The sequence below is a fragment of the Embleya sp. NPDC005971 genome, from assembly GCF_040629175.1.
GTDB lineage: Bacteria > Actinomycetota > Actinomycetes > Streptomycetales > Streptomycetaceae > Embleya.
On record NZ_JBEXUX010000005.1, the window covers coordinates 127,122 to 184,792 of the forward strand.

Sequence of the window (57,671 nt, forward strand, 5' to 3'; positions counted from 1 at the left end):
CCCACAACTTCGTTCCCGTTCCCGCTTCGCGCCCATTCATGTGTGGCCCGCCCGAGCCGGGCCGCGCGAGCCGCGCGACCGCCCGCCCGTCCGAGCGCCCACCCGGGCCGCCCGCCCGAGCCCCTTCCGGGCTCACCCCTCGTACGCGACCACCGATGCCTCCGGCTTCGGGGTGTCCGGGTGCTGCCATTGCCCTAGGTAGACGTTGCCCTTCGCCGACACCACCCGGGACGACACCGGCGCCGGCAGGACGACCTGCCAGGCCGGTTCGCCGGTCTTCTCCGTCAGCGCGAACAGGTGCGCGGCGTCGTCGCCACTCGCATTGCTCGACGTCGCGTCCATCGCGACGTATACCTTGCCGTCCGCCACGACCGGTGTCTCCAGCGCGCCGCAGGACGGCATTTCGCGCTTCCAGACGAGATTGCCGGTCTTCGCCTCCAGGGCGTGAACCGCGCCCTTGGCCACCGACGTGGCCGGCCCGTTCGTGGGCGGCGCGGTGCCCGAGGCGGTGGGCGGTACGCCGGCCTGCGCCTTGGAGGGGTGGCTCGCGACGTAGACGGTGTCGCCCACCCGGGTGATCCCGCTGACGTTGCGGGTCTCCATCTCGTACTTCCACACCTGTGCGCCGGTGAGCGGATCCACCGCCACCACACCCGACCGGGCCGTGTCGTCGGCCCCCTCGTAGACCAGGAACGCGGTGTCGCCGGCGAGCGTGAGACCGCCGGTGGCTCCGCCCTTGACCGGGATCGGGCCCCAGACCGCGGCGCCGGTGGTCGCGTCGCGGGCGTAGCGCTGCCAGGTGTACTGGCCGTTGCTCCGACCCGAGGTCACCAGCGCGAGCACCCGGTCGCCGGCCGGCACCACGTCGCGACCCCACGGGCAGTCCTTGAACGGGATCTCCCACTTGGGCGTACCGCTGCGGTCGTAGGCGCGGATCACCGCCGGGTTCGAGCTGTTCCGGGGCTCGGCGAACACATGGACCAGACCGTTGGCGAACACCGGCGTGGCCGGCAAACCGGTGTCCCTGGACATGTCCGCCTTCCACACCTCCCGGTGGGTGGTCGCGTCGATCGCGACGATCCGGCCGGGGCCGGTGGAGAACGAGTTCTCCTCGGCGACGCCCAGGTACAACAATTCGCCGTCCAGGGCCGCCGGCAGGTTGACCCAGCGGGCCGCGTACTCCAGGACCCAGCGTTGTTCGCCGTTGATCGGGTCGAACGCGTGCACGACGCAGGTCGAGGGCTGGGACGGCTCCGGGACCGATGCCGTGGTGTTCACCGTCCAGGAGACGACGAACACGTGCTTCTTCGTGGTCAGCGGCGCGGACACCGAACTGCCCGCGGTGGCTTTGCGCCAGACCTGTTTGCCGGACTCCGCGTCGATCGCGGTGACCTGGCCCTTGCCGCCGCCCACGCCTTCGGCGACGTGGTAGACGAGGTCGCCCTGCACGCTCAGTGCGCAACCGGCGGCGGCGCCGGCCGGATACGTCCACACCCGTTTGCCCGGATCCGCCTCGTCGCCCATCAACATCCAGCCGATGCCGCCACCCGCCGCGGCCACGGCGATGGCGCCGCCGCCGAACAGGAAGGTGCGGCGGGCCAACGCCCGCTTCCCGAGCGGCGGATCCGGGCTGCCGACGGTCGGCGGCAGGCTCGGCTGCGGCGGTGGCGCGCCAAGTCCGCCCGGCTCAACGGGCCCACCCGGCCCACCCGGCCCACCAAGCGCGCCCGATCCGCCCGTGCCGTTCGAACCGCCCGACGCCGGCCGGCTCGTCGCGGTGGATGCGCCGTCGTCCGTTCCGCCGACCGGGGTCCGAGCCGGCGGCTCCGGCATCTCGTTTGCCACCTCGACCGGCGCCGCCGGATCGTGCAGGTGGCGCCGCTCCAGCTCGGCCGCGAGCCCGGCCGGCAACCACGATGTGGTGGACGGCGGTTCGCCGCCGCCCAGACAACGCTCCAGCACGGCGATCGGCTCGGGTCGCCGGGTCGGCTCCTTGTCCAGGCACTCGGCGAGCAAGTTCCGGATGATGTCCGGTACTTCGTCCAGCGCCGGTTCGTCGCGCAGCACCCGCAACATCATCTGCAACCGCGGCACCGGCGGATCCCGATGGAACGGCCCGTGTCCGGTGGCCGCGTACACCAGTACCGAACCGAGCGAGAACACGTCGCTCGCCGGCCCGAGCGTGCGCCCGCCCGCCTGCTCCGGCGACATGAAGGCGGGCGATCCGACCACCCGTCCGGTTCCGGTCAGTCCCTGGCCGCCGTCGTCCACCGCACGGGAGATGCCGAAGTCGATCACCCGCAGCCGATCCCGGCCGAGCACGACGTTGGACGGCTTGAGGTCGCGATGGATCAGGCCCGCGCGGTGGATCGCCATCAACGCCTCGGCCAACTGAGCCCCCAGCACGCGCACCGCGCCCCAGGGCAGGGGACCGTACCGGGCGATCACCTCGGACAACGACAGCCCGGTCAGGTATTCGGTGGCCAGCCACGGCGGTTGCGCATCCGGGTCGGCCTCGGCGATCGGCGCGGTCCAGGCGCTGTCCACCCGCCGGGCGAGGTCTATCTCGCGCCGGAACCGGTCCCGGAAGCCGTGGTCGGTCGCGAACTCCGGACGCACGGTCTTGACCGCGACCCGAACCCCGCTCGGGGACGTGCCGAGGAAGACCTCGCCCATCCCGCCCTCACCCAGCCGGCCGCGCAGCCGATACGGCCCGAGCCGCGTCGGATCCCCGTCGCGCAGTGCTTCCATGACCACCGTTCCCCGTTCCGGTCGTTCAGGAGAGGCCACCTTAACCGCCGTCGGGGAACGGGAATCAGCTGCTTCCCCCTCGGAAATACTGTTGCCAGACCTGGGTTTGACGGGTCTCGGGATGATCGGGACCCAGTACCCGGGCGAAGTCGGCGACCAGCGGTCCGTACAGGGCCAGGGCCTCGCCACGATGGCCCGCGAGGCCGCGATTGACCGCGTGTCCCGCCCGGGCGACCAGCGATTCCAGGCAATCGGCGCCCAGGATCCGGATCGAGTCCAGGGCGAGCGCGCCGTACATCGCGGCGGCCCGGAGCGGGTCGCCGGATTCGCCGGTGAACCGGGCCTGGAAGCTGCGCGCGGTCAGGGTGCTCTCCGCCTCGGCGCCCAGCGCGTGCGTCATGTCCGCCGCGAGCTGGGTGAACAGCGCCACCGCGCGCGGTGGTTCGCCGCCCTCGCCGGTGAACCGGGCGTGACACAGCCGCATGTCCAGGGTGACCCAGTCGCCGGGGCCCAGGTGTTGCGCGGCGACCGGGATCAGGCCGGCCAACAATTGGGCGGCGCGCCGGGGATCGCCGTCCAGACCGACGAAGTGCGTATAGGCCCGGCGGATGTTGAGCGTGTCGCGGTCGGTGCTGCCGAGCACCCGACTCGCGACCTCGCCGAGCTGGTGGTAGAGCCGGACGGCCGCCGCGGGATCCTCGCGCATCCCCCACTCCCAGACCGCGCCCACCTGTTCGTTGATGCGGGCCCGCGAGGGATACGGCTCTTCGAGCGGACGAGGGGGCCGCACGATGCGGAAAGGCGAATCCATGCTCACCTCCGAAGATGTCGCATCCGAGTGTGCGACCTGTCCCCGGTCCACCGGTAGAGGTCCGTGCCGGTGCGTCCGTGTCCGTCCCCGACCGGCCGCGGTTCGTGGAATTCGGGTATTCGTACATCAGTTCGAGTTATCGTGTTCGAACGACGCGCCCGGAATTTCGATGCGGTTCGCTTCGAAATGCGCGGATAAAGACCTCAAATGGCGTCAGAAGCCGCACTGGGTACGCCCGTTCGAGGTCGGTTGGATGATCTGTCCGTTTATAGGCGCGTCGTTCGACGCACCAGGCCCGGCACTCGCATACAGTTCGGTCGAGTGGAGGATGACGAGATAGCCCGGACGGGGCCGGGACGAGCGGACGCGGAGGTGCCCATGGGCGCATTGCGCAAGGCCGGCTCGTGGCTCGGGATCGGTTCGGGGGACGTGGACGACGACCTGTACCGCACCGGCGCGGGTGCCTACGAGACCGGTACATACGACGCGGAAGACGACGACACGGGGTCGCGCTGGGTCTACGACGACGAGCCCGAGGAGTCGCGTTCGCGCGCCTTGGAGGGCAGCGTGGTGCCGGCGTCGGAGGTGTTCGCCGCGCGGGCAGCCGCCTCGGAGACGCCGGCTCGGCCGAGCACGCGGATCGCCGTCGTGCACCCGAAGAGCTACCACGAGGCACGGGCGATCGGTGAGTACTTCCGGCAGGACATTCCGGTCGTGATCGACCTGACGTCGATGGACGAGTCGGACGCCAAGCGGGTGGTCGACTTCGCCTCGGGGCTGACCTTCGGCCGCCGAGGTGCGATCGAGCGACTGGCGAAGCGGGTGTTCCTGCTGATGCCGGCCGACGCCCGCCTGCTGACGGGCGATCCGTCGCAGCAGAACCACGACGGGTTCTTCAACCAGGCATAGCACCGGGCTCGGGCGGTGCCGAGCACACGAGACTTCGTACGGACCCGGGCCGGGTGGCCCGGGTCCGTACGGCGTTCAGGGGGTGAGCCGGTCCAGGTCGGCGGGTGTGTCGATGTCGAACGGGTCGGCGATGTCCGCGCATTCGATCAGCCGGACCCGGGCGCGCTGGGCGGCGAGCAGGGTTCGGGCGCCGACGTCGCCTTCGGCGGTACGGGCCAATTCGGCCCACCACGCGCGGCCGAACAACACCGGATGGCCGCGCCGGCCGGTGTAGCCCGCCGCGATCAGGTCCTCGGGCCCGGCGGCCGCGGCGATCAGGCGCGCGACGGCCGCGGCGCCCACGCCGGGCATGTCCACCAGGGTGACCACGACCGCCTCGGCGTCGGTGGGCAGGGCGGCGATGCCGGCGGCGAGCGAGGAGCCCATGCCGCTCGCCCAGTCGTCGTTGCGGACCACGACGGCGCGGGCCAGGTCCGCCTCGGCCAGCACGGCGTCGGCCTCGGCGCCGAGCACCACGACGACCCGGTCACAACCGCCGCGCAACAACTCGCCGATGCCGAACTCGACCAACGGCCGCCCCCGATGCGGCAACCGGGCCTTGGCCCGCCCACCGAGCCGGCGCCCACCACCGGCAGCCAACAACAAACCGACCACAGGACCCACGCGACACTCCTTCTTCGCTGTCATTCGCCCGGGGGAGCGCCGGGCCGCGCCCATGAGGCGAGCCCTCCGCACAACGCGGGCGAGCCCTCCGCACGATGCGGGCACACACCCGCCCGACGCGAGCCGCCCGTCCGAGGCGACCCGCCCTCACGGCGCGGCCGACGCCCCGGACGGCAGGGTCAACTCCGCCACCGCCCCGCCCGATTCCGGATTGGCCAGCGTCAACGACGCGCCCAGTACCGCCGCCTGGCCCATCGCGATGGTCAACCCCAGCCCGTGCCCGCCCACCGCCCGGTCGTCCGTGCCCTTGCGAAACCTGCTGGGCCCCTCGCGGAGCAGCGTGGCCGGGAAACCCGGTCCCGCGTCCCGAACCCGGATGCGCGGCCCGTCCACCTCGACCACCACCGGCGCCAGCCCATGCTTGGTCGCGTTGGTCAGCAGGTTCGCCAGGATGCGTTCCAGCCGCCGGGGGTCGGTGATCACCACCTCTTCGTCCGCCACCCGCACCTCGGCCGCGGGCGCGATCGTGGCCACACGCCGGGCGGCGAACGCACCCAGCGCCACCTCGGTCAGATCCGCGCGCTGGGTCGCGGTGTCCAACCGGGCGACCTCCAGCACGTCCTCGACCAGCGAGCGCAGCGCCCGGACCCGATCCCGGACCAACTCGCCCGGTCGATCGGTGGGCAGCAGGTCGGCGGCGGCGCTCAACCCGGTCAGCGGGGTGCGCAACTCGTGCGCGATGTCGGCGGTGACCCGGCGCTCGGCGTCCAACCGGGCCTGCAGCGTGTCCGCCATCGCGTCCATCGCGGTGGCCAGTTCGGCGGCCTCGTCCCGATTGCTGCCGCCGATCGCCGCCCGGACCCGGATCGAGCGCTCGCCGGCCGCGACCCGCCGAGCCGCGTCCGCCGCCCGGCGCAGTCGGCGCGACAGCCGCGCCCCGATCAGCACGCCCGCCGCGGCGCCGCACACCACCACGCACACCGCGCCCAGCACCAGGACCCGGTCCAGCGAGGCCAGATCGCTGGTCCGGTCCCGATAGCTGGAGCGCAGCGACAACACGTGCCCGTCCACCCCGACCGCCGCCCAGATCCACCCGTCGGACAACTGGGTGGCCCGATCGCCGTCGCGCACCGCGACCCGCAGCGCCCCGGGCAGCGCGGGATCGTCCACCCGGCTGCCGAAGGTCGGCTGCCCGGTCCGGGCGAACTCGCGCAGGGCCAGGTCGATCCGGTCGACCTGGAGCTTGCGCGCCTCGTCCGCCTGCTTGTACGCGAACGCGAAGTGCACGGTCAGGCTCAGCGCGAGGGCGACCGCCACGCTGACCACCGTGACCACCGCGGAGATGCGCCAACGCAGGCTCACCCGGTCGACCCGGCCCGCAACTTGTAGCCGAAACCGCGCACCGTCTCGATCCGGTGCGCGCCGATCTTGTTGCGCAGCCGCTGTACGTGCACATCCACCACGCGTGTGTCCCCGCCCCACGCGTACTCCCACACGCCTTCGAGCAGGGTCTCCCGACCGAGCACCGTGCCCGGCGACTCGGCGAACCGCAACAGCAGCTTCATCTCGGTCGGCGTCAGGGCCAGCACCTTGCCGTTGCGGCGCACCTGCACGCCGTCGGGGTCGATCTCCAGGTCCCCGAAGCGCAGCGGTCCCGGGTCCTGGTCCGGACCCGCGGCGCGTTGCGCGCGGCGCAGCAGGGCCCGGATCCGGGCCAGCAGGACGACGGTGTCGAACGGCTTGGTGACGTAGTCGTCGGCGCCCGCCTCCAGCCCGACCACGATGTCGATCGGGTCGTCGCGGGCGGACACCATGATCACCGGGATCAGGCTCTCCGCGCGGATCCGCCGGCACAGGCTGATCCCGTTCATCAGCGGCAACATCACGTCCAGCAGGGCGAGGTCCGGCCCCTCGGCCCGGAACGCCGCGAGGCCCGCCTCGCCGTCGGCGGCGGTGCTCACCCGAAAGCCGTCGCGTTCCAGATTGAGCTGGGTCGCCTCGCGGATGACCTCGTCGTCCTCGACCAGGAGCACGTGCGGTTTGCTCACGACACAGCCTTTCCATCGACGTCCTCGACGAACTCCGAGCCGTCCCAGCGCAGTCCGACCCCGTGTTCGCCGAACGGGCAGACCGCGGGTTCGCTGCCCTGGTACACCGGCAGTTGCAGTACCAGCATCTGCTTGCCGATCTCGATCCGGCTGCCGGGCTCCTCGGAATCGAACACCCGCTCGGTGCGCCCGTCCTCGAAGAGCCGGTAGACGTACGCGGCCACGTCCCGGCGCACCGTGCAGGTCTCGGCACCGCACTGGAACACCGACACCACCGCGATGGGCACCGGCGGCCCGCTCGTTCCGGGCGCGTTCAGGTATTGCGCGACCACCGGATAGGACGTGCCGCAGGACGGCGTCAGGGCCGCCTTGACCTTGGCGTTCACCCCCGAGTCCTCGCGCAGGACGCGGACCGGGTCGATGCTCAGGCCGGCGCCGGAGGGGGCCGGGGCCAGGGGTATGCCGACCGGGTCCGGCTTGCCCGCGACCCGCACGCCGGAGTCCACCGCGCACCCGGTGATCAGGGCAAACAGCAATAGAACCAGCGGAACGCCACGTTTCACCGACATCCGACCGATCCTACCCGTCGGGCCCTGTTACACGATCTACGGATGACCGACGGCCACCCGCAACGACGACGCGGGCAACCGGATGGGCGGCGCCGATTAGCGTCGCCGTCATGACCTTCGCAGACGACTCCGGCACCCCGAGGAACGACGACCCCACGGGCCTGCTCGACACGCCCGAGAACCGCCGGAATCGCCCCCTGCGTCGCAGCGCGCTCCTCGCCGTGCCCCTGCTCGTCGCGGTCGCGATCACCGGCTTGGTCGCCGCCGACGCGGACACCCTGGGACAGAAGTCGCCGCAGGCGGCCGGGACCGCGCCGACGACGGCGCAGATAGCCGCGAAGCCGATTCCGCGACCGCTGCCGGAAAAGCCGCTCTATCGCATATCGACCCAGGACAAGGTCGCGTTCCTGACCATCGACGACGGGGCGTACAAGGACCCGGAGATGATTCGGGTGCTGCGCGAGGCGGGGATCCGGCCGACGCTGTTCCTGACCGATCAATACGCGAGGCAGGACGCGGAGTTCTTCCGGCGGATGCGCGACGAGACCGGCGGGGCGATCGAGAATCACACCCTGGACCACCCCAATCTCCAGGGCAAGTCGTACGACGTGCAAAAGAACCAGATCTGCAGCACGTCCGACGCCTACGAACGTGCCTTCGGCAAGCGCCCGACGCTGCTGCGCCCGCCGTACGGAAACCACGACGAGAACACGATGCGTGCGGCGGGCGATTGCGGCATCGAGCGCGTCGTGCATTGGAGCGCCGAGATCCGGAACGGCGAAATGCAATTCGCCGTCGGGGACCGGCTCCGGCCGGGCGACATCGTGCTGATGCACTTCCGCAAGGAATTCAAGGCGGACATCCGGTCCTTCGTCGATCGGACCCGGGCCGCCGGCCTCACCCCCGCGTTGTTGGAGGACTACCTGAAGTAGCGCCGCGCCACCGGCCGGCGGGCTCGCGTGCGAGTGTGGGCACAACGTGCCCGGGCGGGGGGCGCCACCGTGGAGGGGCTGTGCGATGCGGAGCGGGACGAGTGGGTCGAGTGGGGCACGTGCGTCGATACCGGGGGCGGCGGCCCAGGGGCCGCGACCGCCTCGCCCGCTGCCCGGGGCGCGATGGTGGGCGCTGCTCACGGTGCTCACGCTGGTCGTGGTCGCCGGTGATCACGTGCTCGGCTTCCGGGAGGTCCTGACGGGTCGCCAGTACGACGGGGACGACGGACCGCGATGGATCGTCGGGATCGCCGTCGCGGGCGTGCCGTTCCTGGCCTGGGTGGCCGCCGTGCGGTCCCGGGCCCTGTTCCGGCCGGGCGAACTCGCCCCGGAGCTGACCCGGTCCCCCGTCGCGCCCTGGCTGATCCCGTTCCACCAGTGCTGGGCCCCCTACGGCCTGATGCGGGCGATCGTCGCCGGCTGCGCGGGCGGGGCGCGGTTACGGGTCGTGCTGCGGGTGTGGTGGACGTTGTGGATCGGGATGTGGGCGGCCTGGTGGACCTCGGTCGGGATGGGCCTGTTCGCGGACTCCGACGGCCGCGGCGCCGACTCCTGGGTGATCGGCGCCGACGCGACCTTCCGCGCCGCGGCGGTGGCCGCCGCGGTCGCCGCGATCGTCCTGGTCCTCGCGCTGACCCGGGCCCAACACGCCCTTCGTGCGGAGCCCCCGGCCGACCGCACCTGGGCGGAACTGCGCCGGAACGGGCTCGACTTCACCACTCCCGCGGTCGTCGTCGTGTGTTGCCTCGGCGCCCTCCCGATGTGTTGGGTCGGCACGGTGTACGTGGCCACCGGCCCGCTCTCGGTCACGCTGTCCCACGACGAGTTCGTCGGCACCTGGCACGACGCGGGCGGCGGCCGGGTGAGCCTGACCGCCGACGGACGATTCGTCGCCAACGGCCTGCCCGGCCGGGACTGGCAGGAGAACCACCCGGAGCACCTGCCCGTGCCGATCGCCGAGCGCTGGTCGGGGGAGGGCCGTTGGACGTACGACGAGGGCACTCTGACGTTGACCACGCGGCCCGCCGCCGGCTCGCAATCCCCGCCGGCTCTGCCGGAGTTCTACCTGGATGGCCTTCGGCCCCGCGGCGCGCGCGCACACCCGCGGCTGATCACCGAGTTGGGCGACCCGGACCAGTCCATGCGCTACGAACTGCGCAAGGACTGAGGACCGCCACCGGCCCCCGCGCGGCCGGGCGGTGCGGAACGGCGAGAAGGGCCCGCCGGAAACCGGGGGGCCCTTCTCGGTGTTGCCGCTGTGCGCCGCCAGGGACTCGAACCCCGGACCCGCTGATTAAGAGTCAGCTGCTCTAACCAACTGAGCTAGCGGCGCTTGCTGCGAGAGAAATACTACCCGATGTTCGGGGGCGCTCTCACCCGGGTTTTCCGGCCGGAGCGCTCTCACCATCGGTGACGATCACGTTACGGGGACGGGTTCGCCGGGTGCGCTGCCCGGCGTTGGTGTGGCCGAGTACCGTGCTGCTTGTACGTCGTCGCGACCCATACCGTCGGGCCGGTCGTGTTCGCGGGGGAGACGCCATGTCGGATGCCGGGGCGGTACGGGCATTCCGGTCGGCCACGCATCGGGAGGACGGGGTGGAGCCTCGACTCGTCGCGATGCGGGACTTTCTGGCCAACGCCTCCGATGCCGAGGTGGCCCGCAACCGGGGACTGATCGAGAGTCAGATCGAGGCGGTCGCCGCCCAGCAGCCGCAGACCGCCGCGCGCATGCTCGCGGACGTGCTCGCACGCGACCCGCAGGGTCGGTACGCACGCGCGGTGGACGCGGTACTGCGCTGGTGGGTGGTGCAGCCGGGCAACGGCTTCGCCGAGACGTGGGGCACCCTGGAGCGGGCCTTGGCGGACGGGCCGCGCCCGCTGGAACGCGCGCTGCTGGAGGTGCTCGGCGGACTGGACCCGCGCGCGCCGGTCCGGCATTGGCGGGTGGCCGCCACCACGCGCGTGCTGGAATGCCTGGAGGAGCGCTTCGAGCAGCCCTGCCGACACCCCGAGCACGACCTGTGGCGGCTGTTGCCGGTGGTGGCGCCGCCGGGGGCGCCGACCGGGCGCGGCGACTGGGTGTGTGTGCTGGGCGATCGGGCGGCGGCACGCGGTGCGGAGGCCGAGGCCCGGACCTGCTACCGGCTCGCCTTCGAACAGGGGTGCGCCGCGGCGGCCCCGCGGCTGGCCCATCGGCTCGCCGTCGAGGGGCATCGCGAGTTGGCCGGCGGCGACCCGGGTCGGGCGGTCCGGTTCCTGTACGAGGCGGCGATGCTGGATCCGGACCACGCGGAGTACGGCGAACTGCATCGGGCCGCCGTCGCGGCTCGGGACGGCCGCCCGGCCGCCGGCACCCGGCCCGGCTCGGCGGCGGCCCTGGTGTCGGCGGCGGCGGAGCTGCTGGAACGCGGCGACGACATGGGTGCGGTCCGACTGCTGCGGCGCGGTCTGCGCGAGGCCGAGGACGCCGCGGGGCCGCAGCCGGACAGCTGGCCCGTGCGCCTGTTGCTGGGCGCGTTGGAGGACCACGACGCGATGGTGGCCGGCGCCGCCCGCGACCTGTTCGAGCGGCACGGCGCGGCCTGGGCCCGGCGCACGCCGCTGGGGCCCGGCCTGGTGCTGCATCGGGTCACCCGGGTCGACCCCGAACTGGCCGCCGCGTTGGTGGAGTCGTTGCCGGCGGAGCTGCGCGCCGGGCGACTCGGCCGGGCCGTCTCGACGGCGGCCGCGTACCGAATACTGGCCTCGGGTGTACGCGCCCTGGGCGCGGGCAGGCCGGAGGTGGCCCGGGCCCGGGCGGACCTGGCCGAGCGACTGCTCGACGGCGACGAGGCGTGAACGGCGCGACGTGACCGGCACGGTGTGCGCGGCGCGACGTGGACGGCGGGCGAGGCGAGCGAGGCGGGGGAGACGACGTGGACACGGACATCCTGGGGGTGCCGGAGCAGGTGTTCGACAGTGCGCTGCTCGCGGCCACCCGCCGATTCGCCGGCGCCGCCGCGGTGGCGCGTGAACTGGGCGCGGACACCGTCGAGGTCGCGCACACGCTGATCGCGCTGGCCCGGATCGACGGCGGGCGCACGGCGGGCCTGTTCGATCGGCAGGGCATTCCGCCCGACGTGCTCGCGGCCGGCCTGCTCGGTGGCGGGGCCGCCGACCGAGCCGACGCGGCGCCGGGTCGCGAGGACCGGCCGGCCGGGCTGCTGGGCGGGCTGCCGGTCACCGGCGATCTGCGGCTCGCCTTCACGGCCGCGGCCGACGCCGGATACGTCGACGAACGGGCGCTGCTCGCCGAGCTGTTGCCGCGCCTGGAAGCGGGCGCGGTGGACCTGCTCGTCGGCTACGGCCGGGTCGACCTGGCCGCCTGGCAGGCCGAGGTGGCCGCGCCGCGCTCGGCGGTCGAGGTGCTGCGGGCCGACGGGTCGATCGATCCCGCCCCATTCGGCCCGGGAGCCCGCCGGGTGCTGGCGATCATGGCCACCGAGGCGGCCGGCCTCGGGCACGAACGTTGCGGTATCGCGCTGCTGCTGCACGCGCTCGCCGCCACCCCGGGCGGCCTGCTCGAACAGGCGTTCCTGTTCCTGCGGCGCGACGTGCGGGCACTGCGCGAACAGACCATCGCGCTCACCGGCACCCGGGGCCGCGGCGCGCCGGGCACCGGGCCCGCCGGGCCGGACGAGTCGCTGCGCTCGACCCTGCGCCGGGCGGCGGCCTTCGCCGCGATCCGCGCCGAACCGGGCGGCGATCCGGACAAGGGCGAGCCGATCACCGAACGCGACCTGCTCGCCGCGCTGCTGGACACCCCCAGCGGGCTGGCGGCCGGTTTCTTTCGCGACATCGGCCTGGACCTGGACCGGCTGCGCCGCTTCGCGGACACCTACTACCGCGAACCCGCCGAGCCCGAGCCGACCCGGGTCGCCGAACCGCTGTCCCCCGAGGAGGCGGTGCGCCGGGTCCGCTCCCGGCTGATCGGCCAGGAGAGCGTGGTCGAGCGACTGGCCTTCCACATCGAGCTGATCAAGCGCTCGCTGAGCCGCGGCTTCCGCCCGGACGACCGGCCACGCGCGGCCCTGTTGTTGTGCGGCCCCAGCGGGTCGGGCAAGACGATGACCGCGCGGCTGCTCGCCCAGGTCGTCTACGGCTCGGAGGAGGACGTCCTGGTCTTCGAGATGGGGCAGTTCAGCGCGCGCGAGTCGATCAACAACTTCATCGGCGCACCGCCCGGCTACGTCGGCTTCGGCGAGGGCAAGTTGACCAACGGACTGCGCGACAACCCGCGCCGGGTCTTCCTGTTCGACGAGGTGGAGAAGGCCGACGCCCGGGTCCTGGACGCGCTGCTGCGGCTGCTCGACGAGGGTCGGATCAGCGATCCGGCCGGCCCCGTCCGCGAGGCGCACGACGCGGTGGTCGTCCTGACCACCAACCTGGGCGCGACGCACTCGGCGGCCGAGGCGGTCGAGGACGACGTGGACAGCGTGGACAACCTGATCGGTTCGATCCTGGCCGAGGGCTCCACCGGCAACACGGCCGCGAGTGCCCGCCTGCGCCGCACCATGGAGGGGTTCTTCCGGCCCGAGTTCCTCAACCGCGTGGACGAGGTGATCCTGTACTCGCCGTTCGGCCCCACCGAATTGCGCGGCATCGCCGAGAACGGCCTGGCCCGGCTCGCCGCCCGGCTGCGCGAGCAGATCGGCGTCGACCTGCGCTGGAGCGACGAGGCCGCCGCCCACATCGCCACCGTGGCCTGGCGCGGCCGACCCGAGGAGGCCGCCCGCGGGGTCAACCGCTGCGTCAACGCGGTGGTGCCGGGCGTCCTGCGGCTGCTCGACGAGCGCGACGCGGCCGGTCGGCCGATCGGCTCGGTCCGGGTCGAGGTCGCGGCGGACACGCTCGTGGTGGGGAGCGGCGATGACTGACCGGGCGACGCTGCGCGCGTTCGCCGCCCGGCTGCGCGCCCACGGGGTCGGCGAGGACGCGGTGGACGGCGACGCCTACGCCGGCCTGGGCAGCGGCGGCGACGCGCAACCGTGGAGCGCGCGGGCCGAGGAACTGTGGACGAGCGGCGGCGGCTCGTGGCGCACCCACCACCTCGCGGTGGCGCTGCACGCGCGGGCCTACGACCTGGAGGCGGCCGGTGATCCCGAGGGGGCGTTCCCGTACTGGAAACGGGGGTTGGCGCACTGGGCCGAGCTCTACCACGACAGCGCGTTCTGGGACCGGATGCACGAGCACCTGGAGGCGGTCGGCGGGACCGAGGTGCCGGCGGCGATCGTGCAGGAGGTACGCGAGCGGTTGCCCCGCGACCTGCTCGCGCCGCACCTGACCCTGGCCGCCGAACACCGGGTGCCCGATCCGCTGCGCGCCCGCTCGCACATGGACCTGATCCGCGAGTCCGGCTTCCCGCGCTCGGCCGTCCTGGGTGCCCGGGCCGACCTGGTCCGCGAGGTGCTGGCCGAGGCGTCGCGCGACGTGGAGGAGGGCCGCTTCGACGAGGTGGTCGAACTGCTCGCCTCGTGGCTCGCGGTGGACCCGGGCAACCTCGGGCTGGCCCGGACCCTGCTCTACGCGGCCCGGCGGCACATCGAGATCGTGGTGGCCGCGCCGGGCTGGGCCCGAAAGATCGAACCGCTGGTCGAGCGGGTGGCCCGGCTGGTGCTGCCGGCCTGGGACGAGATCGGCACGCCCGAGGGCTCGTTCGCGGTCGAGCTGGCCCGCAACGAGTACTGGCGCGGGATCGTGGTGCGCGAGCTGGAATCCGGTCCGGCGACCGAACCCGCCGCACTGGAACAGGCCACCCTGCGTTCGGGCCGGCACCTGCTGCGCGCGCTCGAACTCGACCGCGACCTCGCGGTCAAGAACATGTATCGCGACGTGGAACAACTCGCCGCCGAGGAATGGGCCCTGGCCGCCACCGCCCGACAACGCCAGGGCCTGCCGGACGGCCACGTCCGGGACGCGCTGCGCCGGGCGCTGGCGATGTCCGAGCCGGGGTCGTGGGGTCGACTGTTCATGGCGCGGGTGCTGATCAACCTGCACACCGTGCGACCGGACGACCTGGCCACCGCCCGCCGGTTGGCGGACGAGGTGGCCGCCGATCCGGAGGCGAACCAGCCCGACGTCGTCAACGCGCTCCGCGGGGTCGTGCTGTCCCTGGCGTCGGCGCGCGGGTCCGAATGGAGTTGAGCGCGATGAGCGGCACCGCGAACGAGAGCGCCCGGGAGAACCCCTGGGCCTGGCAGGCGGGACGAAATCCCTACCGGGGCACGGTCTTTCAGATCCTGGACCTGGATCCGGAGCTGGCCGGACGGGCGGCGATCAAGGCCCGGGTGCGCAAGCGCAGACAGCGGATCGCCCGCAGCGCGGACCGCTTCCCCGTGCATGGACGGGTATTGAGCGCGGCCGAGGTCAACGCGGCGGAGGAGACGCTGGCCGACCCGGCCGGCCGGCTGCTCGCCGAATTGCTCACCCATCGGCCCGAGCGACCCGGACCGGATCCGGCCGAGCTGGCCGAGGAGTTCGCCGAGACCGACCCGCCGGAGTCGAGTGGCCCGGCCAGAATCGGGATCGACCGACGCGTGCTCGCGGGCCTGGTGCCGGCGCCCGCGCCGCGTGAGTTCGTACCGTTGTGGACGGAAGAAGGGGCGCACTGATGGCAGCGACACCCGAGCGGGGCTCGGTCGCGGCGGACCCACCGGCGGATCGCGCGAACGCCACGGCCGACCCCGCGGCCGACCCGATGGCGATCACCGAGACCGAACGGCCGGTCCCCGAGCGCCCGTTGGACCCGCCGTTCGCGCTCGTGTACGACGCGGTGCGGGGGGCGGCGCGCGAACGCGAGGCGGGCCGCGAGGAGATGCGCAAACGGTTGGAGTCGACCCACGAGCGGTACACCGGCCTGGCGGCGGACGCCGCGGTCGCGCTGCACGAGCTGCGTGGCAGCCTGGAGGGCGAGCCGGTGCCGGGCATTCTCGCCTCGATCGCCCGGCGGTTCGCCACCGCGCTGGACCGGGCCGGGGTGCGATTCGACGACCCGGTGGGCGAGCCGTACGCGGCGGTGGGCCGTCGGGTGGACGTCGCGCACGCGCCCGACAGCGGTGACGAGGGCGCGATGATCGTGACCAAGACGCTGCGGCCGGGCGTACTCCTGGACGACGGCGAGGTGATCCGGCGTGCCCAGGTCGTCCTGGGCTTCGTGCCGACGCCGGCTCGGCGCGAGGACGCGGCGCACGCGCGCGGTGCCGCCGAGCACCCGGTCGACGTGTCCGACCCGACGGCGGCCGAGCCGACCCCGCCGCATCCCGATGCCACGAGCGACCCGAGCGACCCGAGCGACCCGAGTGACGTGAACGACGCGAACGCGAACGACGAAGGCGGTACCACCAGATGAGCATCGTGGTCGGCATCGACCTGGGCACGACCAACTCGTGCATCGCCATACCGGCCGACGCCGAGATCCCCGGGAAGGAGGAGTTGATCGCGGCCCGCCGGTTGCGCCCGGTCGGCGACTCGCTGATCGTGGCCAATCCGGACCGCTCGCCGACCACGCCGTCGGCGGTGTGGATCGACCCGAGCGGCCGGGCGATCGTTGGTCAGTTGGCCAAGAACAAGGCCCGACTGCCGGGCGCGCCGCCCGCGATGTTCTTCAAGCGCAACATGGGCACCGACCGGGTGGTCACCGCCGGCCACGCCCGGCTGACCCCGCTGGAGGCGTCCACGCACATCCTGCGTCACCTCAAGCAGGTGGCCGAGGAGACCCTGGGCGTGCCGGTGGAGCGCGCCATCGTGACCGTGCCGGCGTTCTTCGAGACCCGGGCGAAGAACGAGACCACGCGGGCCGGGCAGGCGGCCGGCCTGGAGGTGGTCGAGACGCTGATCGAGCCGGTGGCCGCGGCCCTCGCCTACACCCACGAGCGGGCCCGCGAGCTGACCGAGCCGCAGACGTTCCTGGTCTACGACCTCGGCGGCGGCACGTTCGACACCTCGGTGGTCACCTGGGACCCCGAAGTGGGCTTCGAGAACCGCTCGTTCAGTGGCGACCGCTATCTGGGCGGGTTCGATTTCGACCGTCGGATCGTGTCCTGGATCGCGGCCCAACTGCCCGAGTACGACCTGGCGATCGACACCGAGGACCCCGCCGACGGAAAGGTCGAGGCGCAACTGCTCTCGGTCGCCGAGGGGGCCAAGCACGACCTGTCCCGCTATCCCGAGACCGAGATCGTCAGCCAGTACTGCGAGGACCGGCGCGGCACCCCGATGAACATCGGACTGCCGATTCGCCGCGAGGAGTTCGAGGAGATGATCGCGGACCGGATCCGCGGCACGCTGGACGACTGCGACCGGGCGCTGTTGCGGGCCGGGATGACCGCCGCCGACCTGGACGAGATCGTGATGGTCGGCGGTTCGTCCCGGATCCCGCTGGTGGCCACGATGCTCACCGAACACTTCGGGCGCGGGCCCCGGTTGCTCAACCCCGACCTGTGCGTGGCGTTGGGCGCGGCGCTCAAAGCCGCGAACGTGCCCAGCCGCAGCGGACACCTGGAGCTGGACCGGCCCGAGGCGCTGCCGCCGGAGACCGACATCGGCGGTCGGGTGCTGGCCGGGCCGCAACTGGCCTCGCCCGCGGGCGCGCAGATCCTGCTCGGTTCGCACGACGGGCGGGTGCAGCTGAGCGAGACCGCCGACGCCGAGGGCCGATTCCTGTTCGCCGACGTGCCGTTGCGCGAAGGGGAGAACGGCTTCACGGTGCAGGTGATGGTGAACGGGCGGGAGATCGAGGCCCGGCAACTGCTGATCGAATCCGACGGCAAGCCGCGTTCCGACGCGACCGGCGACGTCCTCGCACACGACTTCTCGGTCGAGTTGGTGGACGGTCTGCATGTGGTGGTCCGGGCCGGGACGATGGTGCCCTACCGCACCGATTTCCGGTTGGAGACCGCGTCCCAGGGGTCCAGCCTGCGGGTCGGCCTGGTCGAGGGTCTGGTACCGATCGGCGAGGTCTCGATCCGGGACCTGCCCACGGACGTGCCGGTCGGCTCGACCGTCGAGGTGACGCTCGAATTCGAGGCGGGCTGGAGCATCCGGGCCGAGGCGCGGCTGCCGCAGGTCGGTGCGGAGGGCAGTGCGGTGATCGACATCCCGCGTCGGGAGATCCCGGGTTGGCCGGAACTGGCCGAACGACACCGCCAGGTGCTGACCGGCTGGGCCGAGAAGCGGGACGCGATCCCGGCTGCCGACGCGATCCGGGTCGGGCCGGCGCTGGACCGGCTGCTCGCCGAGATCGCCGAGCTGGTCCGGGACCGGATCGACCCGGGCAAGACGCACCACAAGATCCTGGAGGCGGAGACCCTGGTCCAGGGCCTGCGGGTGGCCACCACGGCGGGCAGCGCGCTGAACCCGGCGATCGGCGAGTTCGAGGACAACCTGGCCTTCCTGGCCCGGCTGGCCGACCGACTGGTCGATCACGACCCGGTCGAGGCGGAGCGTTTCCGCGGTGCGATCCCCGGCCTGCGGGCGACGGGGCGGGCCGCGTACGCGGCGGGCAACAAGATGGACTGGCACCTGGCCAACGAGGCGGTGCGGGACCGGATCAACGCGGCCGAGCGCATGTTGCACGGCGGCCGTTCACCGCAGCAGTTCACCGCCGCCGAGTTCCAGGTCGCGGTGCTCCAGGAGGTCGAGTACCTGCGCCGCTCGATCCAGGAGATGGACCAGGCGTCCGCCGGCCGCCATCGCGCGGACGCGGACGGTTACCTGCGCGAACTGGACACCATCGCCGAAGACGCGGCCGAGGTGGACGTACGCGACGAGGCGGCGGGCAATCGCCGACTCGTGGAGATCTATCGAGGTCGGATCATGCCGCTGCGGGCCCGCGCGGACCGCTGGATGGAACAGATCCGGGAGGGCTCCCCGCACATCGGGCTGCGGCTCCCGAAGAGCTCCCTGGAGAAATGACATGGCGTTCGCGATCACCTGTCCCCTGTGCCGCCGCCGGATCGCCGACCTGACCGAGCGCTGTCCGGCGTGCGGTGGCGATCTGGGCGCGCTCGCGGGCCTCGTCGAGTTGGCCGACCGGCACTTCAACGACGCGGTGCGAGCGGCGCGTGCGCGCCGGTGGAACACCGCCGCCGAACACCTGGCGGTCACCCTCGCCCTGAACCCGGCCGACGCCGAGGCGCGCGGATTGCTCACCAAGGTCCGCTACCACCAGGACCCGAAAACCCTCCCGAACCGCCTGTGGCACAAGGCCCGCACCCACCTGCCCTACGGCGAACGCCTCCCGGTCTCGCTCCCCCGCGAAGCCGAGCTGCGTCGCCTCCTGGACGAGGCGGGCCGACGGCTGGCGACGGCACGAAAGTCGGGCTGACCACGGACCACGAACGCGGCCGACGCCGGTGCTCGGCCGTGGTCGGCTCCTGCGCGCGAACGCCGGCCGGGCACGAATTCGGCCCGGTCGGCGTTCGCGGCCGGCCGCCCTACGCCGCGGGCTTCAGCACTCGGCTGCTGTTCCCGTCCACGCCCACCGGAACGTCACCGTTGATGGTGACCCGGTGCAACAGCCGTCGCGTGGCGCCGAAGTCGCCGATCACCCGGTGCTGGGTGGCCCGGTTGTCCCAGATCGCCACGTCGCCCGTGCGCCACTGCCACCGCACGGTGTTCTCCACCCGGGTGACGCGGTTCTGGAACAGCTCGATCAGCGCGGTCGAGTCCTCGGCCTCGAAGCCGACCAGTCGACGTACGAACGCCCCGACGAGCAACGCGCGTTCGCCGGTGATCGGGTGCACTCGCACGAGCGGGTGCTCGGTCTCGTACACGGTCGACTCGAACAGCTCGCGATAGTCCTTCTGCGCCTCGGAGTAGCGGTCCGGATCGGCCGCCGCGTAGTCGTACCGGTTGCTGTGCACCGCACGCAGCGAGTCGGCGAACGCCTGCAGCGGCGCGGGCAGATCCCGGTACGCGGTCGCGGTGTTGGCCCACAGCGTGTCGCCGCCCACATCGGGCAGCCGCACCGCGCGCAGGATGGACGCGAGCGGATACGCGGGCACGAACGTGACGTCGGTGTGCCAACGGTCGGCGACCACCCCGTGGTCGCTGTCGATCGGCACGATCAGGTCGCCCTCGGCGGACGCGGTCGGATGCCCGATCGGCTCGCCGAGCAACCGGCCGAACGCGAGCTGACCCGCGTCGTCCAGGTGGTCCTGGCCGCGGAAGAAGATCACCTTGTGCCGGTGCAATGCGCCGCGGATGGTGTCCACGGTGATCGCGTCGAGGTCGCCGCCCAGGCGAACTCCCTCGACTACGGCCCCTATTCGGGCGGAGACGGGCGATACGGCGATGGTGGTGGCAGTCATGAGTGCGGTGTCCCTTTCGACCTTCAGATGGAGGAAGACGTCATCCGAAGCGGGCGCACGCGGCCGCGGACCGCCGAGCGGATCGGCGATCGAGCATGGTGACGGTCCGTCGACCACGGGTGTGGCGAAGGTGACGAACCGGGGCCGGCGTACGCCCTAGCGACAGCGCGTGCCGGGCGGGACGGGCAGGTGGGTGATCCGGTGTCGACGAATCACGCACGCGACGACATGACCGGCGATGCCGGCCGTCCGCGTAGTCCCCGTGATCCCCACGGCATGGATTCTGGCCACACACCCCCGCGCCGGTCAACCGTTTACCAGCACGCGGACCCCGCCCACCGGGCCCGGGCAGGTATCGCCACGCCCGCATCGCGCATCGTCGGGACGCGTATCGCTCGGGGCGATGTCACAACATGTGGTCGGCCGTCAGGAGGATGGCGTGCAGGTCGATGGCGGCGTCCCAGGTGGCCCAGGTGGAGAGGGCGGCGCCGCCGAGGGCGATCAGGGTGGCGGCGCCGGGGCGACTCCACGGGGTGGGCCAGCGGTCGGCCGGGGTCGGCGCGAGCAGGGCGGCCACCCGACGCGGGACCGGGCCGCCGGTCGCGGCCATCGCCCCGCGCGGTGTGACCGGGCCGGCCAGCGCGGCCTTGCCCACGGCGCGCGCCACCACCCGACGATCGCCCACCACACGCGCGGCGGCCTCGTCCGCGCAGCGCTCCAGCGCGTACGCGATCGCCGTGCGCATCGGCCGCAACAGCGGATGCGCGCACATCGCCAGTGTCGCCACCAGCAGCACCCGATCGTGCCGGCCGCTCAGATGGGCCCGCTCGTGGGCCAGCAGCGCCCGTCGCTCGTCCGCGTCCAGTCGGGCCAGCATCGACGCCGAGACCACGATCCGAGGTCGGCGGCCCGGCAGCGCGAACGCGGTCGGCGGGCCGGTCGGCAGCACGGTCAACTCGGTGTCGCCGGCCGTCGCGACCCCCGCGCGCAATGCCGCGAGCGCGCGCCGCCGCCGGTGCGACACGATCGCGACGCACACCAGGGCCGAGGCCAGCGCCGCGCCCGCCAACGAGCCGATCACCTGCACATTGGGGATCGAGGCCCGCACCTGCGGGTCCGACCAGTGGTCCGGCAGCGGTACCCCCGGGAGCTGCGCCGTGCCCACCACGGTCAGCAGACCCAGGCTGATGGTCGCGCACAGCGCCAACACGCAGGTCAGCGCCGTGAGCAGGACCACCACGCGGCGCGGCGCGAGGTGGTCGGCCGCGAGCCGGGCCACGGGAACCGAGGTTATCGGCAGCAGCAGGGGCAGGTAGACGATCCAACGCACGCGACTACGACCCGCCCTCTTCCAACAGCCGGCGCAGCAGCGCCTCGTCGTCGGTGGACAGGTCGGAGACGAACCGCGCGAGCACCGCCTGCCGGTCGCCCTCCTTGTCCAGCACCTGCCGCATCCGTCGCGCGGCGAGCCCGGCCTCGTCGTACACGGGCGCGTACACGTACGAGCGGCCCGACCGGGCGCGTTGGAGCACACCCTTGTCGTGCAGGCGGGACAGGATGGTCACCACCGTCGTGTAGGCCAGCTCACCGGACAACTGCTCCTGGACCGCGCCCGCGCCCATCGCCGTCGGCGACGTCCACAGCAGCGACAGGATCTCGGACTCCAACTCGCCGGGGCCACGCCGCGCGGACGGTCCGCCTGCTCTGCTTTCGGTCATTTCGGCCTCCGGTGGATGGGCACAACGCCCCGGCAGCCTAAACGGTGGTGTTCCGGGATCGGCGGCGCACACCCCTCCCACCGGCTCGCGGCGACGCCGGGGGCGCGCAGCCGAGCCGGCGTCAGGCCGCGCTGACCAGTGGCTTTCGCGGACCCGCGGTCGGGGCGCTCCCGGTCGGCGCGGCGGCGCGCTCCACCCGGATCGCACAGCCCTCCGCGCGCAGGGCGGCGACCAGCACATCGTGCCGCCGACCGCGCGCCGGCGCCGCGCCGGCCGGAAGCAGTACGGCCACCCGCCGCTCCGGCAACCCCCGCACGAAGGTGGCCAACGCCTCGACGAGCCGATCACGCTCGTCGTGGACCACGCTCAACGGCGCATCCACACCGGACGCGTCCCAGGCGGCCACCAGTTCGTCCCGCGCGGCCCGCTCGCCGGCCCGGGTGACATGCACGGCGATCGCCCGACCGGCCATCGCCCGAGCGGCGGACAGCGCGGCGACGGCGGCGACGTCCATCCGGGCGATCGGCACCACGACGGCCTGTGGATCGCCCTCGACTCGGCGGGCGTCGGCCCGGCGGATCGAGGCGGTGCGGCGGATTCCGGTGACCCGACGAATCGTGGCGAACATGGCGGCCTCCTTTCGACCGCTTTCAAGCCTCGCCCCGAATCGGGCCGCACGGCCCCCTGTTGACGCGCTCTTGGCGTTCGTCCCACCGATCCGAGCGCGTCCCTTACCCGGGCCACCCGCCGGCGCCCGGCACGTACGGGCTCAGCGACCAGGTGTTGTCACCGCCCCACACCAGGTGTTCGACCACCGCGACCCGGGCACCGGTGTCGGTCCGCACGGCGGTCAACACGATCCGATACACGCCGTAGAACTGCTGCTCCCGAGAAAACCTCAGGTCGGTCCACCCCTGACCGCCGAACACCGCGACGCGTACCGCCGCGTCGGTACGCGCCTCGCGCGAATGCAGCCTGCCGCGCAGGCCGTCCGTGTCCCGCGCGTTGAGCAGCCGGACGTACCGCCGCAGATACGCATCGATGGCACCCTCGTCGGGCTCCCGTCGCGGATCGTGCAGGCACGTGACCAGGGCGATGAACGCGATGAGCAGACCGAGCGTGACCGAGACGGCCCGCCGGGTCGAACGCGGCGAGAGGGGAAGCACATCCGATCGTGGGTGCACGTGGACTCCAAGGCCGGCGGCTTCGTGCGGAGCAACGCCCGAGCCGATGCCGCCCGGGCCTTCCCCGATGGGCACGCACGACCGGCGCCGGACGGTTCCCTTCCGCATCCGAGCGCCGGTCCCGCTCCGGGGCCGGAGCCGGTGTCCAGGGCGGGTCGTCGATCTCCCGGGTCGATACGGCTAGGCGGCCCTCGGGACGCCGGGCTGCCGAGCAGGAGGCGCGTTCCGGCCGACCACTCGTCCGCCGCGGATCAGGATGCGGTCCCGGGAGCGGGTGCGCAGGGCCTCGGTGAGGGAGGAGGCGCGGATCGCGAACAGGTCGGCCGCGGCGCCCGGTTCGAGGCCGCCGGGAGCCAGGCCCAGCACGCTTCGGGCGTGCTCGGACACCGCGGCCCACGCCTGGGCGGGCGGCAACCCGGTGGCGGCTGCCGTGGCCAACGGGTCGGCCAGGCCCATCGGATGGCCCGCGGTGCGCAGGTGGTCGCCGCCGGCCGCGACGGTGACGCCCGCCGCGACCAGTTCGCGGATCGGCAGTCCGCCGCCACGCTCCGACGGCAGCGCCACGACCCGCATGCCGGAGGCCGCGATCGTCTCGGCGACCCGCCCGAGGGCGGACGGCGCGAGCCGGTTCAGGCCGGCCAGGTGACCGGCCGTCACCGGTCGGTCGAAGCCCGACGCGCGCAGCAGTCGGGCCAGGTCGCCGACCGCGAGCAGCCGAGGGTCGAAGCCGTCGTCCAGGTGCAGGTCCAGCGCGACCCCGGCCCGGTCCGCGAGGCGCAACAGCCGACGGGTCTCCTGCCGGCAGTCCGGCGCGTACCCGGGTCGCCCGCCGAGCGCCGTCGCGCCCGCGCCCACCGCGTCCACGATGGTGCGGTCCGTCGTCCCCGGCACCGGGAGCGCGACGATCTGCAGGTCGAGCACCCGATCGAACTCGGCGCGCAGTTCGGCCATCACCTCCACCGCGCGCAGGGGTGTACGGCCCTCGCCGATGTCCAGATGCGTGCGCACCGCGCTCACCCCGTGCCCGGCCAGCGTGCGCAACGCCGCGCATGAGCGCCGCCGCAGGTCGCCGGGGTGATAGCGGGCGGGCCGGAGCAGCCAGGATCGCCACGCGCCGTCGCGCCCGTCCGGATCCGAGCCCACCGGCTGCCAGGTCGGCGCACGATCGAGATGGACGTGCGGCTCGGCGGGGGCCGGCAGCAGCAGGTAGCCGGTCAGGTCCGGGCCGGCGCAGGCTTCCCGGCTCAGCCGACCCGGCTCGCGCACCAGGCCGATCCGACCGTTGCGCAGCACCACGTCGCGCCTGCGTCCGTCCGGCAGCGTGGCACCGAACAAGGTGATCCTGTCGCTCATCGCTACCCCCTGGACTCGAATCCGCGCGGATCGGCTGCGTCCGTCGCGGGCCGCGCACCGCATCCTCGTGTCGCTCGCCCCACTGTGGCCCGGGGCTGTTGCGTCGGCGTTTCGACGTCGTTACGGAGCACCCCGAGTGGGCGAAACGGGTACGTAACGCGACCGACGCCGACCGGCAACGGCACACCCGTACAACCGTTTCCATGACCATCACCGAGGCGCCCCCCGTCGCCGTACCGGGCCCCGGGCGGCACCCGCGACACCTGCCGTCCCGGCCCGGCACCGTGTTGTGGGGTTGGCTGCCCGGCGCCCGGGACCGGCCCGTCCTGCTCGCCGAATCGGGCGAGACGCTGACCGTGGACACGGTGTCGCACGAGGGCCTGCTCGGCGAACAGGGCCGCGACCCGGCGGCCTTCTTCGGCCGGCACCACATCCCGGCCGACCGGGTGCCGGCCGACCACCACGCGCTCGCCGCGTCCGATCTCACGCACGATCCGGTCGTGGACGGCCCGCATGTGATCACCGGCCCGATCGCGGTGGCCGGCGCGCGGCCGGGCGACGTACTCGCGGTGCACCTGCTCGACCTGGCCCCGCGCACCGGCTACGGCGTCCTGACCGAGCGGCACGGCCGGGGCCGGGGCACCCCGCCGGTCACCGTGTGCCCGATCCGGGACGGCCTCGCCCGCATCCCCACCCCGGCCGGCGAGCTGACCCTGCCCCTGCGCCCGAGCCTGGCGGTCCTCGGCGTGGCCACCCCCGACGGCCTGCGCCGGTTGTCCACCCGGGCCGGGTCGCACGGCGGCAACCTGGACCTGCCGTTCCTGGGCGCGGGCACCACCCTGCACCTGCCGGTACGGACCGCCGGCGCCCTGCTCCACCTCGGCGGCCCACGCCTGGCACACGGCCGCGGTGCGGCGCTGGAGGGGCCGCTCAAGGTGACCCTGCGCGTCGAGGTGATCCCCTACGCGCAGGTCCGCACCCGATTCGGCAACCTGCGGCACCCGTTCGCGAGCACGGCGGACACGCTGATCCCGCTGGGCATCGCCGCCGATCCGGCCCTGGCGCTGCGTCGGTGCACCGCCCAGGGCGAGGAACTGCTGGTCGCCGGCCACGGCCTGACCCGCGATCAGGCCCGCACCTACCTGGGCGCCACCGCCGAGTTCGGCGTCGGCCGTACCGGCGCCCACGCCCGGGTGCCGCTGCCGGGCCGGCGGGCGGTACCTCCCGCCCGGCGCCCGGTCCCCGGGCCCGCCGCGTGGGCGGTGCCGACCGGCGACATCGAGCGGCTCGGTGCACCACCCGCGGCGATAGCGTTCCGGGATGAGCACTTCCTCGGCGACCGAAGCGGCCGGCGCGCCTGACGCGCCCGACGCGACCCGCGCGCCCGATGCGACCGACGCGACCGAGCCCTGGCCCCGGACGGTCGCCGAGGCGTTGGCCGTGCAGGACCGGTTGCGGCCGTCGTTGGACACCGTCGGGCCCGGGCCGGGCCCTCGGGATGTGCGATTCGTCGCCGGGTTGGACGTGGCCTACGCCGAGGACTCGGACGAACTGGCCGCCGCCGTAGTGGTGTTGGACGCCCGCACGCATGCGGTGGTGGAGCGCTCCGTCGTGCACGGGGTGGCGACGTTTCCGTACGTGCCCGGCCTGTTCGCCTTCCGGGAGGTGCCGGCGTTGTTGGCCGCGCTCGGACGACTCGGCACCACGCCGGACCTGCTCGTCTGTGACGGGCAGGGCCTGGCCCATCCGCGCCGGTTCGGCCTGGCCTGCCACCTCGGCGTGCTGACCGGGCTGCCGGCCGTCGGGGTCGGCAAGACGCTCTTCGTCGGCGCGTACGAGACGCCGGCGGTCGAGCGGGGCGCCGCGGCCGACATCGTGCACGAAGGGGAGGTGGTCGGGCGCGCGTTGCGCACCCGCGAGGCGATCAGGCCGGTGTTCGTGTCCATCGGCCACGGCGTCGACCTGGACACGGCGTGTGCGCACGTGCTGGCCCTCACCCCGCGCTACCGCCTCCCGGAAACCACCCGCCAGGCGGACCAGGTCTGCCGCCGGGCGTTGAAGACCCACCGGGAGACCGCCGGCGCGTAGCCCGCCCGAACCCGGCACCCCCCGTACGCGAAAGAGCCCCCGAACCACCTGCGCAAGGTGGTTCGGGGGCTCTTCGGTCACCGGCTCCCCAAGGGGGGAGGATGGGGAGCCGGCTGCTTCATGGGTGCGTCACCCGGGGTGGATCAGTCGGTCGCGATCGCCCGCAGGACGTTCATCCGCGCCGCCCGGAAGGCGGGCATCACGGCGGCCAGCAGGCCGACCACCGCCGCGGCGATCACGATGCCGATGACCGTGCCCCACGGGACCTCCAGGACGTCCAGACCCTGCTTGGCCAGCAGGCGCTGGGCGCCGATGCCCCACGCCATGCCGAGCGCGAGCCCGACCAGGGCGCCGAAGGTCGCGATGACCATCGACTCCAGGCGGATCATCCGGCGGATCTGCCGGCGCGAGGCGCCGATCGCCCGCATCAGGCCGATCTCCCTGGTGCGCTCGACCACCGACAGCGCCAGCGTGTTGATCACGCCCAGGATCGAGATGATGATCGCCAGGCCGAGCAGACCGTAGATCAGGTACAGGAACGTGTCGATCTGCTTGCCGATCAGTTCCTTGTAGTCGCTCTGGTCACGGGCCTTGACCTGCGGGAAGGGATCGAGCGCCGCCTTGAGCGCCGCGCCGACCTTCTTCTCGTCCTGACCGCTCGCCGCGTTGACACTCACGCTCTGGTACTGCACGTTCGGGACGAACTTCTTCATGATCGTGTTCGGGATCACGAGCGTTTCGCCCACACCGATGACATCGTCGGACTTCTTGCGGATCGCGCCGACCTCGACCGTGGTCTTCTGCCCGTTCGGGAAGCCGATCTCGATCTTGCCGCCGATGCCGAGGTGGTGGTCCTTGGCGAAGTCCTCGCCGATGGCCGCCTTGCCCGCCGCGATGGCCGCGTCCCCGCTGCCCTGGAGGTAGGTGGTCTTGAGCGTGGCGTCCATGCCCGGCTCCGAGCCGAGGATGAAGTCCTTCTTGGACTTGCCGTCCGCGGTGACCGTCGCGTTGCTCAGGGTCTGCGCGACCACCTCGCCGACGCCGGGAGTCTTGCGCGCCGCCTGGACGATGGTCTCGGGGAAGGTTCCGGTCAGCGACTGGATGGTGTAGTCGGCGCCCAGGGACTTGTCGATCTGCTTGTCAAACGAGGCCGACATCGACGAGGCCGCGACCGCCATGCCGCTGACCAGCGCGACACCGATCATGATCGCCGACGCCGTGGCGCCGGTGCGGCGCGGGTTGCGCAGCGCGTTCTCCCGGCTGAGCCGGCCCATCGAGCCGAACAGCTTCGGGTACCAGGACGCCAGCGCCGGGACCACCGTGCGGGCCAGCAGCGGCGCCAACACGATGAAGCCGAGCAGCGTGAACAGCACGCCCAGGCCCAGGAATCCGCCGCCCTGGCCGCCGTTCTCCGCGGTGGCCCCCGCGACCAGCGCGAGTGCCCCCAGGCCGAACAACACCGCGCCGATGATCGAGCGGGTCTTGATCGACTTCTGCGGCGGCGCACCCGCCTCGCGCAGCGCCGCCATCGGGGCGACCCGGCCCGCGCGACGGGCCGGCACGTACGCGGCGATCACGGTGACGATCACGCCGACCAGGTAGGCCACGATCGGGGTCGCGGTCTTGATCACCAGGGACGTGCCCTTGAGGTTGATCCCGACCGCGCTGATCAGCGCCTTGAGCCCGACGGCCAGACCGAGACCGGCCAGCAGACCGAGCGTGGAGCCGACCACGCCCAGCAGGACCGCCTCCAGCAGCACCGAGCGGTTCACGTCCGCCCGGCTCGCCCCGATCGCCCGCATCAGGCCCAACTCGCGGGTGCGCTGGGCGACCAGCATCGAGAAGGTGTTGAAGATCAGGAAGATGCCGACCAGCACGGCGACACCGGCGAAGCCGAGCATCGCGTACTTCATCACGTTCAGGAAGCCGCTCAACTGGTCGTTGGCGTCCTTGGCGGACTCCGCGGCCGTCTGCACCTCGAAGGTCTTCGGGTCGTTGAGCAGTTGCTGCACGCGCAGCTTGAGGTCCTTGTCGCTGACCCCCTGGGCGGCGGACACCGACACCGAGGTGACCAGGTTCGCGTCCCCGAGAAGTCGCTGCGACGCGCTCGCGTTGTCGAACGAGAGCAGCGCCGCACCGGGGTTGGTGGTGGTGAAGGTGACGATGCCGCTTACCTTGACCGGGAACTCGCCGTTCGGCGCGATCACCCGCAGCTCGTCACCGATCTTGACGTGCTTCTTGTCCGCCGTGTCGGCGTCGATCATCACCTCGGCCGGGCCCTTGGGCGCGGCACCGCTGGTGATCTTGACCGGCGTGCGGTCGGTCTCGAACCAGTTCGTGGCGATGGTCGGGGCACCCGAGGACGGGCCCACCGACTTGTTGTGCTTGTCGACCACGGTGAGCGACTCGAGGCTGACGTTGCCGTGCGCTTCCTTGACGCCATCGACCTTGGCGATCTTGTCGATCACCGATCGCTGCAGTGTGGGCGTCTCCCCCGTGATCGCGAGGTCGTCCTTGTCGAACTCGGACTTGGGCTTGACCGAGACGTCCGACGCGGTGGATTTGAACAGGTCGTCGAAGGTCTTGGTGATCGTGTCGGTGAATACCAGGGTGCCGGAGACGAACGCGACCGACAGCAGCACTGCCAGGGCGGACAGCACCATTCGCCCCTTGTGGGCGAGGAAACTGCGGAACGTGGCTTTCAACATGGTGGGGGGCTCTCCGCCTGTTTCAGCTGGTCCGGGCGCCGTCGAAGCGCTTCATGCGCTCCAGGACGGCGTCGGACGTGGGACGCAGCATCTCGTCGACGATTCGACCGTCTGCCAGGAACAGGACCCGGTCTGCGTAGGACGCGGCGTTCGGGTCGTGGGTGACCATCACGATGGTCTGACCGAGCTCGTTGACACTGCGCCGCAGGAAGGCCAGCACCTCGGCGCCGGAGCGCGAGTCGAGGTTGCCGGTCGGCTCGTCGCCGAAGATGATCTCCGGCCGGCTGGCCAGCGCGCGGGCACACGCGACACGCTGCTGCTGACCACCGGAGAGCTCACTCGGGCGGTGCTTGAGCCGGTCGCGCAGGCCGACGGTCTCGATCACGGTGTCCAGCCAGGCCTTGTCCGGCTTGCGGCCCGCGATGTCCATCGGCAGCGTGATGTTCTCCAGCGCGGTCAGCGTCGGGAGCAGGTTGAACGCCTGGAAGATGAAGCCGATGTTGTCGCGGCGGAGCTTGGTGAGTGCCTTGTCCTTCAGGCCGGTGATCTCGGTGTCGCCGATCCAGCTCTTGCCGCTGCTCACCGAGTCGAGGCCGGCGAGGCAGTGCATCAGGGTCGACTTGCCGGAGCCGGAGGGGCCCATGATCGCGGTGAACTGACCGCGACCGATCTGGACATCCACGCTGTCGAGAGCGACGACTCGGGTCTCGCCTTCGCCGTACGCCTTGGTGAGCTGCTGCGCGCGGGCGGCGATCGTGCCCCTGGAGTCCGCGTCGGTCATGGCAGCCGTGGCCGTGGTCACGAGTCTGTCCCCCAGATGAGGTGGTAACGGTGGCGCGCCCCGCGATTTGCAGTGCACACGATCACCGTAGGGGGGAGGAGGGCCTCGCGAATCCTCTCGAAGGACAGATCCGGTCGTCCTACGCAGGGAGGACCCCGGGTACGCCGAACGACCCCTACCCCTAGGGGAGGCCCGTACCGGTGGGGTATGTCGCCGACCGGAGTCGACGATTCGTCACGCTGCGTCCACCTGCTCCGTACCAACGATCCGCATCCGACCCCGGGTTCCCGAAATGTCGTGGCCGGACTCGACACACGCCGCAAGGGGGGCGCCGTCAGCCTTGCGAGGGATCTTCCGCGCACTCGTGGCGGGCCGCGATCGCCGCGCCGATCTCGGCCAGGGCGCGGCGCAGGCTCGGCGGGGACACCGCCTCCATGTGCGGTCCCAATGCGACCAGTTGGCCCGCCGCGACCTCCTCGGATTCGGTGCGCAGTCGCAGTTCGCGCCAACCGGTGGGATCCGGCGGCCCGGCCGAGGCGAGGGCGTCCGCGGCGACCACCGGGCCGAACACCCGGGGCAATTGCCCCAATCCGAACGGCGACACCCGGATCACGCAGGCCGACCGCAGCAGGGAGCGGGCGAAGTCGTCGTTGCTGTGCGCCCACCACGCGCCGAGATCGAAGCCGTCGGGACGCTCGAAGCGCTCCGGCCGGGCGGCCGCGGCCACCACCCGGGACATCCGGTAGCTGCGGATGTCGGTGCGGTGACGGGCGACCAGGTACCAGACGCCGGCCTTGAGCACGAGGCCGAGCGGGTCCAGTCTGCGGGTCACCTCGCGATCGCGGCGCGCGTAGCGCAGGTCCAGTCGGTGACCGGTCCACACCGCGCTCGCGATCTCGGTCAGGCACGGGACGTCCTCGTCCCGCTGGAACCAGCCCGGCGCGTCCAGGTGGAAGCGCTGCCGGACCCGACCCGCGCGGGTGCGCAGGTCGGCGGGCAGCGTGGCCATCACCTTGGTCTGCGCCGCGACGAGCACGGTGTCCAGGCCCAACGCGTCGGCGGCGTGCGGTGCGCCGGACAGGAACAGTGCCGCGGCCTCGTCCCCGGTGAGCCCGTCCAGCCTGGTCCGCCAGCCCTGGACCAGCCGGATCCCGCCGTGCGGCCCGGTCTCGGTCCACAGCGGTACGCCGGAGGACTGGAGCGCGGCGACGTCGCGGTAGACGGTGCGGACCGAGACCTCCAACTCGGTCGCAAGTTCGGCGGCGGTCGCCCCGCCGGGTCGGTTCTGCAGGTGGAGCAGGAGCGCCACCAGTCGGCCGGATCGCATGACTCGAAAATAACTCGGAATCCTTGCCAACGGTTGTCAGGGATGGCGGTGCAGCATCGGTGTATGACGAGTTGGGCGGAGTTCGAGAAGGTCGAGCCGGAGTTCGCGGCGACGGTGCGGGAGCGATTCGGGATGTACAAGCACCATGTGCTGGGCACGGTGCGGCGCGACGGGGCGCCTCGGTTGAGCGGGCTGGAGGTGGACTTCCGGTTCGGGGAGCTGTGGCTCGGCATGATGCCGTCGTCGTTGAAGGCGCGGGATCTGCTGCGCGATCCGCGGTTTTCGATCTTCGCCAACCCGGGGGAGGGGGCGGAGATGCTGCATGGGGACGTGCGGGTGAGTGGGCGGGCGGTCGAGGTCGTGGACGACGCGGTGAAGGGGCGGTATGTGGTCGAGACGAAGCCGCCGGAGCCGTTTCACCTGTTTCGGGCGGAGTTGGAGGAGGTGAGTCGGATGGGGATCGACGGGGACGAGATGGTGATTCGGGTCTGGCGGCCGGGGGCTTCCGTGCGCACGATTCGGCGGGGGAACGATCCTTTGGACGCACCTGTGCGCGACGCGCACTGAGGTTGGCCTCATGCGCTCGGCCCGGCTGGGCTCGCCTCATGCGCCGGCGGGGCTGGGTGGCCTCATGCGCTCGGCCCGGCTGGGCTCGCCTCATGCGCCGGCGGGGCTGGGTGGCCTCATGCGCTCGGCCCGGCTGGGCTCGCCTCAAGCGCCGGCGGGGCTGAGTGGCCTCATGCGCCGGCCGGGCTGGGTTCGCCTCATGCGCCGGCGGGGCTGAGTGGCCTCATGCGCCGGCCGGGCTGGGTTCGCCTCATGCGCCGGCCGGGCTGGGTTCGCCTCATGCGCCGGCCGGGCTGAGTTCGCCTCAAGCGCCGGCCGGGCTGAGGGGTGTCATGCGCCGGCCGGGCTGGAGGGGCTGGATTGGGGTTGGTCAGGTGGGGGTTTCGGTTGGGGTTTCGGTGGGGGGTGTGAGGCCGTGGCCTCGGTGGAGGGGGAGTTCTCGGGTGATGGCGATGTTGGTGAGGAAGGGGCGGTCGTGGGTGGCGATCAGGAGGGCTCCTCGGTAGGCGTTGAGGGCTTGTTCGAGTTGGTGGACCGAGGCCAGGTCCAGGTTGTTGGTGGGCTCGTCGAGGATCAGTAGGTGTGGCGGCGGTTCGGCGGACAGGAGTGCGGCCAGGACCGCGCGGAAACGTTCGCCGCCGGAGAGGGTGCGTACCTGCTGATCGGGGCGGTTGCCCTTGAAGAGGAAGCGGGCCAGCCGGCCGCGTAGTTGCGCGTCCGTCGCCGAGGGCGCGAAGTGGCGCACGTTGTCCAGGACGCTCGCGTCCTCGTCCAGCACGTCCAGCCGCTGGGGCAGATGACGCACCCCCTCGACGCCGATCCGCACCGTGCCCGCGGCCGGTTGCTCCGCACCGGTGAGCAGCCGAAGCAGCGTGGTCTTGCCCGCGCCGTTGTCGCCGGTCAGCGCGATGCGTTCGGGGCCGCGCACGATCAGGTCCAGGCCGTCCGGCCCGTACAGCCCGTCCGCGGTGTTCAGGCCCTCGGCCACGAGCACCGTGCGCCCGGCGGGCACCTCGGTCTCGGGCAGCTCGATCCGGATCTCCTTGTCGTCCCGGACCGCGTCCTTCGCTTCGGACAACCGGGTGCGGGCGTCGTCGAGCCGGCCCTCCTGGGTGCCCCGGAGCTTGCCGGCGGAGACCTCGGCGGCCCGCTTCAGGTTGCCCGCGACGATCTTGGGCAGGCCCCCTTCCAACTGGGCCTTGCGGCCGGTCCGGACCCGGCGGGCCAATCGCACCTGGGCCTCGGCCAGTTCCCGCTTCTGTTTGCGCAGGTCGGTCTGTGCGGTGCGGACCAGCCGTTCGGCGGTCGCCCGCTCCTGTTCCAGGACCTCCAGATACGCGCTCAGGTTTCCGCCGTAGGTGCGGGCCCGGTCCGGGAGCAATTCGACGATCCGGTCCACCAGATCGAGCAGCACCCGGTCGTGGCTGACCACCAGGAGTACGCCCGAATATCCCCGCACCGCGTCGTACAGCCGCTCGCGCGCGGACGCGTCGAGGTTGTTGGTCGGCTCGTCCAGGAGCAGTACGTCGGGACGACGCAGCAACAACGCGGCGAGCCCGAGCAGCACCGACTCGCCGCCGGACAGCGTGCCGACCGTGCGGTCGAGATCGACGTGCGGCAGCCCGAGACGGTCCAGTTGGGCCCGGGCCCGTTCCTCGACGTCCCAGTCGTCGCCGACCGCGTCGAAGTGCCGTACGTCCGCGTCGCCGGCCTCGATCGCCAGCAACGCGGCGCGCGTTTCGGCGATGCCCAGTACGTCGTCGACCGGGCGGTCCGCGTCGAGCGGGAGATGTTGCGGCAGGTAGCCGAGGTCGCTGCCGACGGTGATCGACCCGGAGGTGGGCCGCAGGACGCCGGCGATCAGTTTGAGCAGGGTCGACTTGCCCGCGCCGTTGACTCCGACCAGGCCGGTTCGGCCGTTGCCGATGGCGAGATCGAGGCCGGTGCAGACGGGCGTTCCGTCGGGCCAGGCGAAGGACAGGTCGGAACAGACGATCGCGGGTGTGGTCGGAAAAGACATGGGGTGGCTCCCGGAGACGCGTGACGAACGGATCGCGTGGGACACCGCGCGGCGGGATCGGGGGGAAGCCGGACATGAAAAAGTCGTCCGGGACGGCCACACCGAGGTCGAGAACGCGACCGCGAGCACTCGGGCTCAAGCGGCGCGATGTCCTGACCTCAGATGCGCAACGGACCATCCAGACGGACGACAATGTGACCGGACCAGGCTAACCCCCGGTCGAGGCGAACCTCAAACGCTTTTTCCGTCCGGCGGTCCGTCCGGCGGCCCGACCGGCCCCGGATCGCCGTCCGGGTGGGGCGGACGCGCGACCTCGTCCCGGACCCCGGCCGCGCGTGTCGGGCGATCCAGGCGGTAGGCGCACCCGGCCACGCCGGCCAGCAGCACGAGCGGTGCGGCGAAGGCGATCAGCACGTGCACCTGCAGGACCAGCGTCGCGCCGGAGAACGCGCCCAGGGCCATCGCGACCGCGGCGAGCAGCCGACGGCCCGCGCGCGAGCCGGGGCCGCCGAAGCGGCGCAGGTCCGCGGCGAGTCCGGTGAGCGTCTGGGACAACACCGTGGTGGTCAGGTCCGGTACGGCCAGCCGCCGGGCCACCGCGTTCTGCAGCCCCATGGCCAGGCCCAGGAGCAGGATCAGCGTGTATCGCTCGCCGGTGCCCAGTCCGCTCACCGCCGCCGCCACCACCAGGGCCGCCGCGATCAGCACGGCCTGGAGGGTGCACCCGACCCGGAGCAGGAGCAGTTTCCGGTCGCCGAACGCGGCGCCGAGTCGGCCACCGGCGGCGGCGCCGACCAGGAACGCGGCCAGGGCGGCCATCGAGGCGGCCACGGACAGGCCGGGGGTGCCGGCCAGGGCGAAGCCGGTGAAGACCACGTTGCCGGTCATGTTCGCGACGAACACCCGGCCCAGTTCCAGGTAGCTCAGCGCGTCCACCAGGCCGGTCACCACGGTGAGCACGATCAGCAGCGGCGGGAGCGGACCCACCTCGCGGGGCGGCACGAGGGTGTCCTTCGCCTCCCGAAGCGTTTCACGCATCGCGCCCCCCTTCGGATCGGCCGCGGGATCGGCCGTGCTTCGGTCGACCTCGACCGCCGTCGGGATGCCCGGTCTCCGGCGCCGACCCGGCTATCCATAGCCCGTCCGGCGGGCGCCGACACCTGGGCCGGCCGGTGAACGCGATCACGCTGCCGCCGAGTGGCCGTACCGGTTCACCCCATGCGGTGATCATCGACTTTCGCGCGGCTCGGCGTGCCCCCAACCGTGGCGACGGTCGACTTAGCCTGCTGTGAATTTCCCTATGATTCCGACCATTTGGGGCACTCGTGCGATCATCCCGCGGCGCGGCCGCAATCGTCCTGGTGGTGGCGGTGGTCGCCGCCATCGGCTTCGTCGTCTTCGCCCGCGGACAGGGCGACGACCCGAAGCAGCAGGCCGGCGCGCCGGCTCGGGGTGGCCAGGCAGCGCCCGCGCAGGCACCGACCCTGATCGGCGACGGTTCCACGTCGAACACCGGGGAGCAGCCGGGCCGGCTCAAGCCGGAGAAGCTCGCGCCGGGCCAGGTCCCGCCGCAGTTCGTGGTGTTCTCCTGGGACGGGGCCGGCGAGGACGACAAGAAGTTGTTCTCCCGCTTCCGCCAGGTGGCCAAGGAGAGCAACGCGAAGATGACGCTGTTCCTGTCCGGGGTGTACGTGTTGCCGGAGGCCCGGAAGGCCAGGTACCAGCCGCCGCACAAGCCGATCGGCGCCTCGGACATCGGCTACCTCGACGACGCGCACCTGCGGATGACGCTGGAACAGCTCGGCGCCGCGTGGAACGAGGGCCACGAGATCGGCACGCACTTCAACGGCCACTTCTGCGGGCCGACCGGCGGCGGTTCGTGGTCGGCCGACGACTGGCGCAGCGAGGTCGAGCAGGCCAAGGCGTTCGTCAAGAACTGGAAGACCAACACCGGCTGGGCCGACCTGCCGGCGCTTCCGTTCGACTACGACAAGGAACTGATCGGCGGCCGGGCGCCGTGCCTGGAGGGTCAGAAGGCGCTGCTCGCGGCCGAACCGTCGCTGGGCTTTCGCTACGACGCGAGTTCGCCCGGTGGGCGGCAGGTGTGGCCGGTCAAGGTGAACGGGGTGTGGGACCTGCCGTTGCAGCAGATTCCGCTGCCGGGGCGCAAGTTCGAGGTCCTGTCGATGGACTACAACGTGATGTTCAACCAGTCGCGCACGGTCAAGGGCGATCCGGCCAAGTACCAGGAGTGGGAGGACCAGGCGTTCGCGAGCTACATGGCCGGCTTCGACCGCGCCTACACCGGGAACCGGGCGCCGCTGCTGATCGGCAACCACTTCGAGGGGTGGAACGGCGGCATCTACATGAAGGCCGTCGAGCGCACCATGCGGACCGCGTGCGCGCGACCGGAGACCAAGTGTGTGAGCTTCCGCGACCTGGTGGACTGGCTCGACGTCCAGGATCCCGCGGTGCTCGCGAAGTTGCGGACGTACGACATCGGTGCGAAGCCGAATTGGTCGACGCTCACGGTGCCGCCGGGCGCTCCCGCGGTTCCGGCGGTGGTGCGGGATCGGTACTGATCGCACCCGCGGACCGTTCGGCCTCGAACGCCGGCCCGGCCGAATCCGGCTCGGCCGGCGTTCGAGGTCACCCGCCGGCGTCAGCCGTGCGCGCGCCGGTCCTCGCGGAGGAGTTCGGGGAGGGTTACCGCGCCGGAGCCGTAGCGGGCGGCCACGTCGTCGGGGTTGGAGATACGGCAGCGCTTCATCGACAGGCAGCCGCAGCCGATGCACTGTTCCAGGCCGTCCCGCAGTCGTACCAGTGCCTCGATCTCCTGCTCCAGACGCCCGCGCCAGGCCCGACTGATCTTCGCCCAGTCGGCCGGCGTGGGTGTTCGGCCTTCCGGGAGCCTGCCGAGTGCCTCCTTGATCTCCTCCAGGGACAGGCCGATGTTCTGCGCCGCGCGAATGAACGCCAGTCGGCGCAGGATGTGCCGCTCGTAGCGGCGTTGTCCGCCCGTCGTGCGGCTCGCGCTGATCAATCCCTCCGCCTCGTAGTAGCGCAGGGCGGATGCCGCGAATCCGCTGCGCGCGGTCATCTGGCCGACCGTCAACAAGTCCGTCCCGGTGAGCACGCCGCCTCCTGAAGTCCGGTCCACGATCCGGTCCGTCCCGGTTTCGTTCGCTTGACCTGAAGTGCACTTGAACTTGCAGTGTAGAGGGGCAACCCATCACCGGGTGGGGTGAGGATTTCCCCTGGAGAACACCATGCCTGTCGCACTGATCACCGGCGCTTCGCGCGGGCTCGGCCTGGCCCTGGCCCACGCGCTCGCCGCCCGCTCCTGGACCCTGGTCCTGGACGCCCGCGGAGCCGCCGACCTGGCTCGCGCCGCCGACGAACTGCGCCCCGGCGCCGACGTGACCGCCGTCGCCGGCGACGTGGCCGACCCCGCTCATCGCCGCGAACTGCTCGACGCGGTCCGCGAGTCCGGTCGGCTCGACCTGCTCGTCAACAACGCGAGCGTGCTCGGCCCGAGCCCGATGCCGCCCATCGCCGACCACCCCCTCGCCGAGTTGGCCCGCACGTACGAGGTGAACGTGTTCGGACCGCTCGCGCTCGCCCAACTGACCCTGCCACTGCTGCTCGGCGGTCCCGATCGCGGCGCGGTCGTGAACATCAGCTCGGATGCCGCCGTCAACGCCTACCCCGGGTGGGGCGGCTACGGCTCCACCAAGGCCGCCCTGGACCACGTCACCGCGACCCTGGCCGTCGAGCAACCCGGCTTGGACGTCTACGCGTTCGATCCCGGCGACATGAACACCGAACTGCACCGCCAGGCGTTCCCGGGCGAGGACGTCTCGGATCGGCCCGCCGCCGCGACGGTGGCGCCGGCGCTGCTGCGGCTGCTCGACGAGCGGCCCGCGAGCGGCCGGTACACCGTCGCCGAGTTCGCCTCGGCGGTGACCTCGTGAGCACCCCGGTCGCCCAGGCGGCGACCGAACCCGCCGAGGCGCGCGGACTCTCCCGCGACGGCGTCCGGCTGCTCGTGCACGCCCGGGAGCGGGTCGAGCACACCGTGTTCCGCGACCTCGGTCGGCATCTGGGCCCCGGCGACCTGCTGGTGGTGAACACCTCCGCGACGCTGCCCGCCGCGGTGGACGGCTACCGTGCCGACGGCTCGCCGGTGACCGTGCACTTCGCCACCCGGATCGACGACGAGACCTGGGTGCTCGAACTGCGACACACCGACGGCACGCCCGGGCCGGTGAGCGGGGTGCGCCGGTTCGAGGCGGTGCGCTTTCCCGGCACCGGCTGCGGGATGGCGCTGCTGCTGGATCCGTACCCGGTCGAACACACCCCGCAGCGGTTGTGGAAGGCGCGGATCACCGTGCCGCAGGCCCGGGTGGAGACCTTCCTGGCCGAGCGCGGCCGCCCGATCACCTACGCCTACCTGCGCGACCGATGGCCGCTGACGGCGTATCAGACGGTCTTCGCGCGCGACGAGGGCAGCGCCGAGATGCCCAGCGCGGGGCGCCCGTTCACCAACGAACTCGTGGTCGACCTGATCACCCGCGGCGTCACCGTCGCGCCGATCGTGCTGCACACCGGGGTGTCCTCGCCGGACGTGGGCGAGCCGCCGCTGCGCGAGTGGTTCAGCGTGCCCGAGCACACGGCGAGCCTGGTCCGCCAGGCCCGTCGGGTGATCGCGGTGGGCACCACGGTCACCCGGGCGCTGGAGTCGGCGGTCCGACCCGACGGCGAGATCGCGGCCGCGCGCGGCTGGACCGATCTACTGCTCGGTCCGGACCGACCGGCCCGGGTGGTGCACGGCATCATCAGCGGCCTGCACGCGCCGGAGGCCACCCACCTGCTGCTCCTGGAGGCGGTGGTGGGGCCGACGGTGGTCCGCCGGGCATATGACGAGGCGCTCGCCCAGGGCTACCTGTGGCACGAATTCGGGGACAGCTCGCTGCTGTTGCCCTGAACCCCCCCCACCAAGATCCGCCGGACCCGGGCCTAGGACACGAGTTGGGAGACCGGCCCGTGTCGGTGCCCCGGGCCTCCCGGTGGCAGGTCGCGTCTGGAGCGCACCCACCACAACACGATCACGCTCGCGGCGGCGGCCACCGCGCACCAGGTCGAGGCGAAGGAGTGGAACCACAGGCGCATCGTGACGGCCGCACCGATCGCGCAGACCAGACCCAGGAAACGCAACAATCGGTCCCGGGCCAACAACAACGACCCCAGGGTCGCCACCAGATAGCCGGCGATCACCCACGGGGCGCCGGGAATGCCCACCGAGTAGCGCACGGTGTTCCCGCAGATCTCGGCGTTCACCGGGCGCGAGGCCAGCGCGTGTCCGAGTGCGCCGGCGACCACCAGGCCCAGTACCACGAAGCAGGCCGCCCGGACCCGCTCCCGGCCGCGCTTCAGCGGCCATTGCGCGGCCACCACGGCGAGCGGGACGAACGCGGGCAGCAGCGGGAAGGCGATCACGGCCCAGACCTCGCGCGCGATCTCGGCGGTGCCGGCGGACACCGCACCCCGCTCGCCCTTCCACACCACCGCCTCGACGAGTTGATGGGCGCCGAGGATCACCGGCAACATCGCCATCGGCAGATCGTTGATCCGCCGGACCGACGCGACGCTTGCTATACCCACGGCCGTGATGGCGCTGCCCATCACGAGATCGGCTTCGGCGCTCCAACACACGGCTGCCTCGTCTCGCCAGGGAAGGGTTGTCGGGGGATCCTCGAAAGGGTGTCGGGACGGCTGTCAAAACGGTTGTTTCCTGGCAGGCGTACCCGGCGTCGATGTGTTCAACAGTTCATACGCTCATTCGGGCGCAGTCACCGCCGTGGTCTCGGTCACGTTCCCGTGTAGTGGGCACGTACCATCGGTCGACCCGGGTGGTTGGGCCCGGCCGCCGCGAACAGCGTGCGACCGGGCCCGCGGTGGGTCCTGACGGGTGGTCACCCCGACAGGTTAGTCCGCGTGTTCGAGGTGTCCGTCGGCCGGTGGGTCAGTTGCCGGCGGTCCACTGCTCCCAGGACAGGTTCCACGCGCCGTAGCCGTTGTCGCCCGCGACCGGCTTCTCCTCGTTGCCCTTGACCTGCACGATGTCACCGCGGATCGAACGCTCGTAGAACCACTTGGCGTTCTCCAGGGTCATGCTGACGCAGCCGTGGCTGGTGTTGGCGTTGCCGAACGGGTTGTTCGGCGCCCACGTGTTCGCGTGCAGGAACGTGCCCGATTCGGTGATCCGCATCGCGAACGGCACGGCCGGCTGGTTGTACTCGTTGCCCAGACCCACCGTCTGCGAGTTCATGTCGAGCGTGGGGTAACGCTCCTGCATCACCATGATGCCGTTCCACGTCGTGTACTTGGGGTCCTCGCCCGCCGTGATCGGGATCGTCTTGACCACCTGGTCGTTCTCCGAGACGGTCATCGTGTGCGCGTTGGCGTCCACGACGGCGATCCGCTTGGTGTCCGAGATCTTGAACGAGAAGCTCTTGAACTGCTTCGACATCACGCCGCCGCCGAGGTCCACACCACGCAGGTTGAGGTCCACCTTGACCTGGGTGCCGACCTGCCAGTAGTCCTTCGGCCGCCACTCCACCCGCGAGTTGCCGAACCAGTGCCAGGCGCCGTCCACCGCCGGGGTGGCGGTGACCTTGATCGCCTCCTGCACCGCCTTGTGGTTCTTCACCGGTTCGTCGAAGGTGATCGAGACCGGCTGACCGACGCCGACGGTGGAATCGGCGTCCGGCATGAACGTAGCGGTCGCCGCCTGGGTGGGGTTGAGCACGGTGAACGCGGCGGTCGCGGTGGTCGGCTTGTTCTCCGCGTTGGTCGCGGTCGCGGTCACCTTGTACTTGCCGCCGTACATGAACGGCACCTTGGGCTTCCACACGTTGCCCGCGAGCGCGCCGTCCACCGTCTCGCCGCCCGCGTTGGTCACCGTGACCTCGGAGACCTTGCCGCCGCCGACCGCGACCGTGATCGGCGTCCCGGGCTCGACCCCGGTGGTCCTGTCCGCCGGGGTCAGGGTGACCGTGGCCGCCTCGGCCGGACCGTTGCGGTTCTCACCGGCCGCCTTCGCCGGATCCGGTGCCTTCTTCTTCGCGTCGTCCTTGCTGCAGGCACCGGTCAACAAAAGGGACGCCGCGACGATCGCGGCGATCCCCAGGCGCTGGGTGGTTCGAGGCATGGAAAGGTTCCCCCGGGCTCGGCCGTCTGTGGATTCACCACAGTGACGCCAGCGGCGGCGCAGCCGTTGCGCGGGGGGCGGTGTGATCGCGGTCTCAGTCGTTCGGGCGGCCCGATCGACGACCGGGGGCACGATCGCGGCGCGCCCCCGGAGGTCGGACCCGCGTCACTGCTTGGTCGCGCTCGTGGCCAACCACTGCGACCAGGTCAGGTTCCACGCGCCGTAGCCGTTGTCGGCCGCGACGGTGCGCTCCTTGGTGTTGATCACCTTGACCACGTCACCGCGATCCGCGTGGTCGTAGAACCACTTGGCGTCGTCGGGCGTCATGCTCACGCAGCCGTGGCTGGTGTTGGCCCGACCGAACGGCGGATTCGCCTTGTCGTACCAGTAGTTGCCGTGCACGAAGGTGCCCGAGGTGGTGATCCGGACGGCCCACGGGACGTCCGCGATGTCGTACTCCTTGCCCAGGCCCACGGTGGCCGAGTTCATTCGGGTCTGGGCGTACTTCTCCATCACCACCATCACGCCGCCCCATGTGTCGTACTTGGGGGACTCGCCGGTGGTGACCTTGGTGGTCCTGACCACCCTGCCGTTCTCGGTCGTGGTCATCGTCTTGGCGGCCACGTCGACGGTGGAGATCCGGGCGATGTTGCTGATGGCGAAGTTGAAGCTCTTGTACTGCTTGGAGCCCGCGCCGCCGCCCAGGTCCGCGCCGCGCAGGTTGAGGTCGACCTTGACCCTGGTGCCGGCCTTCCAGTACTCCCTGGGTCGCCACTCCACGCGCGTGTTGCCGAACCAGTGCCACGCGCCGGACACCGCCGGGGTGGCGGTGACCTTCATCGCCTTCTCCGCCTCGGCCTTGTTGGTGATCGGCCGGTCGAAGCGCACCGACACCGGCTGGCCGACGCCGACCGTCCCGCCGTCCGGGAAGATCGACGCGGTCACCTCCTTGCCCAGCGTCTGGGTGGTGAACCGGGTGGACACCGTCGTCGGTTGGTTGTCCGCGTTGGTGGCGGTGGTGCTCACCGTGTACTGACCGCCCGGCGTGAACGGGACCTTGGGCTTCCAGGTCTTGCCGTCCGCGGCCAGCGTGCCGTCGACCGACTCGCCCCGCGCGTTGACCACCTTGACCGCGGTGACCTTGCCGCCGTCGACCGCGAAGGTCAGCGGGTCGGCCAGGTCGACCCCGGTCGCGCCGTCCTCGGGGGTCGTGTTCACCTGGGGAGCGGCGCCCTTGGCGGGATCCTGGGGCTTGCCCGACTCGGTGCCGCCCGCGGCACCGCCGGCGGCCCCGGGGGTCACCTTGGACTCGCTGCCCGCGTTGCTCGTCTTGTCGCCCTTGTCGTCGCCGCCCAGCAGCCCGCAGGCCCCCGTGAACAGGATCGCGCCGGCGACCAGGACGGCCGGAATGGTGCGCCGTCGCATCGCTTTACCTGCCACGTTTCGGGGTTCCCTTCAAACGGGTCGAGAAGACGGAGGCCGCGCGACGCGAGTCTCCGCATCATTGACTTCCGGAAGGCCCCTCAGGTTGCTCTCCGAGGGATGTGATGTATGTCTCTTATGAACCATGGGAAGCCCGTTTCGGACCGTGGCCGAAGCCGGTCCTCGGGCGCCCTCGGTACCGGCCGGGGGCCGGTACGGCGGCGGATTCCCGGGTTCGCGCCCGCCGTGCGAGCCCCTCGTGCCGAGTGATCCGGCGGTCGAATCGGCCCCGGCGCGCGGCTTGCGCGGGCGACGTTCGCAAAGATATAGCGCCCGGGCCGACGTGGCCGGGTAATCCCGTGCACGCGCGACACGCCGGCCGAAATACGGCGCCGACCGGTGAAATCCGGCCGACCGGACACGAGTTCGAGGCGATCGTGGTGACACTGATCACCGTGCCGGTGTCGTCCGTCGCCCGAAGGGCCCCGGTCGGCCGTGTGGGTGTCGCCGCAAGACGGCCGGAATCAGTGGTCGGCGGCGGTTTCGGCGGGCTGTTCCGGATTGCCCAGAGAGGGTAAGTCCCGGACATTTCCGGGCAGTTGACGACAGGTCAGGCTACGCCTGCGTCCGGAACGTCGGTGTTGCGCACGTCCGGATCCGGCCCGGTAGGCTCACGCCCGACCCGCCCCCGGCAACGAGGATCCGCTTGATGTCAGCACACATGCCCCCTCGCGCCCGGTCCGAACGACCGCCTCTGGGACGGGCACTGCTCGCCTTCGCGGCCGTGTCGATCATCACCGCCGGCGCGGTCGGGTGGGCGGTGTCCGTCGTCGGCTCCAATCACCGCACCGCCGTGGCGGTGGGCGGCGTGGCGGTCGCGCTCGCGCTCGCCATCGCGGTCGCGGCCACCGTGCACGCGGTCGGCACCGCGGATCGCTTGCGGGCCCGGATCGCCGAGATGGAGGGCGACGCGGCCCGGTGGAACGACGACAACCGGGATCGCGTGTCGGCGTTCGAGGCCGAGGCGACCCGGCTCGCCGACGAGACGTTGCCGGCGCTGGTGACGCTGCTGCGCGAGGGCGCGTCGGTGGACACCGCGCTCGCCGGCGTATCGGCCCCGCAACACCAGGCGTTGCAGCGCACGCTGGCCACCGTCGCCCGCGAGGTCGGCCAGGGCGAGCGCATGCGCGCCGCGGCGATGTCCGCGTGTGCGAACGCCGCCGGCCGGGTGCAGGCGCTGTCCACCAGCATGCTCGCGGACCTGCGCGAGATGGAGGGTCGGCACGGCGAGGAGGTGTTCGGCGACCTGTTGCGGCTGGACCACAGCACCGCCCAGGCGGGTCGGCTCGCGGACAGCATCGCGGTGCTCACCGGCGCGCGTTCGGGCCGCCGGTGGACCAAGCCGATCGTGATGGAGAGCATCCTGCGCGGCGCGGTCGGCCGGATCAGCGCCTACCAGCGGGTGCGGGTGCACTCGACCAGCGAGGCGGCGGTGGCCGGCTACGCGGCCGAGGGCGTCATGCACGCACTCGCCGAACTGATGGACAACGCGACCAAGTTCTCGCCGCCGTCCGAGCAGGTGCACGTCTACGTCGAGGACGTGCCCGCGGGTGTCGTGGTCACCGTCGAGGACGGCGGCCTGGTGATGGGCGAGTTCGCCCTGCGGCGGGCCGAACAGGCGGTCGCGGCTCAGGCGTTGGACCTGACCACCCTCTCCGGCACCCGATTGGGCCTGGCCGTGGTCGGGTGTCTGGCCCGCAAGCACGGGTTGACGGTGTCCTTCCGACCGTCCTCGCGTGGCGGCACCGGCGTCGTGGTGATGATTCCCCGTCAACTGGTCGGCGAGGCCCGCCCCGAGCCGCGCAAGCGGGCCGTGCCCGACGCACGTCCGGCCCCGGCGCGGCGCGTCGCGGCGAAGCCGGCCGAGCCGGCGCCGGCGCTCCTCGCCTCGCCGGCCGAGCCGACCCCCGCGGCGCCCGAATCGGCGCCCGCGGCACCCACCCTCTCCGGGCTGGCCAAGCGCCGCCCCGGGCAGACCCTGGCCGCCGCGGCCAAGGCGGCCGAGCGGGCCGAGTCGCGCCCCGACCCGGCCCCGCGAGCGAGCAAGCCCCGTCCCGCGCCCGGCGCCCGCTTCGGCGCGTTCCGCCAGGCGATCCAGGGCGAACGGCCGGGTCGGGACGTGACGGCGTCCCCCGACGACAATTCCTGATCGCCCCTTCGCCGGGTCGTACGCAACGAGAGAACGGAGGCGGAGGTCGGCCATCCGGACCGGATGTCCACCTCGGAAGCCCTATGAGCGCAACAGCACACGGCACCGACGCACAGCGCGGTACCCAGCGGCAGCCCGAGCGTGACCTCGACTGGCTGCTGGAGAACCTGATCGAGCGCACCCCGGGCACCCGGCACTCGCTGGTGTTGTCCAAGGACGGCCTCAAGTTGTGCCGCACCGCCGGACTCACGGTGGATCAGGCGGACCAACTCGCGGCCATCGCCTCCGGCATCCAGAGCCTGTCGCACGGCGCCTCGATCGAGTTCGGCGACGGCAGCGGCGGCGTCCGGCAGTCGATGACCGAGTTCCACGGCGGCATCCTGTTCATCGTCGAGGCCGGCGAGGGCGCCCACCTCGCGGTGATCGCGGACGACGACGCGGACGCGGGCGTGGTCGGCCACAACATGAACGAACTGGTCGAACAGATCGGCGAGTACCTGAGCACACCGGCCCGGGAGTTCGACGAAGGCGGCCGATCGACATGATCCGGCGGCCAGTCGACACCGGGGACCCGGACCGGCTGTACACGGTCACCAACGGTCGCACCCAGGCGAACGAGGAAGCGTTCGACCTGGTGACGCTGATCGTCAGCGAATGCGAACCGAGTCCGGGCATGCAATCCGAGCACGTCCGGATCCTGCGGATGTGCGATCGACCCACCGCCGTCGTGGAGATCGCCGCCGAACTGGGCCTGCCCGTGGGCGTGGTGAAGATCCTGTTGTGCGATCTGCTCGACACGGGGCGAATCACCGCACGGCACCCGCGCACGTCCCCGCGCCGGGCGCAACTACCCGATACCGAGATCCTGAAGCAGGTGCTCGTTGGACTCCACAACCTCTGAGCTCGCCACGTCCGCGGCGGCCGTGCGTACCCCCCTGGCGAGCACCGCGCGCGACGGGCTCAAGATCGCCATCGTGGGCGGGTTCGGCGTCGGCAAGACGACGATGGTGCGCTCGGTGAGCGAGATCCGTCCGCTCAACACCGAGGAGACGATGACCCGGGCGGGCGTGGGCATCGACGACGCGCGCAGCGCGGACGGCAAGACCACGACCACGGTCGCCTTCGACTTCGGTCGGATCTCGCTCAACGACGAGATGGTGCTCTACCTGTTCGGTGCCCCCGGCCAGGAACGCTTCTGGTTCCTGTGGGACCGGCTGTTCTCCGGCACGCTCGGCGCGGTCGTGCTGGTGGACCCCCGGCGGCTGGAGGACTCCTGGTACGCGATCGACCGGCTGGAGCACCACGGCATGCCGTTCGTGCTCGCCCGCAACAACTTCGATCCGCCCGAGCACAGCCTGGACGAGGTGCGCGACGCGCTGTCGTTGCCCGCGGCGATACCGATGATCGACTGCGACGCGCGCAGCCGGGAGTCCAGCAAGGCCGTGCTGATCGCGTTGGTGAACCACCTCTACACGTTGTCTGCAGCCCGGGAGCGCGCCCTGTGACCACGCCTTCGGACCTCAACGACCCGAGCGCCTCCGCGCCGCCGGAGGGTTGCCCGGCCCATGCGGGCGGCGGGCCGTCGGAAGCCTCGCACGCGGGTGCCGAGCGCATGTCCGGCCCGGGTCTGTGGCAGGACCCGCACCGCATGTACCGCAAACTGCGGCAGGAGCACGGCTCGGTGGCGCCGATCCTGCTCGACGGCGACATCCCCGCGTGGTTCGTGCTCGGCTACCGCGAGGTGCACCACGTCACCGCGAACGACCAACTGTTCGCCCGCGACTCGCGGCGCTGGCACGCGTGGGACCGGATCGCGCCGGACTGGCCGCTGATGCCGTTCGTCGGCTATCAGCCGTCGGTGATGTTCACCGAGGGGCCCGAACACCGGCGCCGCTCCGGGGCGATCAGCGACGCGCTCGCGGCGGTGGACCAGTTCGAGCTGCGCGCTCAGGCGGAGCGGATCGCGGACCACCTGGTCGACGAGTTCGCCGGGGTGGGCGAGGCCGAACTGATGGCCGACTACGCGCACCGGCTGCCCTCGCTCGTGGTGGCCGGGTTGTTCGGGCTGCCCGAGCAGGAGACCCCCGCGCTGGTGCAGGACCTGGCCGGCTCTTTGGACGGTGGCGACGGTGCGGTCGAGGCGCACCTGCGGGTCCGGGCCACGATGGCCCGGCTGCTGGAGCGCAAGCGCGAACACCCGGGCGCCGACGTGCCCTCGCGACTGCTCGCGCACCCGGCCGGGTTGGCCGAGGAGGAACTGATCCAGGACATGCTCGTGGTGATGGCCGCCGCCCAGCAGCCCACCGCGAACTGGATCGGCAACACGCTGCGGCTGATGCTGACCGACGACCGCTTCGCGCTGACCCTGTTCGGTGGCCGACGCAGCGTCGGGCAGGCGCTGAACGAGGTGTTGTGGGAGGACACGCCCACGCAGAACTTCATCGGCCGCTGGGCGGTGCGCGCGACGGTGCTCGGCGGTCAGAAGATCAAGGCCGGCGACCTGCTCGTGCTGGGTCTGTCGGCGGCCAACACCGACCCGCAGGTGCGCCCGGACTCCTACGTCGGCGCCGCGGGCAACAACGCGCACATGTCCTTCAGCCACGGCGAGCACCGCTGCCCGTACCCGGCCCCGGAGTTGGCCGAGGTGATCGCGCGCGCCGCGATCGAGGTACTGCTCGACCGGCTGCCGGACGTCAACCTCTCGGTGCCCACCCGGGAACTGGTCTGGCGCGACTCGGTGTGGATGCGCGGCCTGGAGGATCTCCCGGTCGAGTTCACCCCCGCGTACGTGGGCTGACCCCGGTCGGTTCGGGGCGGGCCCGACGCCCGCCCCGAACCGCGCGTCAGGCCGCCGGCGTGAAGGTCACCGGCAGCGCGACCGGGCCGCGGGTGAACACGCCCTTCTCGGTGGGTGCGAACCCGGGGGCGAAGGCCAGGTCGGGCATCGCGTCGAGGAGTTGGTTGGTGCCCACCTCGACCTCGGCCACCGCGAGCAGCGCGCCGACGCAGAAGTGCCGGCCGAGCGCGAAGGACAGGTGGTCGGCCGCCGCGGAGAACGCCGTCTTGGCGGTCAGGTCCTCGCGGAAGATGTCGAACCGGTCGGGGTGCGCGTAGCGCCGGTCGTCCCGGTTGGCCGCGCCGATCAGGCAGGTGAGCGTGCTGCCGGCGGGCACCACGCCGCCGCTGAGCTCGACGTCCTCGGCGGGCTGGCGCATGATCATGTGCACCGGCGGCGAGAAGCGCAGCGTCTCCGCGAAGGCGCGCGGGATCAACGACCGGTCCGCGCGTACCGCGGCGAGTTGGTCGGGGTGTTCGAGCAGGTTCTTGAACAGGCTCGCGATCGCCTTATCCGTCGTTTCGCCGCCGGCGGCCAGGAGCAGGCTGCAGAAGGCCTTGATGTCCTCGTCGCTCATTCGAGTGCCATCGATTTCGGCCAGGCACAGCGTGGACAGCAGATCGGTGCCCGGATTCGCGCGCCGTTCGGCGATCAGCGGCAGCAGGTACGCGGCGAACTCGTCGCGCGTGCGCAACCCGGACGCGGCCACGTCGGGGTCCTGGCTCAGGTTGCCCAGGAACGCGATGACCGACGTGTACCAGCCCCGGAAGCGCGCGTGGTCGGCCTGGTCCAGGCCGAGCATGTCGGCGATCACGTCCACCGGGAGGCGCTGGGCGAACTCCGGCACCAGGTCCACCGATCCGCGCTCGCGGAAGGCGTCCACCAGCCGCCGGGCATTGCGCTCGATCACCGGCATGAAGGTTTCCTGAAGGGCGTTGCCGCGAAACGCGGGCGCCACCAGTGCGCGCCGCACCGAGTGTTCGCGCCCGCTCATCTGCAGGATGGTCCGCCCGTGCACGGGCTCCAACTGCCAGTCGTAGTTGTCGGTGGTGAACACCGGTTCCTTGAAAGCCCGTTCCAGGTCCGCATAGCGCGAGATGATCCAACTCTGCATGCCTTCGTGCCACACCAACGGGTGTTCGTCACGCATGCTTCGGTAGAGCGGATACGGATCGGCCGCGAACTCGGGCGAAAGTATGTCCGGCACATCCAGGGCGGTCATCGAATCCCCTTGTCCAACAACGCAATCGAAGATCATCAACCAACCCGTCCAGGCTATGGACCACGACACCCGGGGTCCACCCCCGTCCATGCGGTGCCGTATTCACCGAGGCGAACAAATGTTCCCGTGACGTTCCGGTCGTGGCGATGCCTCCGGATGTGCCCCGACACACCGATGCGGTTGACCGATGCGTGGGCATGGGCAGTGGAATCTTCGATTCTGGAGGGCCGGTTCCGCGATCCGACTACCCTGGTCCGGCAGACCATGGACAGGGCCGGAACGATGCGCGGCCTCCGGAGGAAGAGGGGTCGCACTCATGGGGCACTCGCTGCGATTCTCTCCGCAGATCCTGCGGCGCATCGGTGAAGAACTCGTCCAGCACCCGGACTACGGGGTCATGGAACTGGTCCGCAATGCCTACGACGCGGATGCACGGAACTGCCACATCCGCCTTGCCGACGCTGCCGAGCCGGGCGGCAGCCTCCGTGTGGTCGATGACGGCGACGGAATGACTGCCGAGGATCTGGCCTTGAGCTTCCTGTTGATCGGGAGTTCCGTCAAGACGCACGATGGTGCGCGGTACACGCGGTCGGGGCGGCGGAAGGTCGGAGAGAAGGGCTTGGGCCGAATCTCGGCGTTGCGCCTGGGGCACCGTGTGTCCGTCCGCACCAAGCCGCGTTCGGAACCCGGTGCCGAATACGCCCTGGACATCGATTGGGACCGCATCGACCAGGCCCAAGCAGTCGAGGACGTGCTTCACGAGGTACGGCGCACCGAAACGACAGAGGCGCCCGGTACTGAAATCGTTGTACATGACCTGCGTAAGGGCTTCGCCGAAGCGCACGCGTCCCGTTTGGCGAGGGGACTGCTTCTGGTGAGTGGGCCGCCGACGCGTGCCACCACGTTCCGTATCACCTGTGATGCCCCGGGGTTCGCCGCTCTTGAGCGCGATGTGATGAGTCCTTGGGAGCAGTTCACCGAGGCGGTGGAGTTTCGCCTGGTCGCCGAGCTTGATGAGAACGGCCAGGCCAGGGCGACGCTCTACAACTGGCGTGGCGAGCCCGAGTATCAGGGCGATCACTCCGACGTGGGACGCGGTCGTACACGGGATGCACGCGGCAAGCCCCCTGTCCTTCAGTTCCAGGCGCCGGCAGCGTTCCTGGAGGTTTGGACGTTCAACCTCAACCCCGGGGCGTCAGCTGAGCTTCGTCATGTGCAGCAGGACACCGAGGGACTGAAGTCCTGGTTGAGGCAAGTCGGCGGAATTCACCTGTTCCATCGGGGCCTTCGGGTGCAGCCGTATGGAGATCGTGGCGACGACTGGCTTGCCATCAACGTCCGAAGGGCGGGCAGTCCCGAGGGGCGTCCTTCGACAAACAACTCTTTCGGTGGAATCTGGGTCGAGGACCCTGGTGACGTCTTGCGGCCGAAGACGGACCGGAGCGGCTTCGTCGACGACGTTGCCTTCCTCGAACTACAGGCGTTTGCACGACATGCTTTGGACTGGGCGGCCGAGAAACGGCTCGACAGACGGGAGGCTCGCCGTGTCGGGAAGGTGCGCAAGACCCGGGACAAGGCCGAGGCGGCGGAAGAGGAGCTGAACCGAGTCCTCGAAGCGGCATCCGACCGCGCCCCGACACTCTTCGACAACGAAGCCGCACCTTCCGACGTAGCTCGCATCAAGATCGCCGCTCGTGACTTGGTTGCGACCAAGCAGGAGGAGATCCAGGCGCTGCGAGAAGACCTACTGCTCTACCGGACTTTGGCGACGGTGGGCACCAGCACCGCAGTGTTCGCCCACGAGTCCATCAAGCCTGCGGCTCGCATCGTCACCCTCCTCAAGTCCGTGCGAACGCGGCTTCAGCGTGTGATCACCGGCGAAGACTACGAGGCCGGATTCGCGAACCCAATCGAGAGCTCGATCAGTAGCGCCGAAACCGTCAACACCTTTGCCCGCCTGCCATTGGACTTGCTGGCCAAACGTAAGCGGCGTGCGGAGGATGTCGACGTCGACGTCGCCTGCCGGGAGACCGTGCAACTGTTCATGCCGTATCTGCGCCTGGGGCGGATCGACGTGCAACTCGACTTGGATGCCCAGCAGTCCGCAGTGCGCACAACGGTTGCGGACGTCGAATCCATCGTGTCGAACCTGCTTGCCAATGCCGCGCACGCGTTCACTCGTGAGGATGAAAGTGATCGAGATCGGATCATCCGGATCAGTACTCGCCGGGAGGGTGCCGTCGTGGCGCTGTCCGTACACGACAGCGGGCCCGGCATTCGAGGCCTGAAGGTCCACGAGATCTGGCAGCCGGGCCGAACCACGCGGGACAACGGGACTGGACTTGGTCTCACGATCGTTCGGGACATCGTCGCCGATCTCAATGGGAGCCATATAGCGCAAGAGACAGGGGAGTTGGGTGGAGCCAGTATCCTGATCGAGCTGCCTGCCACCGACGTGGTGGATACCGACACCTGACCGGGGGATCACATGGGTGTAGCCACGCTCGACCCAGGGGCCCGGATCCTTGTTCTCGACGACGACGTCGAGGATGCCGAGGCCGCAGCTGGCACCTTGCGGGATGCCGACTTCAGAGCCGATTCGCTCAGTGACAACGCGGCCGGACTGACTGTGGATTCCTTCTTGGCCGACGTCTGCGCGGGCTATGACGCCTTGGTCTGCGACCACGTGCTCAGCCGCGATCGGCGATTCGGGTTCACCGGGGCGGAATTGGTCAGTCGTGCAAATCAGCGCACAGACCGCCCGTTACCGGCTGTGCTGCTTACGAGTCATCGCGGTACCGATCAGACCGGGTCGATCAGTCGATGGTTGTCCGGCATCCCGGCCGTCGTCGACAAGCCGGAACTGACCGACGGCATCGTGCCGGCCCTCGACTACACCGTCCGCGAACTACGCGGAGACTTCAGCGAGGAGCGCCGCTGTTTCCTGACTCCGATCGAGGTGCTCGAAGTCTTCACCACTGGCGAAGTGAAACGTGCCCGAGTCGTCGTGGTGGGTTGGCACATGCAGAAGAGCGTTTGGATGCCACTGGAGCCGGCCCTGGCAGCCACCGGCCTGAACGCTGCTCAGATGGAGGGCCGTTGGCTGGAAGCGAAGGTCAACTGCAACGCGAAGCGTCCCGACGACCTCTACTACCGTGACATCACTATCGCTCCTGATCTGCCGGAGGACTGGTTCACCTCATGACTGGAGTTCGACCCCCATCTGCGATTCCCGGGACGAATGGGCTGGGGATGAGGATCCTGGATGTCGGACACGGCAACAGCGCGGTGATCTGGGATGGGACGACGTGTTCGGTCGTGGATGTGGCGCCGGGCGATCTGGTCAAGTCCGAGCTCCAGCGCCTGGGTTGCGTTAGGATCGAGCACTTGGTCGTCTCACATTCCGACAGTGACCACGCTGGCGGGGCGGGCAACGTAATCGTGGACGATGCTCGGACCATCGGCACGGTCTGGTACAACGCAGATGGCGACAAGAACACGGCGGTCTGGGAGAGGCTTCACCGCGCCATTTACACACGCAAGCGTATGGGGGGCCTGGACGGTCACCAGGCCATCCATACCGAGATCGGTCAGGAACTGCACAACGGGCGAGCCTGGCTGGAAGTCGTACATCCGAGCATCGTCATGGCTGGCACCGGACCGACCAAACGCCATCGGACGTTGGGGCGCCTCACGGCCAACACAGTCTCGGTTGTGGTCAAGGTGCACTTGGACAAGGTTCCGGCCGTGCTCCTAGCCGCCGACATCGACGCCGTTGCGTTGCGGGCGCTTGAGGAGGTCGAGAGTGACTTGTCGGCCCCCGTCCTGGTGTTTCCGCATCATGGAGGTCGTCCGGGTCACGCCGACCCGGCACGCTTCGCCGAACGAATGACACAACTGGTCGCGCCGAAGGTGGTGGTCTTCTCCATTCTCAGCGGTGGACGTACCAACAATCCGCATCCTGACGTGGTTGCAGCGGTACGCAAGGCCGCTCCGGATGCCCACATTGCCTGTACACAGGTTTCACGGCACTGCCACAGCCTCGCCGGACCCCTACCTGACGACCACTTGGCTGCCGGGGAGGCAGCGGGTCGCAGCAAAGGCCGTTGTTGTGTCGGGAGTCTGACAGTGACCAAGACCGACGCGGGACTGGAGTTCGAACCCCTTCTGCCGGAACACGCGTTGTTCGTCTCGCAGCACGTGAACGCGCCGATGTGTCGGACGCCCGTCCTGCCGATGCCGCGCGTGGGTGACGCTCCGGGCTGCTGACCTCGGACAGCCTGTATTGCCGACCGCGGTGTATCGCGGCCCCTGGATGCTGCAGAATGCGATGCACGAAGATCGACGGCGTGAATGTTGCCGGATCGCACCTGGGGACAGGGGACTGAGGGTGGGGACCGCAAAGTACGCGGAGTTCGTGTTCGGGCTATCGCAGCTCGTCGAAGACGCCGTGTCGGACCGCTGGTCACGTATCGAAGACGACGTGCACCATGCGCTCAACGGGCAGGCCGCATCCGAAGCACGTCGTCTGGTGCCTCGCGAAACGCGCCGTGCGATTGGCTGCTTCTTCACCGCAGGACTGATTCGACGCGAATTCGACACTCTTATGCGGTCGGAACATGATGGACAGGAACTCTTTTGGGACCCCACATGCGGCGCCGGTGACCTGTTGCTCTCTGCGGCCGGCGGACTGCCGTTGGCCGAAAGCCCGGCGCTGACGGTGCACAGGTGGGCTTCCCGGCTCAGGGGAACTGATCTGCATCAGCCGTTCATCGATGCTGCGCGGCTCCGTCTTCTGCTACTCGTTCTGTATCGGCATCGTGAACGTGGAGACCTTGGGGGTCTGTCCGCGATTCAGGTGGCGCGCGCGTTCCCTGGACTGACACAGGGCGACGGCTTGACTGAGCTGCGGACGGCAGCCGGGGGGCGCTCCGGACGGGCGGTCCACCTGCTGCTCAACCCTCCGTATGGACCCGCTGCCGCACCCGCTGCCTGTTCTTGGTCGACTGGTAGGACGTCTTCGGCCGCACTGTTCACTGCGGCGGCGGTGGATGTGCTCGGCCGACGAGGAAGGATGACTGCCGTACTCCCCGATGTGCTTCGCAGCGGCAGCAGATACCGAGCCTGGCGTGCCCACATCGACGAGCGCGTGTCTGTGGAAGAGATCCGTTCGAACGGACAGTTCGATGACTATACGGACATCGATGTCTTCACGATGACGGCGGTTCGTCGTACTGGTGCGGTCGTGTCGCGTGATGCCGGATGGCAGACCGGTACAGCGGGAGACGAGGGGACTGCGACCGTCGGCGATTCATTTACCGTGTCCGTTGGACCCGTCGTCGACAATCGTGACGTGCGAGAGGGTCCCCTGGTGCCGTATCTGACGGCACGCCAACTCCCTCCCTCGGATTCGATGGGAATGCCTGAGCGTACGCGTCGATTCAACGGGAAACTGCTAACGCCCCCGTTCGTGGTCGTGCGCCGCACCTCTCGTCCAGGACAGGGCGTCGGCGGACGTCCGCGTGGCGCGGGAGTTCTGGTGTTGGGTGATCAACCGTTGGCTGTTGACAACCACTTGATCACATTGGTTCCGACGAAGCGGGTGGGCCGCGGGGTGCGCCAGTGTCGAGATCTGTTGCGCACGCTCGGCAGCCCGTCGACCGCCGAGTGGCTGGACGAGCGCATTCGTTGTCGGCATCTGACGGTCTCGGCGGCAAAGTCGATCCCATGGGCTGGATGACTGGTCCGCATGTTCCGTCCCGGAGGGGAACCAGAGGCACAGCCTCGGCCGATTCCGAGGCGGAGTAGAACAGATGGTTGTCGCTCATCTGCGACGCCGGCAGATGGCCGCTCACTGGCTCATGCCACGCCCCCGCAACGACGACGAAACGGCGATGGGGCCCTCGGTGAACCGAGGGCCCCATCGCCGTTTCGCAAGGTGCGCCGCCAGGGACTCGAACCCCGGACCCGCTGATTAAGAGTCAGCTGCTCTAACCAACTGAGCTAGCGGCGCTTGCGTTGCGTGGGAAACATTAGCAGGGGTCGGCGGCGATCGAAAATCGACACCCTTCGACACTCTTGCGTCCTGCGCCGGATGGCTCAGGGGGGCGCACATGGAGCGTGACGAGGGCGCGCAAGGTCCCCCGTAGGACTTCTTTGAGGACACGGGGAGGACGCCCTTTTCCAGACATCCGCAAAGAGGTCCCCCGGCCAGTCTCACGGCGGGTACCGTCGGCATCACAGCCTGCACAGCACACCGCACGTCGTAACCGGGAGGGCCGATGGCCATGCGGCAGGGGGCCGGTCCTTCGTCCGGGAATGTCCGGCTCAAGGCCCTACGGCACTCGCATGGCTGGGTTTCCCAGCAGCAATTGGCCGACGCCTTCGAGAAGAAGGCCCTCGAATGCGGGCTTCGCCTCGGCGTCAGCGTGCGACAGGTGCGACGGTGGGAAAGCGCGGATCCGCCCTGGCCGACCCCCGATTATCAACAGGTCCTACAAGCTTTGTTCGAACGGCCGTTGACCGACCTCGGGTTCACTCCGCCATGGCAGGCCGAGCTGGCCGAGTACGGCGAGAGCTTCGTCGATCCGTCTCCCGTCGCCGAGCAACCGCCCGTCCCACCGGTGTTCCCGGCGCCCACCCGGGAAATCGGGCGGGCGCCCGAGCACGGGGAGCAGCAGGGCTACGGCGAGGCGCGCGTCCGTCGGCAGCCACCGCCCACCGGCGGACCGGTCGGCGGGGCGATGGTGGTGCCCATCGCCCCGGCCCCCGGGGGCAACCGCCAGGTGCCGCCGGCCCGCTCCGGCCCGGTGCCCCCTCCCGGCCCCGTGCCGCCCCCGCGCCCGGTCCCGCCACCCGGTCCGGTGCCGCCGCCCGGGCCCGCGATCGTGCCCCCCCGGACCTCGGTGGAGACCGGCCCCACCGTGGTCGGCGGCCGGCGTCTGGAGGGCGACGGCCCCGGTCCGCCCGGCCTGCCGGTGCGCCCGCCGCTGCGGGTGATCGGCTCGCCGGTCGCCGAGCCGCCCGCCCGCACGCTGGAGATCGCCACCCCCGCGGTGCTGCGCCAACTGCTCCGGGACACCCCCGACCCGGGCCCACTCGCGGTGCCGATGCACTCGCGGGCCGGCCGGCTCACCGTGGTCGGCGCGGACCAGTACGCGATGCTCACCCGCACCTACCGACAGATGTATTGGGTCGCCCCCGCCGCCATCGCCTACCCGTCGGTGATCGCCCACGTGCGGCTGGGCACCCAACTGCTCAACGCCCCCGGCCCCCCCCGGGCCCGCCGGATCCTGGGCGCCTCGCTCGCCGAGACCGCGATGCTGGCCGGCCGGATGGCCTTCTTCGATCTGGACCGCCCGCACGACGCACAGGACCACTACCTGGTCGCCTACCGCGCCGCCAACGAGGCCGGCGACACCCTGCTCGCCGCCGCGGTGCTCGCCCACACCGCGTTCATCCCCGCCTTCGACGCGGCCCCCTCCGCCGCGCAGGACATCCTGGACTTCGCACGCAAGACGGCTACGCGCGGTGCGCCGATGGTGATGCTCGCGTGGTTCGACGCGGTGCAGTCCGAATTCGAGTCGCTGCGCGGCACCCCCGAACGCGGGCTGCACCTGCTCGACCGGGCCGAGGACCTGCTGTGCCACCCGGACAACACCCCCACGCCGCCGTGGCTGGACTTCTTCGACGCCTCCCGGCTGTGGGGCTTTCGCGGCAAGGCCGAACTCACCGCCCGCCGGATGGACCAGGCCCAGGGCTCGCTCAACGACGCGTTGCAGAACCTGCCGCCCAACGCCGACAAACAGCGCGCGGTGATGTACGCCGACCTGGCCGAGGCGGCCTTTCAGGCCGGTCAGGTGGACGAGGCGTGCGGCCGACTGTTCCAGGCCGCCGACATGTTGCGAGTGCACTGGTATTCGATGGCGATGGAGCGGGTGCGGGTCACCCGCAAGCAGTTGGAGCCGTACAAGAACTCGGTCGCGGTGCGCCAACTCGACGAGGTGCTGGAATCGTTCAGCGAACTCGCGCCCACCGACGAGACCGGGTTCGTGGCGCTGCCCGGGGCCGACGAACAGAGCTGAATTCCCCCTGTCGGTGACATGGTCCACACTGACCCGGGACCGGACGGTTCGACGACGAAAGCCGTACACGAGACATGCGCACGACGGGTACCACCGGCGCGATCGCCGGCAGGCTGGAGCAGTTGCGCGGCACACTGCCCACCCGCAATCACAACGCACGCACGGTCGCGGCCCTCGCGGCCAATCCGGGCTGCGCCCGCCGGGGCGTGCTGGACGCGGCCGGCATCGAGAAGACCGTGCTCGCCGACCGACTCGGCTTCCCGGCCCGATACGGCGGTCGCTCGCCGTTCGCGATCGGCCGCGGCAACGTGTTCGAGGCCCGGGTCAAGGCGGACGGCGGCACCGAACTGCGTCGACTGCTCGCCGAGACGCTGGGCGCGCACCCGGACGCCGGCGCGCTGATCGACGTGGACCACGAGAGCGCCGGTCGGCCGAGCCGCGAGGAGCGGGTGGCCCGCACCCGCGACGCACTGGCCCGGGCCGCCCGCGGCGAACCGGACGCGTGCGCGATCCTGGACCACCCGCTGCTGCCGCTGGACGTGGCCGGCCGACGCGCCTACCTGGAACCGGACGCGATGGCCTGCCGGGTGGCCGGCCGGCTGTACGTGGTGGAGATCAAGTCGTTCGCGATCATCGACGGGTCCGCCGACCCGGGCAAGCTCGCCTCGGCCACCCGCCAGGCCGCGGTCTACGTGCACGCGCTGCGCCGACTGGCCGCCGAGCTGGGCCTGGACCCGGACGTGGTGGCCACCGACATCGTGCTGGTGTGCGCGCAGGACTTCTCCAATCGTCCGGTCGCCGTCGTGCTCGACGTACGGCGCGAACTGGCCACCACCCGGCGTCGGTTG

The 57,671-nt window shown here is 71.2% G+C and carries 49 protein-coding genes and 2 tRNA genes (1 of these 51 only partly in view); 27 read left to right on the plus strand and 24 right to left on the minus strand.

Features of this window, described 5'->3' with window-relative positions:
- Positions 1-132: 132 nt before the first annotated feature.
- A complete protein-coding gene (locus tag ABZ374_RS07330) occupies positions 133-2,751 on the minus strand; it encodes a serine/threonine-protein kinase (RefSeq protein ID WP_360307474.1) in 2,619 nt (872 codons plus the stop codon).
- A 64-nt stretch (positions 2,752-2,815) separates the two neighbouring features.
- Positions 2,816-3,562 carry a hypothetical protein gene (locus tag ABZ374_RS07335; RefSeq protein ID WP_360307477.1) on the minus strand — a complete coding sequence of 249 codons (747 nt, stop codon included), beginning with the start codon at positions 3,560-3,562 and terminating at the stop codon, positions 2,816-2,818.
- A 378-nt stretch (positions 3,563-3,940) separates the two neighbouring features.
- Here ABZ374_RS07335 and sepF point away from each other — a divergent pair, with 378 nt between their 5' ends.
- Complete coding sequence (gene sepF / locus ABZ374_RS07340) at positions 3,941-4,471, plus strand: cell division protein SepF (RefSeq protein ID WP_360307480.1); 531 nt, start codon at positions 3,941-3,943, stop codon at positions 4,469-4,471.
- A gap of 75 nt (positions 4,472-4,546) precedes the next feature.
- Here sepF and ABZ374_RS07345 read toward each other — a convergent pair whose 3' ends face one another.
- The 4 genes from ABZ374_RS07345 to ABZ374_RS07360 all read right to left on the minus strand — a co-directional run bounded on the left by ABZ374_RS07345 (position 4,547) and on the right by ABZ374_RS07360 (position 7,751).
- Positions 4,547-5,158 (minus strand): nucleotidyltransferase family protein, encoded by a 612-nt coding sequence (locus ABZ374_RS07345; protein ID WP_360307483.1) that lies wholly within the window; start codon positions 5,156-5,158, stop codon positions 4,547-4,549.
- Between the two features lie 123 nt (positions 5,159-5,281).
- On the minus strand, positions 5,282-6,496 hold the full coding sequence (locus tag ABZ374_RS07350; RefSeq protein ID WP_360307486.1) for a HAMP domain-containing sensor histidine kinase: 1,215 nt from the start codon (positions 6,494-6,496) through the stop codon (positions 5,282-5,284).
- Positions 6,493-7,182: a two-component system response regulator CseB gene (gene cseB / locus ABZ374_RS07355; RefSeq protein WP_360307489.1), complete on the minus strand. Its 690-nt coding sequence runs from the start codon at positions 7,180-7,182 to the stop codon at positions 6,493-6,495. The genes ABZ374_RS07350 and cseB overlap by 4 nt, the downstream gene beginning before the upstream one ends.
- Complete coding sequence (locus ABZ374_RS07360) at positions 7,179-7,751, minus strand: hypothetical protein (protein WP_360307492.1); 573 nt, start codon at positions 7,749-7,751, stop codon at positions 7,179-7,181. The genes cseB and ABZ374_RS07360 overlap by 4 nt, the downstream gene beginning before the upstream one ends.
- Before the next feature lie 110 nt (positions 7,752-7,861).
- Between ABZ374_RS07360 and ABZ374_RS07365 the strand changes: the two genes are divergently transcribed.
- Complete coding sequence (locus ABZ374_RS07365) at positions 7,862-8,683, plus strand: polysaccharide deacetylase family protein (protein ID WP_360307495.1); 822 nt, start codon at positions 7,862-7,864, stop codon at positions 8,681-8,683.
- Positions 8,684-8,885: 202 nt separating this feature from the next.
- Positions 8,886-9,911, plus strand: a complete 1,026-nt coding sequence (locus ABZ374_RS07370) for a DUF4328 domain-containing protein (protein ID WP_360307498.1) — start codon at positions 8,886-8,888, stop codon at positions 9,909-9,911.
- A 91-nt stretch (positions 9,912-10,002) separates the two neighbouring features.
- Here ABZ374_RS07370 and ABZ374_RS07375 read toward each other — a convergent pair.
- Positions 10,003-10,076 (minus strand) — tRNA-Lys (locus ABZ374_RS07375).
- A gap of 206 nt (positions 10,077-10,282) precedes the next feature.
- Here ABZ374_RS07375 and ABZ374_RS07380 point away from each other — a divergent pair.
- The 7 genes from ABZ374_RS07380 to ABZ374_RS07410 all read left to right on the plus strand — a co-directional run bounded on the left by ABZ374_RS07380 (position 10,283) and on the right by ABZ374_RS07410 (position 19,106).
- Positions 10,283-11,581 (plus strand): hypothetical protein, encoded by a 1,299-nt coding sequence (locus ABZ374_RS07380; RefSeq protein WP_360307501.1) that lies wholly within the window; start codon positions 10,283-10,285, stop codon positions 11,579-11,581.
- A gap of 77 nt (positions 11,582-11,658) precedes the next feature.
- Complete coding sequence (locus tag ABZ374_RS07385) at positions 11,659-13,659, plus strand: AAA family ATPase (protein WP_360307504.1); 2,001 nt, start codon at positions 11,659-11,661, stop codon at positions 13,657-13,659.
- Positions 13,652-14,926 (plus strand): hypothetical protein, encoded by a 1,275-nt coding sequence (locus ABZ374_RS07390; protein ID WP_360307507.1) that lies wholly within the window; start codon positions 13,652-13,654, stop codon positions 14,924-14,926. Before ABZ374_RS07385 ends, ABZ374_RS07390 begins: the two co-directional genes overlap by 8 nt.
- A 5-nt stretch (positions 14,927-14,931) precedes the next feature.
- The gene (locus ABZ374_RS07395; RefSeq protein WP_360307510.1) at positions 14,932-15,393 is read left to right on the plus strand and encodes a hypothetical protein; all 462 of its coding nucleotides are present in this window, start codon (positions 14,932-14,934) and stop codon (positions 15,391-15,393) included.
- Positions 15,393-16,130, plus strand: a complete 738-nt coding sequence (locus ABZ374_RS07400) for a hypothetical protein (protein ID WP_360307513.1) — start codon at positions 15,393-15,395, stop codon at positions 16,128-16,130. The genes ABZ374_RS07395 and ABZ374_RS07400 overlap by 1 nt, the downstream gene beginning before the upstream one ends.
- Complete coding sequence (locus tag ABZ374_RS07405) at positions 16,127-18,694, plus strand: Hsp70 family protein (protein WP_360307516.1); 2,568 nt, start codon at positions 16,127-16,129, stop codon at positions 18,692-18,694. Before ABZ374_RS07400 ends, ABZ374_RS07405 begins: the two co-directional genes overlap by 4 nt.
- 1 nt (position 18,695) lies before the next feature.
- Positions 18,696-19,106: a hypothetical protein gene (locus ABZ374_RS07410; RefSeq protein WP_360307519.1), complete on the plus strand. Its 411-nt coding sequence runs from the start codon at positions 18,696-18,698 to the stop codon at positions 19,104-19,106.
- A gap of 109 nt (positions 19,107-19,215) precedes the next feature.
- On the opposite strand, the gene ABZ374_RS07415 is transcribed toward ABZ374_RS07410, so the two are convergent.
- From ABZ374_RS07415 to ABZ374_RS07440, 6 genes are all read right to left on the minus strand, one after another.
- Positions 19,216-20,091 carry a TauD/TfdA family dioxygenase gene (locus tag ABZ374_RS07415; protein WP_360307522.1) on the minus strand — a complete coding sequence of 292 codons (876 nt, stop codon included), beginning with the start codon at positions 20,089-20,091 and terminating at the stop codon, positions 19,216-19,218.
- A 406-nt stretch (positions 20,092-20,497) separates the two neighbouring features.
- The gene (locus ABZ374_RS07420) at positions 20,498-21,421 is read right to left on the minus strand and encodes a M56 family metallopeptidase (RefSeq protein ID WP_360307525.1); all 924 of its coding nucleotides are present in this window, start codon (positions 21,419-21,421) and stop codon (positions 20,498-20,500) included.
- Positions 21,422-21,425: 4 nt separating this feature from the next.
- On the minus strand, positions 21,426-21,809 hold the full coding sequence (locus tag ABZ374_RS07425; RefSeq protein WP_360307528.1) for a BlaI/MecI/CopY family transcriptional regulator: 384 nt from the start codon (positions 21,807-21,809) through the stop codon (positions 21,426-21,428).
- Between the two features lie 121 nt (positions 21,810-21,930).
- A complete protein-coding gene (locus ABZ374_RS07430; RefSeq protein ID WP_360307530.1) occupies positions 21,931-22,437 on the minus strand; it encodes a hypothetical protein in 507 nt (168 codons plus the stop codon).
- 103 nt (positions 22,438-22,540) lie between these two features.
- A complete protein-coding gene (locus tag ABZ374_RS07435) occupies positions 22,541-22,993 on the minus strand; it encodes a hypothetical protein (RefSeq protein WP_360307533.1) in 453 nt (150 codons plus the stop codon).
- Positions 22,994-23,173: 180 nt separating this feature from the next.
- Positions 23,174-24,346, minus strand: coding sequence for an amidohydrolase family protein (locus ABZ374_RS07440; RefSeq protein ID WP_360307536.1), 1,173 nt, complete (start codon positions 24,344-24,346; stop codon positions 23,174-23,176).
- A gap of 203 nt (positions 24,347-24,549) precedes the next feature.
- On the opposite strand from ABZ374_RS07440, the gene ABZ374_RS07445 reads away from it, so the two are divergent.
- Positions 24,550-25,707: an acetamidase gene (locus ABZ374_RS07445; RefSeq protein WP_360307539.1), complete on the plus strand. Its 1,158-nt coding sequence runs from the start codon at positions 24,550-24,552 to the stop codon at positions 25,705-25,707.
- On the plus strand, positions 25,667-26,434 hold the full coding sequence (locus ABZ374_RS07450; protein ID WP_360307542.1) for an endonuclease V: 768 nt from the start codon (positions 25,667-25,669) through the stop codon (positions 26,432-26,434). Before ABZ374_RS07445 ends, ABZ374_RS07450 begins: the two co-directional genes overlap by 41 nt.
- A gap of 143 nt (positions 26,435-26,577) precedes the next feature.
- Here the strand turns inward: ABZ374_RS07450 and ABZ374_RS07455 are convergent, their stop codons facing one another.
- The 3 genes from ABZ374_RS07455 to ABZ374_RS07465 all read right to left on the minus strand — a co-directional run bounded on the left by ABZ374_RS07455 (position 26,578) and on the right by ABZ374_RS07465 (position 31,250).
- On the minus strand, positions 26,578-29,142 hold the full coding sequence (locus ABZ374_RS07455; RefSeq protein WP_360307545.1) for an FtsX-like permease family protein: 2,565 nt from the start codon (positions 29,140-29,142) through the stop codon (positions 26,578-26,580).
- 22 nt (positions 29,143-29,164) lie between these two features.
- On the minus strand, positions 29,165-29,923 hold the full coding sequence (locus tag ABZ374_RS07460; protein ID WP_026218223.1) for an ABC transporter ATP-binding protein: 759 nt from the start codon (positions 29,921-29,923) through the stop codon (positions 29,165-29,167).
- 334 nt (positions 29,924-30,257) lie between these two features.
- A complete protein-coding gene (locus tag ABZ374_RS07465; RefSeq protein WP_360307548.1) occupies positions 30,258-31,250 on the minus strand; it encodes a WYL domain-containing protein in 993 nt (330 codons plus the stop codon).
- 63 nt (positions 31,251-31,313) lie between these two features.
- Between ABZ374_RS07465 and ABZ374_RS07470 the strand changes: the two genes are divergently transcribed.
- Entirely contained in the window at positions 31,314-31,817 is a 504-nt protein-coding gene (locus tag ABZ374_RS07470) for a pyridoxamine 5'-phosphate oxidase family protein (RefSeq protein WP_360307551.1), read from the plus strand.
- Between the two features lie 370 nt (positions 31,818-32,187).
- Here ABZ374_RS07470 and ABZ374_RS07475 read toward each other — a convergent pair whose 3' ends face one another.
- Positions 32,188-33,837, minus strand: coding sequence for an ABC-F family ATP-binding cassette domain-containing protein (locus ABZ374_RS07475; protein ID WP_360307554.1), 1,650 nt, complete (start codon positions 33,835-33,837; stop codon positions 32,188-32,190).
- Positions 33,838-34,068: 231 nt separating this feature from the next.
- Positions 34,069-34,875, minus strand: coding sequence for a YoaK family protein (locus ABZ374_RS07480; RefSeq protein ID WP_360307557.1), 807 nt, complete (start codon positions 34,873-34,875; stop codon positions 34,069-34,071).
- Positions 34,876-35,162: 287 nt separating this feature from the next.
- Here ABZ374_RS07480 and ABZ374_RS07485 point away from each other — a divergent pair, with 287 nt between their 5' ends.
- On the plus strand, positions 35,163-36,419 hold the full coding sequence (locus ABZ374_RS07485; protein ID WP_360307560.1) for a hypothetical protein: 1,257 nt from the start codon (positions 35,163-35,165) through the stop codon (positions 36,417-36,419).
- Between the two features lie 80 nt (positions 36,420-36,499).
- Here the strand turns inward: ABZ374_RS07485 and soxR are convergent, their stop codons facing one another.
- Positions 36,500-36,973, minus strand: coding sequence for a redox-sensitive transcriptional activator SoxR (soxR, locus tag ABZ374_RS07490; protein WP_360307563.1), 474 nt, complete (start codon positions 36,971-36,973; stop codon positions 36,500-36,502).
- A 133-nt stretch (positions 36,974-37,106) separates the two neighbouring features.
- Here soxR and ABZ374_RS07495 point away from each other — a divergent pair, with 133 nt between their 5' ends.
- Both ABZ374_RS07495 and ABZ374_RS07500 read left to right on the plus strand, forming a co-directional pair.
- On the plus strand, positions 37,107-37,811 hold the full coding sequence (locus tag ABZ374_RS07495; RefSeq protein ID WP_360307566.1) for an SDR family NAD(P)-dependent oxidoreductase: 705 nt from the start codon (positions 37,107-37,109) through the stop codon (positions 37,809-37,811).
- Positions 37,808-38,824: an S-adenosylmethionine:tRNA ribosyltransferase-isomerase gene (locus tag ABZ374_RS07500; protein ID WP_360307569.1), complete on the plus strand. Its 1,017-nt coding sequence runs from the start codon at positions 37,808-37,810 to the stop codon at positions 38,822-38,824. The genes ABZ374_RS07495 and ABZ374_RS07500 overlap by 4 nt, the downstream gene beginning before the upstream one ends.
- 32 nt (positions 38,825-38,856) lie before the next feature.
- Here ABZ374_RS07500 and ABZ374_RS07505 read toward each other — a convergent pair whose 3' ends face one another.
- The 3 genes from ABZ374_RS07505 to ABZ374_RS07515 all read right to left on the minus strand — a co-directional run bounded on the left by ABZ374_RS07505 (position 38,857) and on the right by ABZ374_RS07515 (position 42,475).
- Positions 38,857-39,552, minus strand: a complete 696-nt coding sequence (locus ABZ374_RS07505; protein WP_360307572.1) for a DUF6629 family protein — start codon at positions 39,550-39,552, stop codon at positions 38,857-38,859.
- Positions 39,553-39,862: 310 nt separating this feature from the next.
- A complete protein-coding gene (locus ABZ374_RS07510; protein WP_360307575.1) occupies positions 39,863-41,050 on the minus strand; it encodes an Ig-like domain-containing protein in 1,188 nt (395 codons plus the stop codon).
- Between the two features lie 165 nt (positions 41,051-41,215).
- Entirely contained in the window at positions 41,216-42,475 is a 1,260-nt protein-coding gene (locus ABZ374_RS07515) for an Ig-like domain-containing protein (RefSeq protein WP_360307578.1), read from the minus strand.
- A 706-nt stretch (positions 42,476-43,181) separates the two neighbouring features.
- Between ABZ374_RS07515 and ABZ374_RS07520 the strand changes: the two genes are divergently transcribed.
- From ABZ374_RS07520 to ABZ374_RS07540, 5 genes are all read left to right on the plus strand, one after another.
- Positions 43,182-44,681, plus strand: a complete 1,500-nt coding sequence (locus ABZ374_RS07520; protein WP_360307581.1) for an ATP-binding protein — start codon at positions 43,182-43,184, stop codon at positions 44,679-44,681.
- A gap of 83 nt (positions 44,682-44,764) precedes the next feature.
- Positions 44,765-45,226, plus strand: coding sequence for a roadblock/LC7 domain-containing protein (locus ABZ374_RS07525; RefSeq protein WP_360307584.1), 462 nt, complete (start codon positions 44,765-44,767; stop codon positions 45,224-45,226).
- Positions 45,223-45,582, plus strand: a complete 360-nt coding sequence (locus ABZ374_RS07530; RefSeq protein WP_360307587.1) for a DUF742 domain-containing protein — start codon at positions 45,223-45,225, stop codon at positions 45,580-45,582. The genes ABZ374_RS07525 and ABZ374_RS07530 overlap by 4 nt, the downstream gene beginning before the upstream one ends.
- Entirely contained in the window at positions 45,563-46,186 is a 624-nt protein-coding gene (locus ABZ374_RS07535; RefSeq protein WP_360307590.1) for an ATP/GTP-binding protein, read from the plus strand. The genes ABZ374_RS07530 and ABZ374_RS07535 overlap by 20 nt, the downstream gene beginning before the upstream one ends.
- On the plus strand, positions 46,183-47,478 hold the full coding sequence (locus tag ABZ374_RS07540; RefSeq protein WP_360307593.1) for a cytochrome P450: 1,296 nt from the start codon (positions 46,183-46,185) through the stop codon (positions 47,476-47,478). Before ABZ374_RS07535 ends, ABZ374_RS07540 begins: the two co-directional genes overlap by 4 nt.
- 46 nt (positions 47,479-47,524) lie before the next feature.
- Here the strand turns inward: ABZ374_RS07540 and ABZ374_RS07545 are convergent, their stop codons facing one another.
- On the minus strand, positions 47,525-48,739 hold the full coding sequence (locus tag ABZ374_RS07545) for a cytochrome P450 (protein ID WP_360307596.1): 1,215 nt from the start codon (positions 48,737-48,739) through the stop codon (positions 47,525-47,527).
- A 316-nt stretch (positions 48,740-49,055) separates the two neighbouring features.
- Between ABZ374_RS07545 and ABZ374_RS07550 the strand changes: the two genes are divergently transcribed.
- The 4 genes from ABZ374_RS07550 (at position 49,056) to ABZ374_RS07565 (ending at position 54,479) form a co-directional block, all read left to right on the plus strand.
- Entirely contained in the window at positions 49,056-51,215 is a 2,160-nt protein-coding gene (locus ABZ374_RS07550) for an ATP-binding protein (RefSeq protein ID WP_360307599.1), read from the plus strand.
- 12 nt (positions 51,216-51,227) lie between these two features.
- Positions 51,228-51,944 (plus strand): response regulator, encoded by a 717-nt coding sequence (locus tag ABZ374_RS07555; protein ID WP_360307602.1) that lies wholly within the window; start codon positions 51,228-51,230, stop codon positions 51,942-51,944.
- 47 nt (positions 51,945-51,991) lie between these two features.
- Complete coding sequence (locus tag ABZ374_RS07560; protein ID WP_360307605.1) at positions 51,992-53,008, plus strand: MBL fold metallo-hydrolase; 1,017 nt, start codon at positions 51,992-51,994, stop codon at positions 53,006-53,008.
- A 121-nt stretch (positions 53,009-53,129) separates the two neighbouring features.
- Complete coding sequence (locus tag ABZ374_RS07565) at positions 53,130-54,479, plus strand: hypothetical protein (RefSeq protein ID WP_360307608.1); 1,350 nt, start codon at positions 53,130-53,132, stop codon at positions 54,477-54,479.
- Positions 54,480-54,678: 199 nt separating this feature from the next.
- Here the strand turns inward: ABZ374_RS07565 and ABZ374_RS07570 are convergent.
- A tRNA-Lys gene (locus tag ABZ374_RS07570) sits at positions 54,679-54,752 on the minus strand.
- 505 nt (positions 54,753-55,257) lie between these two features.
- Between ABZ374_RS07570 and ABZ374_RS07575 the strand changes: the two genes are divergently transcribed.
- On the plus strand, positions 55,258-56,823 hold the full coding sequence (locus tag ABZ374_RS07575; RefSeq protein WP_360307611.1) for a hypothetical protein: 1,566 nt from the start codon (positions 55,258-55,260) through the stop codon (positions 56,821-56,823).
- 74 nt (positions 56,824-56,897) lie between these two features.
- On the plus strand, positions 56,898-57,671 hold the 5' portion of the coding sequence (locus ABZ374_RS07580) for a hypothetical protein (protein WP_360307614.1). The gene runs 426 nt beyond the window's last position; the window shows 774 of its 1,200 coding nt (coding positions 1-774); the start codon lies at positions 56,898-56,900; its stop codon lies beyond the right edge, outside the window.

Excerpts from the sequence above, each read along its gene's own strand:
- ABZ374_RS07330 (WP_360307474.1), bottom strand. The coding sequence starts at position 2,751 with ATGGAAGCACTGCGCGACGGGGATCCGACGCGGCTCGGGCCGTATCGG.
- ABZ374_RS07335 (WP_360307477.1), bottom strand. The coding sequence starts at position 3,562 with ATGGATTCGCCTTTCCGCATCGTGCGGCCCCCTCGTCCGCTCGAAGAG.
- sepF (WP_360307480.1), top strand. The coding sequence starts at position 3,941 with ATGGGCGCATTGCGCAAGGCCGGCTCGTGGCTCGGGATCGGTTCGGGG.
- ABZ374_RS07345 (WP_360307483.1), bottom strand. The coding sequence starts at position 5,158 with ATGACAGCGAAGAAGGAGTGTCGCGTGGGTCCTGTGGTCGGTTTGTTG.
- ABZ374_RS07360 (WP_360307492.1), bottom strand. The coding sequence starts at position 7,751 with ATGTCGGTGAAACGTGGCGTTCCGCTGGTTCTATTGCTGTTTGCCCTG.
- ABZ374_RS07365 (WP_360307495.1), top strand. The coding sequence starts at position 7,862 with ATGACCTTCGCAGACGACTCCGGCACCCCGAGGAACGACGACCCCACG.
- ABZ374_RS07380 (WP_360307501.1), top strand. The coding sequence starts at position 10,283 with ATGTCGGATGCCGGGGCGGTACGGGCATTCCGGTCGGCCACGCATCGG.
- ABZ374_RS07390 (WP_360307507.1), top strand. The coding sequence starts at position 13,652 with ATGACTGACCGGGCGACGCTGCGCGCGTTCGCCGCCCGGCTGCGCGCC.
- ABZ374_RS07395 (WP_360307510.1), top strand. The coding sequence starts at position 14,932 with ATGAGCGGCACCGCGAACGAGAGCGCCCGGGAGAACCCCTGGGCCTGG.
- ABZ374_RS07400 (WP_360307513.1), top strand. The coding sequence starts at position 15,393 with ATGGCAGCGACACCCGAGCGGGGCTCGGTCGCGGCGGACCCACCGGCG.
- ABZ374_RS07405 (WP_360307516.1), top strand. The coding sequence starts at position 16,127 with ATGAGCATCGTGGTCGGCATCGACCTGGGCACGACCAACTCGTGCATC.
- ABZ374_RS07410 (WP_360307519.1), top strand. The coding sequence starts at position 18,696 with ATGGCGTTCGCGATCACCTGTCCCCTGTGCCGCCGCCGGATCGCCGAC.
- ABZ374_RS07415 (WP_360307522.1), bottom strand. The coding sequence starts at position 20,091 with ATGACTGCCACCACCATCGCCGTATCGCCCGTCTCCGCCCGAATAGGG.
- ABZ374_RS07425 (WP_360307528.1), bottom strand. The coding sequence starts at position 21,809 with ATGACCGAAAGCAGAGCAGGCGGACCGTCCGCGCGGCGTGGCCCCGGC.
- ABZ374_RS07430 (WP_360307530.1), bottom strand. The coding sequence starts at position 22,437 with ATGTTCGCCACGATTCGTCGGGTCACCGGAATCCGCCGCACCGCCTCG.
- ABZ374_RS07440 (WP_360307536.1), bottom strand. The coding sequence starts at position 24,346 with ATGAGCGACAGGATCACCTTGTTCGGTGCCACGCTGCCGGACGGACGC.
- ABZ374_RS07445 (WP_360307539.1), top strand. The coding sequence starts at position 24,550 with ATGACCATCACCGAGGCGCCCCCCGTCGCCGTACCGGGCCCCGGGCGG.
- ABZ374_RS07450 (WP_360307542.1), top strand. The coding sequence starts at position 25,667 with ATGAGCACTTCCTCGGCGACCGAAGCGGCCGGCGCGCCTGACGCGCCC.
- ABZ374_RS07455 (WP_360307545.1), bottom strand. The coding sequence starts at position 29,142 with ATGTTGAAAGCCACGTTCCGCAGTTTCCTCGCCCACAAGGGGCGAATG.
- ABZ374_RS07460 (WP_026218223.1), bottom strand. The coding sequence starts at position 29,923 with ATGACCGACGCGGACTCCAGGGGCACGATCGCCGCCCGCGCGCAGCAG.
- ABZ374_RS07465 (WP_360307548.1), bottom strand. The coding sequence starts at position 31,250 with ATGCGATCCGGCCGACTGGTGGCGCTCCTGCTCCACCTGCAGAACCGA.
- ABZ374_RS07470 (WP_360307551.1), top strand. The coding sequence starts at position 31,314 with ATGACGAGTTGGGCGGAGTTCGAGAAGGTCGAGCCGGAGTTCGCGGCG.
- ABZ374_RS07475 (WP_360307554.1), bottom strand. The coding sequence starts at position 33,837 with ATGTCTTTTCCGACCACACCCGCGATCGTCTGTTCCGACCTGTCCTTC.
- ABZ374_RS07480 (WP_360307557.1), bottom strand. The coding sequence starts at position 34,875 with ATGCGTGAAACGCTTCGGGAGGCGAAGGACACCCTCGTGCCGCCCCGC.
- ABZ374_RS07495 (WP_360307566.1), top strand. The coding sequence starts at position 37,107 with ATGCCTGTCGCACTGATCACCGGCGCTTCGCGCGGGCTCGGCCTGGCC.
- ABZ374_RS07510 (WP_360307575.1), bottom strand. The coding sequence starts at position 41,050 with ATGCCTCGAACCACCCAGCGCCTGGGGATCGCCGCGATCGTCGCGGCG.
- ABZ374_RS07515 (WP_360307578.1), bottom strand. The coding sequence starts at position 42,475 with ATGCGACGGCGCACCATTCCGGCCGTCCTGGTCGCCGGCGCGATCCTG.
- ABZ374_RS07520 (WP_360307581.1), top strand. The coding sequence starts at position 43,182 with ATGTCAGCACACATGCCCCCTCGCGCCCGGTCCGAACGACCGCCTCTG.
- ABZ374_RS07525 (WP_360307584.1), top strand. The coding sequence starts at position 44,765 with ATGAGCGCAACAGCACACGGCACCGACGCACAGCGCGGTACCCAGCGG.
- ABZ374_RS07530 (WP_360307587.1), top strand. The coding sequence starts at position 45,223 with ATGATCCGGCGGCCAGTCGACACCGGGGACCCGGACCGGCTGTACACG.
- ABZ374_RS07545 (WP_360307596.1), bottom strand. The coding sequence starts at position 48,739 with ATGACCGCCCTGGATGTGCCGGACATACTTTCGCCCGAGTTCGCGGCC.
- ABZ374_RS07550 (WP_360307599.1), top strand. The coding sequence starts at position 49,056 with ATGGGGCACTCGCTGCGATTCTCTCCGCAGATCCTGCGGCGCATCGGT.
- ABZ374_RS07555 (WP_360307602.1), top strand. The coding sequence starts at position 51,228 with ATGGGTGTAGCCACGCTCGACCCAGGGGCCCGGATCCTTGTTCTCGAC.
- ABZ374_RS07560 (WP_360307605.1), top strand. The coding sequence starts at position 51,992 with ATGAGGATCCTGGATGTCGGACACGGCAACAGCGCGGTGATCTGGGAT.